This window comes from Streptomyces xylophagus (assembly GCF_000716435.1).
Lineage (GTDB): Bacteria > Actinomycetota > Actinomycetes > Streptomycetales > Streptomycetaceae > Streptomyces > Streptomyces xylophagus.
In genome coordinates this window covers 1-56,750 of sequence record NZ_JNWO01000010.1, presented here as the reverse complement: position 1 = coordinate 56,750, position 56,750 = coordinate 1, and the positions used below count along the sequence as shown (strand labels likewise).

The following is a 56,750-nucleotide window of genomic DNA, read 5'->3' as shown; positions in this document are numbered from 1 at the left end:
GAACTCTTCGACGCGACCCCCGGCTCCCGCTACTACTACAGCAAGGGCGTCAACCCCAAGGCCCTGTGGGCGTTCCTGCCCTCGGCGGGCGTGGCGGCCGTACTCGCACTGGTGAAGACGTTCAGCGACGTCGCCCCGTACTCCTGGTTCATCGGCACCGCGCTGGGCGCCGGCCTGTACCTGCTGATCTGCCGCTCCGAGCGAGCCGCCGCCGAACCCGCCCTCGAGCCGGTGGAGGTCTGAGCGGAGTGCGCATCGTCGTCACCAACTGCAACACCACGCAGGAGATGACCGAAGAGATCGTACGAGGTGCCCGGGCCGCCGCAGGCCCGGGCACCACCGTGACCGGACTGACCCCCGCGTGGGGACCGGAGTCGGCGGAGGGCTGGCTCGACAGCTACCTCTCGGCCGCCGCCGTCATGGACCTCCTCCGCACCTACGACGGCCCGCCCTACGACGCCGTCGTCATGGCCGGCTTCGGGGAGCACGGGCGCGAAGGCGTCCGGGAGTTGGTGGACGTACCCGTCGTGGACATCACCGAGGCGGCCGCCCACCTGGCCTGCCTGCTGGGCCGGCGCTACGGCGTCGTCACCACGCTGGAACGGTCCTGCGGCCAGATCGAGGACAGCCTGGAGCTGGCCGGGGTGGGCCGGAACTGCGCGGCGGTGGTGGGGACGGGGCTCAGCGTCCTCGACCTCGGCGGAGACGAGGACCGCACGGAGGCGGCGTTCCTCACGGCGGCGGAACGGGCACGGGCAGCCGGCGCCGAGGTGCTGGTGCTGGGCTGCGCCGGAATGACGGGACTGCAGCGCGCGGTGGGGGAGAAGCTGGGACTGCCGGTCGTGGACGGGGTGGGGGCGGCGGTGAAGCTCGCGGAGTCGTTGGTGGGGCTGGGCCTGACGACGAGCAGGGCGGGGAGTTATGCGAGCCCGGTGCCGAAGAGGCGAGGCTGGGGCCAAGCGCCCCGATAGGGGCGCGGGGAACTGCGCGACAAGCCACGACGCGCCTGCAGCCGCTGGACAACACATCGCGGCACTTCCAGATGCGTGCTCCACCTCCGTAGGGGTGATCTTGTCGTCACCTGTCCGGTGATGCTTCGAGGCGTGGAGGGGATGGACCGCAGACTCCGGGGAGGACAAGTCGCCGCCCGCGCGCGGCGGAAACGGAGCCGACCTTGCCCACGCCGGTACGGCGAGCCCTCCTCGCCACCCTCCTCGCAGGCCTCTGCTGCGCCGGCGCAACTCGCGACGTACCGGAACCCTTCTGGACAGACCCCGACTCCCGAGCCGCACAGCAGGCGGCCACCTGGCGCGCCGCCGGCCGAACAGCCGACGCCGCGCTGATGGACCGCATCGCCGGCAGGCCCGTCGCGGAGTGGCTCAACGGCCCCGACCCCGGCCCCGCCGTCCGCGCCCGCACCACCGCCGCCGCTCGCGCCGGACAGGTCGCCGTACTCGTGGCGTACTACATCCCGAACCGCGACTGCGGCCAGTACTCGCTCGGCGGCGCCCCCACCGCGGCCGCCTACCGCACCTGGATCGACGAGTTCGCGACCGCGCTGGGCGACCGGGGCGCCTACGTGATCGTCGAACCGGACGCGGTGGCCCAGGTGGTCGCCGGCTGCACCCGGGTCGTGGCGAACGACCGCTACGCCCTCCTCGCCTACGCCGTGGACCGCCTCAAACGCCAACCGCACACCCACGTCTACCTCGACGCCGGCAACGCCGGCTGGATCCCCGAGGCCTGGCGACTGGTCGACGCGCTCAAGGCGTCCGGGGTCGCCCGCGCCGACGGCGTCGCCCTGAACGTCGCCAACTTCCAGACGAACAAGGCGAGTTCGACGTACGGCGACCAGCTCTCCAAGGACCTCGCCGGCCTGCACTACGTCATCGACACCAGCCGCAACGGCAACGGCCCCTACGTCGGCACGGCCGTCTGGTGCAATCCGCCCGGCCGCGCCCTGGGCACCCCGCCGACGACCCGCACGGACAACCCCCTCCTCGACGCCTACCTGTGGATCAAACGCCCCGGCGAGTCCGACGGCACCTGCCGGGGCGGCCCGGCGGCGGGCCAGTGGTGGCCGTCGTACGCCCTGGAGCTGGCCCGCAACGCACGCCCCTGACTTGCGACTTGGGCGTTACGGCTTGGGCTCCCACTCGTACCGCACGTCCGGCTCCCGCTCCTCGTTGGTGCTGCCGTCCGTGTACTCGACGGCGACGAAGCCGTGACGCTCGTAGAAACGGTGGGCGGGCTTGTTGACCTGGAAGGTCCACAGGTGCAGGCCCTGCGGACTGCGTTCCTTCGCTAGTTCGACGAACCGGTCGCCGAGGCCGCGCCCGCGCCAGTCCGGGTCGAGATACAGCTGGGACAGCAGATCGCCGTTGATCACCATCAGCCCGACGATCCCGCCGCCGTCCCCCGCGTCGGCCACCCAGATCTCGCGCAGCGGCACGACGACGTCCCGGAAGTAGTCGCGCACGTCGTCGGCGGAACGAGGGCTGACGACGGTCGGCAGCGCGGCGGCGAACGACCGCAGCCACACATCGGCGGCGGGGCGCGCGTCGGGGGCGGTCGCCCGACGGAGCGTGACGACGGTCTCGGGGCCGGGATTCACGGCTGCGCCACCTCTTCCGATACGGATACGGACGATGCGAACGGCACGGCTGGTACGGCTGGTACGACGGCTGTCGCCGTGATCTCCACGAGCTGTCCGGTGTATCCGAGGCAGGCCACGCCGACGAGCGTCGACGAATGCGGCCCCGCGCTGAGCCCGGACGCCTCGACCACCTCCCACACGGCGGACAATACCGAGGGCTCGTTGCTCACGACGTACACGTCCGTCGCCACGACATGCCCCAAGTCGCTGCCGACCGCCCGCAGTTGCTCACCCAGATTCACCAGCACCTGCTCGGCCTGCCGCACCGCGTCCCCCGCACCGACCACCTTGCCGTCGACGTCGAGCGGGACGGCCCCGGCGAGGAAGGCGAGCTTCGTGCCGGATTCGACGACGGTGGCGTGGGAGTACGTGGGGGGTGGGAAGAGGGTGCGGGCGGTGACACGTTCGAGCACGGGGGCTCCCAGGGATCGGTTGATCGGTCATCGGCGGTCGGTGGTCGGCGCCGCGCGGAGGCAGCCGATCACATGGACGACGGCGCTCGCACCTCAATTTCCGCGGAGACATCGGCGAACCGAGGATGCCGGGAACATCGCCCGCGCATGTCATTCCGGAGGTGGACCGCACTCCCGTTCAGACAACTGGCGTTCGCACTCCTGTGCAAGGAGCGGGTACGCCTCGGTGATGGCCGCGTAGAGCCGCCGCCGGAGCAACTCCTCGGCCGCGGCTCGGCCGGAACTCCCGAGCCCGTGCAGAAGCTCGTCGTAGCGAAGCAGCCGGTGGCGCAGATAGTCGACCTTCCACCGGTCGAGCACGGCGGGATCGGTGCCCTCGACCGTGGCGGGATCCGGCGACGGCCCCCATCGCTCGTATCGCTCGTATTGCCCGAACCCCCGTCCCCGCTCCTCTCCCTGCCCATTGCGGTGCTCGACCGCCAGTCCCGCCAGCTTGCGGGGAGCCAGGCGCGGCACGTCGATCGGCTCGGCCGCGATCCGCGCCAGTACCTCCCGCCGCGTGCGCCGAGCAGCGACCCGTGCCGCGACGGACCGCCGCGCGGCAGCCGCCGACACCGCCCGGAACTCCTCACTCCGCTCGGCCGCCTCGACCCGCTCGACGCGGTACAGACGGGTCCTCGGGGCCGCCCGGAAATGCGGATTGACCCGGAACTGATCCGGTTCACCGAGCAGTTGACGCACCATCCCGGCCGTCCATCCCCGAGCGCGCAACCCGGCCACGGAGAGATGCGTCCGAGCGGCCTGTGCGTCGTCGCTGCCGCCCTTCGACTCCTGCTCCTGCTCCTGCCCATCCCCGTCGCCGTTGCTGTTCGTCTCGTACGGTGCCATCGACCGCTCCCCCGTGGTGACTCTCAGTGACCACTCCAGTGAAGCGCGTGCCACTGACAATCGGCCCGGCGGTCTCACGCGGCGAGAGCGACCTCAGACCCCGGAAGCGTCAGGAGCGTTGGGAGCATGGGGTGCGTCAGGACCTGTTTGAACCGTCGGGGGGGGGTGCCCCGATTCGCCCCTGCCGCCGTGTCCTCGGGAGTGCGCGGCGCGGGCAGGTCGATGAGGTCGCTGACCCCGGCCACCTCCTGCAAGGTCCGTGCCAGTGACCTCAGTACGCCTCGAACCTCCGTGATCGCACCCCGCAGCGCGTCCGCGGGTTCCCACTCCCGCTCCCACGCCACCGGATCGCGTCCTTCGGGCCGCTGGGACTCGTAGGCGGCGAGGCGGGGATGCCAGGACGCGAGCAGGGGGCGCAGGACGCGGTTGAGGACGGTGACCGCGAGGACGGCGAAACTGACATGGCCGGGGGCCAACGGCGGGGCGATCTCGGGGCCGTAGCGGCGGAGGATCTCGCGGGTGGTGCCGAAGAAGGTGTAGAGGGAGGTCAGGGCCTCGCGCAGGAAGCCCTCGTCGGCGGAGAGTTCCTCGACCGAGACCCGGGTGACCAGTTCCAGGTACAGCTCCCAGGCCGCGCTGCGTTCCGAGTCGGCCGGTTCCCAGGTGCCCGAGATCTCGCCCACGAACGGGATCGTCAGCCTGGCCGTGATCTGCGACGGACCGCCCGGACCCCGACGCCTGCGCTGCCTGTGTCTCATGATCGCCCTCCCCGGCACCCACAGTAGGGTAAGCCGTCGTGTGGGACGTCTTCCTCAGCTACAGCCGCGATGACGTGGAGCGGGTCCGGCCGCTCGCGCAGATGCTGCGCGACGGCGGGCTCGACGTGTTCACGGACGAGACCGGAGTCGCGTCCTTCGCCGGCATCAGTGACACCATCCGGCGCGAACTGGCCCGCTCCAAGGCGCTGCTCGCCTACTACTCCGCCGGCTACCCCGAACGCGAGGCCTGCCAGTGGGAGTTGACGACGGCCTACCTGGCGGGCCTGGGAGAGGGCGACCCGCGCGGCCGGGTCATGGTCGTCAATCCCGAGCCGACCTCCGACCACATCCACCCCGTCGAACTCCGCGACGCCCGGCACGCCCCGGCCGACGACCCCGCCACCCTGGTGGCCGACGTACGCGAGCATGTCGCGCGCCTCGACGGTCCGATGGCGATCCAGGAGCGCGCCGTACGACGATGGCTGTCGGGGTCACCGGAACCGCGCCTCGACTTCCTGGGCCGCCTTTCCGAGCTCTGGCAGGTGCACTCCGCCCTGCACGCCCACTCCGCGCACCTCGTCACCGGCAGCGCCGCCCCGCGCGCCGTACAGATCCGCGGCATGGCCGGCATCGGCAAGTCCGCCCTCGCCCAGGAGTACGCCCTCCGCTTCGAGGCGGCCTACCCCGGCGGTGTCTTCTGGGTGAGCGGGCAGGCGTACGACGACTCCGTGCGCGCGCTCTCCGATTCCGGCGCCACCCCCTTCGGCACCCGCAAGCCGTTCCTGTGGATCGTCGACTCCGTCCCCGCCGACCGGCTCACCGCCCGGGACATCGCCGCGATGGCGGCACCGCACCCCCTCGGCCACACGGTCTTCACCCTGCGCAGCCGCGCCTACGACGGGATCGGCACCCCCGTGGACCTGGGACCGCTCGACGCCCCGCACGCGCGCGTGCTCGTCGGTGGTGACGAGGCGCTGGCCGAGGCGGTGGAGGGGCACCCCCTCGCCCTCGGGCTCCTGGGGCGCGCGATCCGGTCCGGACATCAGCCGCGCGAACTGTACGACCGCCTCCACGCGCGCGGGGGTTCGCTTTTCGACACCCTCGCGGAGGGGGACGTGACCGGTGCCCTCGTACAGGACGTGGACACGGCGGACGCCGCCGACGTGCTGCGCTGCGCCGCCGTACTGCACCCGCTGCCGCTGACCGCGCAGGACGCGGAACGTGTGCTCGCCGCCGCCGACCGTGTGCCCAGGGCCGTCGCCGCCCGGCGCGCCGGGAACGGCGTCGCTGAACTGCGGGTACGCAGCCTGCTGGCACCGGTGGTCGACGGCGGCTGGCGGCTCCACCCGGTCACCCTGCACGCCTGGAACCACCACGACCCGGCCCCCGCCCGCACCGAGTCCCTGCGGCATGCCGCCCTGCGCACCCTGTGCGTCCGCCGCGACCCGGTTACGCTGACCTTTCCCGGCAGCCGGAGGGAGGCACCCGTGGCAGCACCCAGTGAGTCGGAGCGGATGGCCGCCTTCGACATCCAGGTCGAGCTGGTCACCCGGATCGGGGTGCAGGAATTGGCCCCGGGCACGGGCAGTCTGCGCGAGGCGCTGGCGTCCCTGAAGTCCCTGATCGACTTCACGCGCGGGACGCTGCACACGTACAGCATCGGCCTCGAACGCGGTTCCGGCGCACCGACGGTCCAGAGCCTCGCCTACGCCCTCATCAACGACACCATCCGCCCCTTCACCGCCGCCTGGCATCCCCGCCTCGCCGCCTACGAGGCCCGCTGCCCCGCGGATACCGCCCCCCTCGACCACGAGACCGCCTGGCCGCAGGCCGAAGCGATGCGCACCGAACTGACCGCACTGCGCGAGCCGTTGCTGCGGATCGCGGAGTCGCTGGGGGGTATCTCGGGGGCGGACTTCGGGGTGGCGGCGACGGGCTGACGCCGGGGCCGAAAACGCGTCGCGCCGGGCGGGCCGGCTGCATACCCTGCCGATGACGTACGGCCCTCACGTCTGCCTATCTGGAGTCGCCACCGTGCCCTCCCTCACCGACCCCGCCTTCCTCGACACCACCGCCGACCGCCTCGCCACCCTCCCCACCGTGCGAGCCGTAGCCCTCGGCGGCTCCCGCGCCCAAGGCACCCACCACCCCGACAGCGACTGGGACTTGGCCGTCTACTACCGCGGCCCCTTCGACCCCGCCGATCTCCGCGCCCTCGGCTGGGAGGGCGAGGTCTCCGAGGTCGGCGGTTGGGGCGGGGGAGTCTTCAACGGGGGTGCCTGGTTGACCGTCGACGGGCGGCGGGTCGACGTGCACTATCGCGATCTGGACGTGGTGGAGCGGGAGTTGGCGGAGGCGGAGGAGGGGCGGTTTCGGGTGGAGCCGTTGCTGTTCCATCTCGCCGGGATTCCCAGCTATCTGGTGGTCGCCGAACTGGCGATCAACCGCGTCCTGCGTGGTGAACTGCCCCGCCCGGACGGCTATCCCGCGAAGTTGCGGCTCTCCGCCGCCGACCGCTGGCACGGCACCGCCCGTGCCACCCTCGCGTACGCGCGGGCCAACCACGCTCCGAAAGGCCGCCTCACCGAGGTCGCCGGCGCGCTCGCCGTGGCCGCCGTACAGGCCGGGCACGGGGTGCTGGCCGGGCGGGGGGAGTGGGTGACGAACGAGAAGCGGCTGCTGGAGCGGGCAGGGCTGCGGCGGGTCGACAGCATCGTGGCGGGGCTGCGCACGGAAGCGGAACCGGAGACGCTCATTCGTGCGCTTTCCGATGCGGAAGCCCTCTTCTCGGCGTTGCGTTCATAAAGAACGCGCCCCTACGGCCAACCTTCACACCCTCGAAATACGACCGGCCCGTTCCCGGCCCGTGCCCGAACTACCGTGGACACCACCCAGCCTCAGCCCCGGCCACCGTCGCCCGAAGGCACACCCCGCCCTCGTCAAGACAGGAGCCCCGTGTCCCGCCGAGTCGCCGCACTCTCCCTTCCGCCCTGGCTCGCCCACACGCTCCGTGCCCAGCGCGGGCCGGTCCCCTGGAGCGCGGTCACGCGAGGGGCGCTGGCCGCCGGGCCCCTGCTCCTCGTCGCTGTACTCGTCGACCGGACCTCTCTCGGTGTGCTGGCCGCGCTCGGGGCGATGCTCGCCGGGATCAACGACCGGCCCGGCAGTCGGCGGGCCTCGGTCAAGCGGCTCGGTGGGCCCGCGCTCGCGGGAGCGGCCGGGCTGCTGATCGGGACGTATGTCGGGGCGCATGTCGGGGCTGTCGTGTTGACGCTGCTCTTCACCGGGATCGGGCTGGTCGCCGGCGGGTTCAGCGCCATCGGGCCGGTCGCGTCCGGTGCCGGTACGCAACTCCTCGTCGCCTCAGCCATCGGCGCCGGGATGCCCCTGCCCGAACCGGGGTGGCAGCGGGCCCTCGCCTTCCTCGCCGGGGCTGCCTGGCTGGTCCTGCTGCGGCTGGCGCTGCCCACGCCCGGCGCGATCGCCGGTGACTACCGGTTCGACGGCGAGCGGGACGCCGTAGCCGCCGTGTACGACGCGATCGCCGCGCTGCTCGACGCCACCGGTGGGCCGGAGGCGACGGCCCGGCGCGCCGCGCTGACCGCCGCGCTCGATCACGCGCAGGACGCGCTCGCCGGGCCCCGGCTGCGGCGGTACGCGAGTTCCGCGACCGAGCGGCGGCTGCACGGGCAGTACGCCGCCGCGCTGCCGCTGGCCGAGGCCGCGACCGCGCTCGCGTGGGCGGGGGAGGCCGTGTCGGCGCGGGCGGGGGAGGGGCCCCGGCGGCTGGCCGCCGCCGTGCGGGACAACGCGCACACCGGGCCGTTGCCCGCGCCCAACCGTTCCGCGCCCGCTCTGCGGGCCCTCGACGACGCGCTGCTGCACGCCGCCGACGCCTTCGACCAGGCGGAGGGGAGCGATCTGCATGCGCGCAGGGGTACGGCAACGGGCTTGATCCGTAAGGCCTTTGGGGCCGGGGGACGGGAGTACGGGTTCCGGGTCGCCCTCTGCTTCGGGGTCAGTGTCGGCGTCGCGCAGGCGTTGCACCAGGCCCGTTGGTACGGGCAGCACGAGCACTGGTACTGGCTGCCCGCCACCGCCGTCTTCCTCGTCAAGCCCGACCTCGGGCCCCTCGCCTCGCGGGCGCTGAGCCGGGCGGCGGGGACCGTGCTGGGGGCGCTTGTTTTTGCCGGGTTCGCCGCCGTGCTGCCTCGGCCCGAGGGGCTTGTCGCGCTGGTGGCGCTCAGCGGTGCGTTGATTCCCGTCGCCACCCGGCACTTCGCCGCGCAGACCGCCGTCGTCACCGTCCTCGTGCTTTCCCTCGTGATGGTCGGCGGGGAGCCGCAGGCCTCCGCCGGCCGGATCGGCGAGACGCTGCTGGCCTGCGCGATCGTGCTGATCGTCGGGCATCTGCCGATGCCGGGGGAGCGTGGCGGGGGCGTGCGCGCCCGGCTCGCGGCGGCGGGCACCGCCGCGCACGCCTATCTCGTCCATGTGCTGAGCGAGTCCGGCGACCGGGAAGAGCGCTGGACCCTGCGCCGCGAGGCCTACCGCACGCTCGCCGAGGCCCGCGGCGCCATCGCCGTCTCGGCCGCCGAACTCCCCGCCCTCGCCCGGCACACGGAGGGCACGGACGAGATCGCGGCCGTCCTCGAACGGCTCGTGGACACGACCACCGCCTGTGCCGTCCATCTCGACGACACAGGGCGGCTCACGCCTCGCCACATCGAGCAACTCACCGCACTGCTGGAGGAGTTCGAGCGGGGACGGGGACGGGTCGGGCTGCGCCCGATCGAACTGCCCATCGCCGTCTAGCCACTTCGGTTGCGCGGACAGCAACTCCGCTCGGTCGCACGGGGAGTTACTCCACCCGCACCCACACCGGCGCGTGGTCCGACCCCGGCGCCTCGCGCCGCTCCGCCGGATCCGGGCCCACCGACGGCAGCCGCAACGTTCCCCCACCCGGCAGTCCCGTCCCCGCCGCCGTCACCCGATGGACCAGATGATGGCTGAGCAGGATGTGGTCGATCAGCTCGCGGCGACCGGAGTTGATCCGGGAGTAGCGCTGGTCGGCGGGGATCAGCGGGGCCACGTCCCACAGGCGGGTCGCGTCGCCCTGGTCGGGGCGGTCGTAGCCGGGCGTGCCGATCTCCGAGCCGGGCGGGCCGAGCAGGATCTGGGTGGTGGCCGCCTGCACCTCGTCGTTCATGTCGCCGAGTACCGCCACGTCCCGGGTGCCGCCCTCACCGGCCAGCAGGTCGTCGGCCAGCGCGCGCAGCGTCGCCGCCTCGGCGGCCCTTCGGTAGAGGGCGTAGGCGCCGTAGCGGGCCCGTTCGCCCTCGTCGTGCGGGAAGAAACGGTTGCCCGGATAGGTCAGCAGCTTCGACTTCAGATGGGCGACCGCCACCGTCAACGGCCCGGTGTCCGTCGCGACCTCCACGGCCAGGAAGCCCCGGCCCGCGGTCGGTTCCTCGGTGCCCGAGTCGTCGGACTGCACCGGACGAAGGTGCGCCGGGAACGTGTTCGTGTCGGCGACGACCCGCGGTTCCGTACGGCTGAGGAAGCCGACGCGGATGCCCCGGCCGTCCGGATGCGCGGACAGGGCGGTGTGCCACTCGCCGGCGAGCATCCCGGCGAGGTCGTCGAGCGCCGCCGGATCGCCGACCTCCTGGACGCCGAGCAGCACCGGGTCCAACTCGGTGATCACGGCGACGAGGGAGGCGAGCTTCGTCTCGTACGTGGCCTTGTCCGGGGGGCCGGACGGGCCGCCGGGGCGGAAGAGGTTCTCGAGGTTCCAGGTGCCGAGGAGCATGCGGGGCTCCTTCCAGAAGCCTTGGGTCCAGAAGCCTTATGAGACAAGCGTGCTGGTCCGGGGCGGATCGCGACAGCGCAACGCCGGGATGCGCGGTTCGGCTCACGCGGGGCGAGGACCACGTCGTACGTTGGGAGAGTGAGCCACTCTCCCGCAGATCTGCTGATCACCGGCTGCGCTGTCCTGGTCCACGACGACCAGGAGCGGATCCGTTTCGAGCAGGATGCCGCGATCGTCGTACGGGACGGGCTCGTCGCGTCGGTGACGAGCGCGGCGGACGTGGTCGGCCTCGCCGCCGTCGAACGCATCGACGCACGCGGACAGGTCGCCCTGCCGGGGCTGATCAACTGCCACACCCACGCGCCGATGGTCGCGCTGCGAGGGCTAGCCGAGGACCTGCCCACGGAGGAGTGGTTCAACGACGTCGTCTGGCCCGTCGAGTCCAACCTCACCGAGAAAGACGTGGAGTTGGGCGCGCGGCTCGCCTGCGCCGAGATGATCCGCGCCGGGGTCACCTGCTTCGCCGACCACTACTTCTCCATGGACACGGTGGCCGCCGTCGTCGCCGAGTGCGGGCTGCGCGCACACCTCGGCGAGGCCTACTTCTCCTCCCAGGGGCCTCAAGGTCGGGAGAAATCACTGGAGTTCGCGCTACGGCACCGGGGCACCGCCGACGGCCGCATCACCACCGCCCTCGCCCCGCACGCCCCCTACACGGTGACCGACGCCGACCTCACCGCCACCGCCGAACTCGCCCTGGAACACGGCCTCCCCGTTCACATCCACGCGGCCGAGAACCGCGACCAGACCGACACCAGCCTCTCCCGCCACGGCGTCACCCCCGTCGAAGTCCTCGACCGCACCGGGCTGTTGGCCACCGATCTGCTCATCGCCCACGGCACCGGCATCATCGACCGCGACCTGCCCGTCCTGGAGCGCGCGAGCGACCGTACGGCAGTCGCCACCGCGCCCCGCGGCTACCTCAAGTTCGCCTGGCCCGACACCACTCCGATCCGCGCCCTGCGCGCTATCGGTGTTCCCGTCGGGCTCGCCACGGACGGTGCCGCGTCCAACAACTCCCTCGATGTATGGGAGTCGATGGCGCTCACCTCCCTGATCCAGAAGTCGACCGAGGGCGACCCACGCTGGCTGACGTCCCGTCAGGCGCTGCACCACGCAACCCTGCAGAGTGCGCAGGCGGTCGGGCTGGGTGACTCGATCGGGTCCATCGCGGCGGGGCGCAAGGCCGACATCATCCTCGTCGACCTCTCCGGGCCGCACACCCAGCCCGTCCACGATCTCGCCGCCACCCTCGTGCACAGCGCCCGCTCCGCCGACGTCCGCACCACGATCGTCGACGGCCGTGTCCTGATGCGCGACCGCGAGCTGCTCACCCTCGATGTACCCGCCGTCGTACGGGAGTTGGGGGAGCGGCTGCCCGCACTCGTCGACCGCAGTCACGGTCGGCGCATCCAGGACTACGACACCTGAGCCGCGCCTCTACGCTAGGTTCATGGATCTCGCGGACGGCCTTCTCGACCACCCGTACGACGTGTACCGGCGCCTGCGCGACAGCGCCCCCGTGCACCGCATCGCCGGCCCCGACGGCACCCCCGCCTGGCTCGTCACCCGGTACGACGACGTCCGGGCGGCGCTGGCCGACCCGCGGCTCTCGCTGGACAAGAGGCATGCCACGGCCGGGACTTACAAAGGGTTCTCACTGCCGCCCGCGCTCGACGCGAACCTCCTCAACATGGACCCGCCGGACCACACCCGTATCCGCCGGCTGGTCGGCCGCGCCTTCACCCCGCGCCGAACCGAACAACTGCGTACGCCGATTCGCCGCACCGCCGACCAACTCCTCGACGCGCTGGGCACGGAGGGCGACACCGACCTCATCGCCTCCTACGCGGCGCCCCTGCCCATCACCGTCATCTGTGACCTGCTCGGAGTGCCCGACCGGCACCGCCGGGACTTCCGGGTGTGGACCGACACCCTCGTCGCACCCGCCCCCGGGACGCCGCCCGAGGCCGGCAAGCACGCCGTCGTCGCGATGCTCGGCTTCTTCACCCAACTCCTCGCCGACAAACGGGAAGAGCCCGGCGACGACCTGCTCTCCGACCTGATCGCCGTGCGCGACGAGGGCGACCGGCTCAGCGAGGACGAGCTGATGTCCCTCGCCTTCCTCATCCTCTTCGCCGGGTACGAGAACACCGTCCAGCTCATCGGCAACGCCGTACTCGCTCTGCTGCAACACCCCGAACAGCTGGCCGCGTTGCGCAAGGACCCCACCCAACTCCCGGCCGCCGTGGAGGAGTTCCTGCGCTACGAAGGGCCCGCACTGCTCGCCATCCGGCGCTTCCCCGTCGAGGACGTCACCATCGGCGGGGTCACCATCCCCGCCGGGGAGACGGTCTGGGTGTCCGCGTCCGCCGCGAACCGCGACCCCGACCGTTTCCCCGACCCCGACCGGCTCGACCTCGGCCGCGACACCTCCGGGCATCTCGCGCTCGGGCACGGCATCCACTACTGCCTGGGCGCACCGCTCGCCCGTGCCGAGACCGAGATCGCGCTGGCCGCGCTGCTGGAGCGGTTCCCCCGGCTGGAGTTGGGAGAGGGCGAGGTGCGGTGGCGGCCGTCGCTGCGCGCCCGGGGACTGCTCGCGCTTCCGGTGACGTACGGGAAGAACTCGGCCTGAGATTCTTTTCGGGGCAGCGATGAGTTCCTGTCCCCGCTCCGGTCCACCCCTCAACGGACCGTTGTCACAGGAGGGCCCATGTCGCTTCCGGAGATCGTCTCGCGTGAGCAGTGGCGCGCGGCGCGCAAGGAACTGCTGGTCAAGGAGAAGGCGGCCACGCGCGCGCGGGACGCGCTGAACGCCGAGCGGCGCGGGCTGCCCATGGTGGAGATCGACAAGGCGTACTTCTTCGAGGGCGGCGACGGGAAGGCCACCCTGCTCGACCTCTTCGAGGGGCGCGGTCAACTCGTCGTCTACCACTTCATGTTCGCGCCCGAGTGGGACGCGGGCTGCCGCAGCTGCTCGGCGTTCCTCGACCAGATCGGGCATCTCGCCCATCTGAAGGCACGCGGTACGACGTTCGCCGCCGTGTCGAGGGCGCCGTACACCAAGATCCTGCCGTTCAAGGCGCGGATGGGGTGGACGCTGCCCTGGTACTCGTCGTTCGGCGGGGACTTCAACTGGGACTTCGACGTGACGCTCGTCGGGGACGGGGACCCCGTCGAGCGGCCCGGTGTGAGCTGCTTCCTGCGGGACCGCGACCGGGTGTTCCACACCTACTCGACCTATGAGCGCGGGCTCGACGGGCTCGGCTCGACCACCACCTTCCTGGATCTGACCGCCCTGGGGCGGCAGGAGGCGTGGGAGGAACCCAAGGGGCGCGCGTCGGCGCTCGGGGCGCCCGCGGGCAGTGAGCGCATCCGCTATCACGACGAGTACGAGGACTGAGACGAGTACGAGGACCGAGACGGGAAACCTGTTTCGAGAACCTGTGCCGAAGATGTGTGGCCAGGTGTCGACTATGTCTCAGTACCGTCACTTCGCGAGCCGTTCACCGTACTGTCGGCGTTTAACTCTATGAGGCTTCACGAAGCTCTCCGAGTTTCAGCACGACAGGGAGGTACAGGGTGAACGGGCGAATGGTGCTTGAGCGTTTTCCCGCCGGCGGGCCGCGTGGCTCGTGGCCGGCGGAGGAGTTCGCGCAGGCGCGCCGTCTGGAGGGCCTGCAGGCTGAGGTCGTCATGGACATCGCGACCGACGCGTTCCTGGTGGTCGTGCCCAGCGGCGACGTCGTGGACGCCGCCGCCTGAGAGGTCAGCCCGCCTTCGGGGCGGGCACCTTCACCGTGAACTGGTCCGCCTGGAGCGCGTACAGTTCCGCGTACACACCACCGCTCGCGAGCAGCTCGTCGGGCGTCCCGGACTCCACCAGCCGCCCCTGGTCCAGGACATGGACCAGATCCGCGTGGCGTACGGACGCCAGCCGGTGCGTGATCAGCACGACCGTCTGACCGGTGCCGGCCAGCGCGCGGATCTTCTCGAAGACCTCCAGCTCGGCCCGGGCGTCGAGGGCCGCCGTCGGCTCGTCCACGATCAGGATGCGGCCCCGCCGGTAGGCGGCCCGTGCGATCCCGAGCCGCTGCCACTGGCCGCCCGACAGCTCGTGCCCGCCGCTGAAGTTGCGGGCCAGCAGCGTGTCCAGGCCGCGCGGCAGATCCGCGACCACCTCCTGCGCACCGGCCTCGGCGACCGCGTCGGCCAGCCGCTCTTCGGTGATCGGCGCCGCCGACCGCCCGACGGCCACATTGACGCGGGCGGTGAACGGCCAGCGCTTGAAGTTCTGCGCCACCATCGCGATCCGGTCCGCGAGTTGCCGCCGGTCCACGGTCACCGCGTCCACGCCGTCCCACAGAATCCGGCCCCGGTCGGGGCGGTACAGCCCGGCCAGCAGCTTCACCAGGGTCGTCTTGCCGGAGCCGTTCTCGCCGACCAGCGCGATGATCCGGCCGAGCGGGAGGGCGAGGGAGACATCGTCGAGCGCGGGGTGGGTGGCCTCGCCCGGATAGCTGAACGTGACGTTCTCGAAGCGGATCTCCCGCGGCTCCTCGGGCAGCGCGGCCCCGCCGACCGGGATCTCCCACGCGGTCGCCTCCTCGTACAGCTTCTGCAGATCGCCCACGAACAGGGCCTCCTCGTGCAGCTGGTTCACCGCCAGGACGAGGGTGTCGAGGCTCGCGGAACCGGTGCGGATCGCGATCACCGCCGTACCCGCCACCGAGAGCGCCATCGCCCCGGACAGCAGCAGCCCGCCCAGCGTCGCGTACGTCGCCGCCGTCGCGAGGCCCGTCCAGGTCGCCGCGATCAGCCCCGTACGGGCCGTGAGCCGGGCCAGCCGGGCCTGTTCGGCCTCCGCGCTCTCCGACATCTCGTGGAAGTGGTGCAACAGGAACGGTCCGACGCCGTGCACGCGGATCTCCGGGGCCGCCTCCGGCTCGGTGAGCAGCGAACCGATGAGACGGCCGGCGCGGACGTGCTGCACCCAGGTGTGGAACGACTCGTAGTGGCGCCGCGCGTTCGTCAGCGCACCCCACGCGCTCGGCAGCGTCATCGTCGCCAGCAGCGGGAGCAGCGCCGGGTGCAGCACGGTCAGCACGCCCGCCGCCGCGATCAGCGAGATCAGCGCGTTCATGACGTTCGTCGCGTACGAGATCATGCGGCGGGCCGACATGGCGCCGTACTGCGCGGTGTCCAGCAGCTTGTGGAACGCGTGGTCCTCGATGGCGGCCAGCTCCACGGCCGCCGCCCGCTCCAGATACAGCTCGGTGGCGACCCGCTCGACCTTCGGCTCCAGCCGCCCGGTCGCGTATGTCGACGCGGCCCGCAGCAGCGCGCCCACCACCATCACGGCGGCCATGACGACCAGCGCGGGCACGGCACCGCGCAGCCGGTCCCCGATGGCACCGCCCGTGATCAGCCGCCCCAGCACACTGTTGACCGCGAGCAGACTCACCGCCTGCGTGGCACCCCGGCACGCCTCGGCAACCAACACGACACGCGCGGCCCGCGGATCGGCCTGCCAGGCCAACCGGAAACTCGACCGCAGCATCGCCGGCAACCGCGTCACCATGGCCCGGAAACTCAGCTCCAGAAACGCGTCGTTGTGCTGACTCCACCCCGTGTCGTACCGCAAAGGCCCACCAAAGAGCAGCCGCTCCGACGCAGACGGCTCCCCCGACCCCGAGTCCCCCTTGCTCCCCACGGCCGACCTCCCCCGATAGTGGACGAACGGCCACTATTGCGGGGTGGGGCCGTTCGGGGGAGAGCGCGTGGGAAAAGGGGTTGCGGGCGCGCGGGCGTACGCCGGGAGGAGCGGGCCGACGTTTCGACTGGCGGCGAGGGGTGCGCCCCGAAAGGGGCGCGGGGAACTGCGCGACCAGCCCCCACCGGGCCCGCAGACAAAAACGGCCCACCGCGCGGAGCGCTACGCGCTAATAGGCCGTGACCAAGAAGGAGTAGTCCCTGTCACCCGGCACACTGCCAAGTACAGCGGAATCGGCGGCGTATACGGAAGCTTCCCATCAGGCCGATGGATAAGACCCGGCGCGCGAGGCGAGTCCGGCACCAACGCCCCCGTCGTGTACCGCGCCGGCGCCGGCCAGTCCAGCGCGTAGTCGGAGTCGGACGGCACGATCCACCACCAGTGCGCCTCGTCGGCGTAGACACAGCCGACGCGCGGCAGCCGGGGCAGGACCAGCGGTCCGAAACGCGCGGGCACCGCCACCGCATCGCAGCCGAGCGGAGCCGTCATGCCCTCGGGGACGGGCAGTCGCCGGGGCGTACCCGGTCCGTGCAGCGCACGCCCCAGACGGACCAGCGTGTCGAGACTGAGCACCTGGCCGGGACGGGACGCGCCGCTCACACCCATTCGACCCCCGTACCGAAGTCCCCGAAACCGCTGGAGTCCCCGAACCCGCTGGAATCCCCGGTCTCCGCGGAGTCCGGGAGGTCGCCGGCGTCCTGGTGGCCCAGCCCCCTGAAAGGACGTACGTCCTCCTGGCCCAGCCCCCTGAAGTGGCCCGCGCCCTCCCGGCCTCCGCGTCCGGAGCCGGTCCCGTTCCCGAGACCGACGCCGGTTTCGTGCTCCCGGCCCCCGAAGCCGCCGAGGTCCAGGCCTCCGAAGTCGCCGGCGCCCCCACGCCCGCCGGAGGCACCCCCGTGCCCCCGCCCCGGAAATACGCCCAGATCCTCGAAGGCCCCGAAGTGTGCCGTCGCCTCGTCCCCGTCGCCCGAACCGCCCGACGGGCCCGGTTTGGGTCGTGCGCCCCACCCCAGGTCGTTGCGCGGTACGGAACTGTCGTGGCCGGGGGCCGGGTGGTGGCCGTGCGCCGGGTCCGCCTGCCGTGGCAGGTCGGCCCAGACCAGCAGGCCGGGTCCGTGTTCCTGAGCGCCCCAGGCCCGGCAGAGCCCGTCGATGAGGAGCAGTCCCCTCCCGTGCTCCTCGTCGGGCCGCTGCGGGGACGGGCGGGGCTCACCAGGAGCACAGCCCTCGTCACGGACGGCTATCCGCACCAGGTCGTCGCCATCGTGCAGCTCGCAGATTATGTGGCTGCTCGCGGTGTGCACGATCGCGTTGGTGACCAGCTCGGAGACGACGAGTACCGCCGTGTCGCAGGTGTCCTCGCACACGGACCAGCCGGACAGCCGAGCCCGCGTCAGGCGTCTCGCCTGGGCGGGGGAACCCGGGTGTGCGGCCAGCTCGAACCGGAACCGGCGCTCGGCAGCGGCCCCACCAGGGACGGCTCCCGCAGCGGCACCGAGACCGAGGAGGCCTGCGGCGGCGTCTGTTCCTAAGGGCGCGGACGGAATCACGCTTGCCACTATCGCCCCGCCGTGAACACTTGGCAAGTGTCACTATGAAAAATGCAGAGTGCCGTATGACGCTCTGCACGGTCGTGGCACACTGCTCGCAACAGAAAGTCGCGCGGCGCCAGTTGGGATCTCCGGAGGTCTGTCCAGATCTTCGAATGAGTCTTCGAATGGCGCCGCAGGGCTGTCAGGATTCGGTCGCCGGGCGGTGAGAACGTCTTCGCTCGGCGGTGAGAACTCCTTTCGCCGGGCTGTACGGAACCCATCGGTCAGGTACTCATTCGTGGAGGTGGAGCGTGAGCGAGCCGCGGTCCGCACCGACGGTCGGCCAGGTCGTCCTCGGCCGGCGCCTGCTGGACCTGCGGGAACGCGCGGGGCTCAAGCGCGAGGAGGCCGCCCGCGTCCTGCGCGTCGCGCCCGCCACGGTCCGCCGCATGGAGATGGCCGAGGTCTCTCTCAAGATCCCCTACCTCCAGCTCCTCCTGAAGTCCTACGGCGTCTCCGACGAGGAGGCCGCGGCCTTCGTCCAGCTGGCCGAGGAGGCCAACAGACCCGGCTGGTGGCAGCGCTTCCACGACATCCTGCCCGGCTGGTTCTCGATGCACGTCAGCCTGGAGGGCGCGGCCGCGCTCATCAGGTCGTACGAACCGCACTTCGTGCCCGGACTGCTGCAGACCGAGGAGTACGCGCGCGGCGTGCTGAAGTCGGGTGCCATCGGCCAGACCGAGCCGGGCGACATCGAGCGTCATGTGGCGCTGCGCATGCAGCGCCAGGACCTGCTCACCCGTCCCGACGCGCCCCGTTTCTGGATCGTCATGGACGAGACCGCCCTGCGCCGCCCGGTCGGCGGCCCGGAGGTGATGCGTGCCCAGATCGACAAACTGCTCGACGCCACGAAGCTGCCGAACGTGACCCTGCAGGTCGCCCCGTTCTCCTCGGGGCCGCACCCGGGCACGTACGGGCCCTTCGTGCTGTTCCGATTTGCCATGTCAGAACTGCCGGACATGGTCTACAGCGAGTACCTGACCGGCGCCGTCTATCTGGACGCGCGCGAAGAGGTGGCGACCCATCTCGAGGTCATGGACCGCATGGCGGCGCAGGCCGCTACGGCACATCGCACGAAGGAGATCCTCAAGGATCTCCGCAAGGAGCTGTGAATGGATCGCATCAAGCCGCGTATGAGCGTCTACAACGGTATGCCCGCGCGGGACTTGGGAAGCGAAGGCTGGCACAAGCCGTGGAGCGGCGGCAACGGCGGCAACTGCCTGGAGGCGATGAAGCTCGCCGACGGCCGGATCGCCGTCCGTCAGTCCACCGACCCGGACGGGCCGGCCCTGATCTACACCACCGACGAGATGACGGCCTTCATCGAGGGGGCGAAAGCGGGCGAGGCGGACTTCTTGCTGTCCTGAGCCGACCACCTGTGCTGAATGCTTTTTCCTTACCGAACCTCCTTATTTTGGTACTGACTTGATCACACAGTGCAACACCCTCCTCTGTACGACCTTATGGAGCACGCCATGACCGTGCGGCCCACCGACGAGATCGACACCAGCAGGCCCAACCCCGCCCGCATGTACGACTGGTACCTCGGCGGCAAGGACAACTACCCCGTCGACCAGGAGATGGGCCGCCAGATGCTCGCCCTCGACCCGAGGGTGCCGGTCATGGCACGTGTCAACCGCGCGTTCATGCACCGGGCCACGCGCTGGCTCGCCGAGCACGGCGTACGGCAGTTCCTGGACATCGGCACGGGCATCCCGACCGAGCCGAACCTGCACCAGGTCGCGCAGGGCATCGCGCCCGACGCCCGTGTCGTCTACTGCGACAACGACCCGATCGTGCCGGTCCACGCGGCGGCCCTGCTGCGCGGCACACCCGAGGGTGTGACCGAGTATCTGCAGGCCGACGTGCGGGAGCCCGACGCGATCATCGAGTGCGCCAGGCAGGTCATCGACTTCGACCGGCCCGTCGCCCTGTCCCTCGTCGCGCTGCTGCACTTCGTCCCCGACGAGGACGGCGCGCACGAGCTGGTCGGGGACCTGATGTCCCAACTCCCCACCGGCAGCTACCTGATGATGACCCACGCCACCGCCGACTTCACCCCGGAGCAGTCGGCGACGGCGGTCGAGAAGCTCACGGCGGCGGGCATCACCCTGGCGCTCCGCTCCCGCACCGGCTTCGCCCGCTTCTTCGACGGCCTCGACCTCGTCGAACCGGGCGTGGCGGTGCTCGACAAGTGGCACCCGGAGCTGGGCGATCCGGTGCCGGGCCAGGACGACGGGGTGATTCCGGGGTACGCGGCGGTGGGACGCAAGCCCTGACCCCGCCGGGTGCCGGGTCTCAGAACCACGACAGCATGCGCCGTGGCGCGTCCACCAGCCGGCTGACGGCGACCACCGGCAACGGCGGTTGCTCCGGCCGGCCCGAACCGAGGCTCAGCGCGTAGTAGATCTGCTCGATCGACGGCGGTCCGACGGCGAGATTCCGCCGGACCGCCCGCGCCGACGACTCCTCCCCGGTCCGCACGAGATACGCCGCCGCCATCGTCCCCGTACGGCCCACCCCCGCACCGCAGTGCACGAACACCGGCCCGGGCGCAGCGGCAACGACATCAAGAAATCCCTGCACCTGCACGGCAGTTGGCGTCTGCCCGTCACGAATGGGCAGTCGTACGACGTCCAGGCCCGCCTTGCGCGGTTCGGCGAGCTGCGCCGCGGTCAGGTCCTCGGCGCGCAGATCCACGACGGTGGTGAAGCCGAGGCGGGTCAACTCCCGGTAGCCGGCGGGGGAAGGTGCTGCCCCTCGCCACAACTTCCCCTCGGTGTCCACGGGTTGGAAGTGGTGGATGCCCTGCACGGTACGGGTCCCCGGCGGTGCCGGGGTCTCCTCGCGCGCCCAGTACGACAGCGCGAGGACGCCGAGCGCGCCGGTGGCCCACAGGGCGACGTAGCCGAGAACGATCACGAGCAGGAACTTCATCGTACGTCTGGGCAATCGACGTTCAGGCAGGTCGAGTTGGGGTGAGGGCAGGGACACGGCAGCCATGGGTGACCCGGGAGGCTCGGGGACGGGGGCGCCTTGGCATCGTACGTCGGCATTGTGCGTTCCTGTCAGTCACCGTCCGTCGTCCGTGGCGCACGGTCGGCTCAGTCGTCGTCCGCGTCCGTGTCGCTCATGCCCATCACCGTGAGGTGGGCGCGGTCGAGGGCCGCGTCCTCCAGGCAGCCGCGCAGCCGCATCCGGTCGTGCTCGGCGAGCGCGGGCCGTACGACCCCGGCGAACATGCCGTCGCCGAGGCTGCCGAGAGTCGCGTGGTTCAGCGGCACGGAGGTGGAGTCCCGGCAGCGCTCCCAGACCTGTTGCGCGGCGAGGGCCTGCCGCTCGGCCGTCATGTCCGAACCCCGCACGTCCACCTGGACGAGCACCGAGGTCGCCTCGGAGTCGTTCGCGCTCTGCTCCCGGGTCTGGGTGAGGTCGGCGAGCCCGACGACGAGCGCGGTGAGCAGGGCCGCCCCGACGACGCCGACGGCGGCCGCGCGGGCGACACGGCCCTTGGAACGCCGGCCCAGTGCGGGCCGGTCCTCCAACTCGCCCGCCGCGCCCGGCCCGGGGGCGGCGAGGACGGCGAGGCGCCCCGCCAGGCGCCGCTCGGCCGGTCGCCCGGTCGCGGAGGCGATCCGCTGCACCACCCAGGCCAGTCCGGACAGCAGCACTCCGGTGACCATGAGGACGGGCACGAAGACGTACGTGCGGTCGGTGGTCTCCTCCAGCCAGCGGAAGCGGGCGCCCTCCCGCTCGACGGACGCCTTCTGCAGCCGGGCCAGCACGTTGTCCTGACGGTCCGTCAACTCCCGTTGCCTGGCGTCGCTTTCCTTCACCCGTTCCTCGATCCGGGTGAGCCGCCCGAGCAGCACGATGCCGAGCAGCATCACCTCGACGACCAACAGCAGGATCCCGCACAGGATGGCGCGCTGCCACTGCCAGCGGTACAGGTAGACGACGAGATACGTACCTGCACCGGCGGCTGCCAGGCGCCCGAAGACGTACGCGATCCGCCTCATCGCGCCTCTCCCGTCCGTACCTCTTTCGTCCGTACCTCTTCTGTCTCTACGTCGCCTTCTGTCTCTACGTCACCGGTGGTGCCGTCGACGGTGATGCGCGACCCGGGTGGGAAGCGCCGTACGGCATCGGTCGCGCCGACCACGGCAGGCAACCCGAACTCCCGTGCCAGCACCGCGAGATGGGACAACGGGCTGCCGGTCTGGGCGACCAGCCCGGCGAGTTCGGGCAGCAGCGGGGCCAGGGCGGGGTCGAGGGTGCGGACGACGAGCACGGCATCGGAGGGGCGCGACCCTGTCCCGTCCCAGACCGTCCCGACGGCCCGCCCGCCGGACACGCCCCGACCTTCGCCTTCGCCGCTGTCGGTGCGCTCCGAGACCACTGCGCCGTCCGCGAGACGGAAGGCGTCCGGCAACGGCGGCGACTCGGCCTGCTGCACGCGCGTGTGGAGATCGCCGGGCAGGGGTTCACCGTCGAGTACGGCGGCCAACTCCGGCCAGCGCAGCAGGCCTACGCGATCCGGGGCCCGGCCCAGTCGGCGCGCGACCTCCCGTACGAGGCGCACCTGCAACTCCTGCACCCAGCGGATGCGGAGGCGGAGGGATTCTCGGGGTGGGAGGGAGGGGGTGGGAGACAGGGGAACGGGAGAGGGAGAGGGGGAGGGGAAGGCGGCGGGCAAGGCGGAGGCGGAGGCGGAGGGCAAGGTGGTGGACAGCGCGGCCGGGCGCGGGGCGGGTTGGTCGCCGCCGTCCCGCACACCCTGCTGCGGCAAGCGCACGCGCCCCCGCAGACTCGGTGCCGTGAGGGCCAGGACGGTCGGTGCCGTGGCGGGTGCCTGCTCGTCCGGTATGCCCAGGGCACGGGTCTCCGCGAGGGCGGTCAGGGCCGCGCCCGCCGCCGTACGGGACGTCGGGGGGTCGTGCAACAGGGCGCCCGCGAGGGCCTCTTGGGCGTGCAGGGAGACCAACACCGCGCGGGTCCAGCGGAGTTCGGCGGCCAGGTCGGGGCCGGGGAGTCCGCCGGGCGCCGGGACCTGGGCGAGTCGGCGGTCGACGTCCGCCACGAGGTCCGCGGCCAACCCGGGCAGCGCCGCGGTGAGTCGGCCCACCCGCCAGGCCGCGCCGAGCCGCCGCGCTCCCGGCGCCGGGTTGAGAAGGGCAAGCCACCGGTGCCCGGGCGCAGCCGCGCCGAGCAGCCGTAGGTCGGCCGCGGCCCGTCCGCCGACCGTCGTGACCACCGGTACCGTCCGCAGCAGCCGACGCGGCGCGCTGCCCGCGATGTCGAGCGCGGCGGTCAGCCCACGCGCCATCGGCGCGACCCACAAGTCCTCTTCCAGCGGCTGGAGTTGATCAGGCAACGTCTCCGCGACCGGCCCGGGCCCGAGCAACCGTGCCCCGCGCGCCGGCCGCGCGGCCATCGCGGTGATGGGCCGGCTCTGGAACAACCACAGCCGCCCGCTCCCGAACCCGTCCTCGTCGAAGCCGAACCCGAACTCGATGTCCTGCGGCCCCCCGAACACCTGCCGCGCACGGCGTGCGAGCCGTGCCAGCCGCCGCAGTTCGGACCGCGTGAGCAGCACGTCGGCCGTCGGCGGTTCGGTGCGCAGCAGTCGCCCCCGCCTGCTCAACCAGTAGTTGGTACTGGCCTGTTCACCGCTGACCAGACTGTCCGGCCCGCCGCGCACCGCACTCACCAGCATCCGGTCGGCCCGCCCCTCCACGGGGTCGGCACCGAACATCACCCCGCCGACCCGGGCCGTCAGCATCGGCTGCACCAGCACCGCCATCGGGGCCGTGGACCCGTCGGGCCGGTGCGCCGAGTCGAGCACCGTCCGTACCGCCGTAAGGAAGTCCGACCAGCCGCGCACGTCGAGTACGGAGGCGAACTGCCCTGCCAGGGACGACTCTTGGGTGTCCTCGTGCGGTGAGGAGGAGCGTACGACGAGGGGCAGCGCGCCGGATGCGGAGAGGTCCTGCCAGGCCCGGCGCAGGGTGACGGGGTCGACACTCGCCCCCTCAGGGATCACGAACCCGGGGAGCACCGGCAGCCCGGCACGGGCGGCGCGGGCGAGGTTCGCCGCCTTGGAACCGGCCAACTGGGGCTGTGCGGCCGGCGGTTGATCGAGCGGGACGGCGGCGGCCGGGCGGTACGCCCCCGCTGCCTCCTGCGCGCCTTCTCCATGACGTTCGTCGAGCGTCGTCATCAACACCCTCCAGGACCGACCGCCAACAGGGGGGACGCGCGGGGGTGGCCCTGCGCCTGACGACGGAACGAAGGATGGGGGCGCGCGGCGCCCGACCCCACTCCGGGTCGGACGACAACTCGCCTCCTGCGCCGATGATCCCACCGCCGTTGGGTTCCGCGTCGTCCGGAAGTCGCTTTCCGTCCCGCCGCCGGACGATTTCGTGAGCCGGGAGGAGAGCGCGCCGGGCGGCTCGTACCTGCGCAGTACGTCCCGTCTCCTCTCTAGGTGCGAGCGGAGGAGCACGGCTGCTCATCCGGCAGCAGGGACCCCCGCCGACCCGTCCGGAGGGAGCACGTCGCACAGCGCCTCCAACGCGGCTTCGAACGCGGCCTCCGAGGGCGTCGCGTACCCCACGACGAGACCGTCCTGGTCCGCCGTCGCCGACGTGTCCGTTGCTGTTGCCGGCGTCGCCTCCGGGTGCCGGAAGGCCGCGAGCCCGTCCAGGGCGACGCCCTGCCACGCGGCGGCCTTGAGGGCGGAGCGCTCCGTGCCCGGCGGCAGCCGCAGCACCGCGTGCAGGCCCGCCGCGACCCCGGTGACCTCGATGTGCGGGGCCCGCGCGGCGAGCGCCGCGACGAGGCGGTCACGGCGGCTCCGGTACCGCTGCCGCATCCGTCGCACATGACGGTCGTAGGACCCCGACACGATGAAGTCGGCGAGGCTCAGCTGGTCGAGGACGCTCGCCCACGCCTCGCGCTCGCCCTTGGCCGCGAGCACGCCCTCGACGTACCGCTCCGGCAGCACCATCCACCCCAGGCGCAGCGCGGGCGACAGGCTCTTGCTGACCGAGCCGAGGAGGACGACCTGCTCCGGGTCGAGCCCTTGGAGGGCGCCGACGGGCTTGCGGTCGTAGCGGAACTCCCCGTCGTAGTCGTCCTCCAGGACCACCCCGCCACGCGCGCGTGCCCAGTCGATGACGGCGGTCCTGCGCTCGGCGTGCAGGGGGCCGCCGGTCGGGAACTGGTGCGCGGGCGTGAGCAGTACGGCCCGCTCCTTCGTCAACTCCTCGACGCGCGCGCCGTGTTCGTCGATCGGCAGCGGCACGGTCCGTACGCCGGCCGTCCGCAGCAACTCCCGGTGGAAGCCGAGTCCGTACGCCTCGACGGCCAGCGGTCCGCGCAGCACCCCGCCGCCGCCCTGGCCGAACAGCAGCCGCAGCCCGTGCGCGAAGCCGGAGCAGATCACGATCCGGTCGGGTGCGGTCCGCACGCCACGCACGCGTGCCAGGTACTCCGTGAGCGCCTCCCGCAACTCGACCCGCCCGGCCGGGTCACCGGGCCCGAACACCTCGTCCGGCGCCTGCTGGAGCGCCCGCCGGTAGGACGCGAGCCAGGCGGCGCGCGGGAACGCCGACGCGTCGGGCGTGCCCTGACGGAGGTCGTGCCGGGGCGCACGCGCGCGTGGAGGTGCCGTAACCGGGCCTTTCACGGCGTGTCGCATCGGCTGCGCCCGCAGCGGCCGGGCCCGCTCGGCGACCCGGGTGCCCGAGCCCTGGCGCGCGGTCAGCCAGCCCTCCGCGACGAGTTCCGCGTACGCGTCCGCGACCGTGTTGCGGGCGACCCCGAGGTCCGCGGCGAGCGAGCGGTACGGCGGCAGCCGGGTGCCCGGGGCGAGCCGCCCACCGCGCACGGCCGCCCGCAGCGCGTCGATGAGCGCGGCCCGCCGCCCGCCGCTCCCGGACAGCTCCAGATGCAGGTCGGCGCCGATCCGCTCAGCCGAATTGACCCACGATTTCGCCATGGAAATGCACCCTACAATGGGTCTTTCCGGCTCGTAGATTTGTCACATGACGACGAACACGCACGCTCATGTCAGCGCCACGGCGACCCGCATCGACCTCGCGAAGGCCGCCCCGAAGGTCTTCCGCGCCCTCATCGGCTTCGACGCCGCCGCCCGCGAGGGCCTCGACCCGGCCCTGGTCGAGCTGATCCAGATCCGCGCCTCGCACCTCAACCACTGCGCGTACTGCCTCCACATGCACACGAACGACGCCCGCAAGGCCGGCGAGAGCGAGGACCGGCTGCACATGGTCGCCGTCTGGCGCGAGGCCCGGCACTTCTTCACGGAGCGCGAACAGGCCGCACTCGCCCTCACGGAGGCGGTGACCCTGGTGGCCGACGGAGGCGTCCCGGACGACGTCTACGCGCAGGCGGCGGCCCAGTTCGACGAGCAGGAACTCGCCCATGTCCTCGCCCTGATCCTCACCATCAACACCTGGAACCGGGTCGCGTTGTCGACGGCCAAGGTCGCGGGCACGGACCAGCGCCGCTGACGTACGCCCTCACACCACCATCGGCCGGTCGTACGGCCCGATCGGCGCCGGCAGTTGTGAACTCCCCGTCAGATAACGGTCGACGGCCGCCGCCACCGCCCGCCCCTCCGCGATCGCCCACACGATCAACGACTGGCCACGCGCCGCGTCCCCCGCCACGAACACCCCCCGCGCACTCGTCGCGAAGTCCGCGTCCCGGGTGACCGTGCCGCGCGGCGCCATCACCAACCGCAGCTGATCGATGAGCCCGTCCTCCCGGTCGGGCCCGGAGAAGCCGAGCGCGAGCAGCACGAGATCGGCGGGCAGGCTGCGCCCGGAACCGTCCAACGGGCGCCGCTCCGCGTCCACTTCGACCAGGTGCAAGGACCGCACCCGCCCGTCCGCGTCCCCCTCGAAGCGGAGCGTGGACGCCGCGAACAACCGCGCGTCCGCGTCCGCGGCGGGCGCCGTCTCCAGATCCCGCGCCTCCTCGTGCGCCGCCGAGAGCCGATAGATCTTCGGATACGTCGGCCAGGGCTCCGCGTCCTCGTCGCGCTCGGTGTCCGGCTGGGCGTAGATGTCCAACTGGGTGACGGACGCGGCCCCTTCACGCACCGCCGTACCCAGACAGTCCGCCCCGGTGTCACCGCCGCCCACGATCACGACATGCTTCCCGGCGGCGGACAGCGGGGAGGCCGCCAAGTCGCCCTCGCAGACCCGGTTGGCCAGCGGCAGGTACTCCATCGCCTGGTGGATGCCGGTCAACTCCCGCCCCGGCACGTCGAGTTCACGCCAGGCCGTCGCTCCCGTGGCGATCACCACCGCGTCGTAGCGCGCCCGCAGTTCGGCCGCCCCGACGTCCCGGCCGACCGTCGTCGACGTACGGAACTTCGTGCCCTCGGCCCGCATCTGCTCCAGCCGCCGTTCCAGATGCCGCTTCTCCATCTTGAACTCGGGGATGCCGTACCGCATCAGCCCGCCGAGCCGGTCGTCCCGCTCGTACACCGCGACCGTGTGCCCGGCGCGCGTCAACTGCTGCGCCGCGGCAAGGCCGGTGGGCCCGGAGCCGATCACCGCGACGGTCCGCCCGGACAACCGGTCCGGCGGCCGGGGTGGCGCGAAACCGTCGCTCCACGCGCGGTCCGCGATGGCCACCTCGACGTTCTTGATGGTGACCGCGGGCTGGTTGATGGCGAGCACGCACCCCGCCTCGCACGGCGCGGGGCACAACCGCCCGGTGAATTCAGGGAAGTTGTTCGTGGCGTGCAGCCGGTCCGCCGCCGCCCGCCAGTCGTCCCGGCTGACCAGATCGTTCCACTCGGGGATCAGATTGCCGAGCGGACAGGCGTCGTGGCAGAAGGGGACACCGCAGTCCATGCACCTGTCGGCCTGCTTGGTGACGATCGGCAGCAACGCGCCCGGGACATACACCTCGTCCCAGTCCCGCACCCGCTCCTCGACAGGCCTGCGGGGCCACTCCTCGCGCGGAGTGGTCATAAAACCCTTGGGATCGGCCATGGCCGTCTTCCTTGCGTCCGCATACGACAGGCCGTGCGTCATCGGGCGGCACTCTTTCAGCCACGATAAGGCCCACCGGCCGGGCGCGCAGAGTGGGGGAGGCCGCCTTCTCGGGGGAGTCCGCGCAGCTCGCTCTCAGTTGATCTTGGGGGTTCTCTCAGGTGAGGGCCAGCATGTAGACCAGCGCGGCGGCGGCCGAGGCGCCCGCGCGGACGTGATTCCACATCGTCCACTCGCGTACGTACGACGGCCAGTACGCGGCGGCCTCCGGAGTCCCCGGGTCCAGCTTCAGCAGGGCCTCGTTGCGGGGCACGTTCGCGACCAGGGTCAGCCCGAACGACCCGAACAGATACAGCGCGCTGCCCAGCAGCAGCTCCACGGTCCCCTGATCCGGCCACAGCACGAACGTCACCACCGCGATCACCGCGCACAGCACCGCCGAACCGGCGAACAGCAGCATGAAGACGGGGGTCAGCGCCGCCCTGTTGATCGCGTTCATCGCGGCGACCCCCTGCGCGGGTGGCAACTCGGCCAGCCCCCGCATGACCAGCACGGAGAAGGCACAGAACACCCCGGCCATCACCCCGGTCGTGAGCACCCCCAGAACCGTCAGTGTGAAATACGGTTCACCGATCATGCCGACACCAACTCCCGCCCGTAGAGCCGAGATCCTGCCCATCACCGGCCACCACGACAAGTCAGGACCGACCCGGGCCCACTGACCATGGCCGAGAATCGCCGGGCCATACGCGAACGTCCACGACGCCCTCCGGGGGACCGTGTGTCGCGGCGGCGGGATTCCCCGTCGGCCCCCTCACCCGGCCTCCACCTCCGCCTGTGCCCCGGGTTCCGCCCGGACGTCACCCTCCCGCCACCCCCGCAGCACCCGCTCCACCCCCACCGAGATGCGCCGCCGCGCCTCGTACCGCGGCACCCCGCTCATCAGCAACTGGTCGTAGGGCGTGTCCACATGCCGTACGGCCGCCACCACCGCCGAGACCACCGCGCCCTCGGACAACGCCCGCCCCGCCGCACTCCGCCCCACCCGCCCGCTGCCCCGCACCGAGGCATGCGCGGCGATCGTCCGGGCCCGCTCGTCCGGGCAGCCGGGGAACAGCCGTCGTATCTCCGCCGCGAACGCCTCCGTGAACCGCACGTCCTCCGCGGCCCGCCGCCCCGCGTCCCGCACCCGGCGCCGCCGTCGCGCCTCCGCGTCCGCCAGGCACCGCTCCTCGGCACGCGCGAGCCCCGCCTCCTCGACGAGAACGCCCTGCCGTTCGTACCGGCCCCGCCGCCGGTCGAACCGCACCACCACCGCCGACAGCCCGCTCTCCTCCCGCGCCCTGCGCGTCAGCGCCGTGTCCCCGCGCGCCAGGAACACCAGATGCCCGAGATCGGCACAGTCGAGACACCGCGGCACACCGCCCTCGACCACCAGCAACGGCAACGGCCCTTGCCGGCACTCGGCACAGTGCCGCTTCCTGAGCGGCTGAACGACCAGAAGTCCACTGCGGGGCGGGGGAGTTGCGAACGGCGCCATACGAGATGCATTCCCTCCTGTTGCGAGCCTCTCTCCTACGTCCTGCGCACATCACGCGGGACGAACACCGACACGCGCGTACGGTGCAGGGTCGGCGTCTCGATCTCGTCGAGCACCGCCACGGCCAGGTCCGCGTACGACAGCCCGGGCGCGCCCTCCGGCACCCGCTCGTCGCCCAGCCGGTGGTGCCCGGTGCGCGGGGCGTCCTGCTCCAGTCCACCGCCCGGCGTGAGCATCACCCAGTCGACCGCGCCCTCGCCCGCCTCCCGCAGGCGCCGCAGACCGGCCGTGTGGGCCAGCGCGAACGGCCTTATCTCCGGCGGGAACGCCGAGGGGGCGTCCATCACCGGCCGCCCGTCCGCCCCGAGGAGGTTCGCGAACAGCCCGACGGCGACGAGCCGCCGTACCCCTGCCGAGGCCAGACCCTCCAGCAACGCGTCCGCCGCCTTGACGAAGAAGCCGGGATCGAGCGAGTCGAAACCCTGCTCGGGCCCACTGAACGGCGACACCGCGTGCACGGCACCGACCGCTCCGCCCGCGACCTCCCGCACCGACCCGGCATCGGTCACATCACCCCGTACGACCGAGACGCCCGCCGCCCCGAGGTCCGCGTACCGCGCCGGATCCCGCACCACGGCCGTCACCTCGTACCCACGCCCGAGCGCCTCAGCCGTCACCGCCCGCCCGGCCCGGCCCCCGGCCCCGAAGACGACGATCCCGTCCATGCCCAACCCCCTTGTCCGGCAGCGTCGTTCGCTGCCCGACCTGGACGTTAGACACCTGAGGCCCGGTTACTTCAACGGTATCGGCGCTAGCCTCGACGAATGACCGACGCGACGGACGACGCCGTAGGGGACGCGGCACGGGACGCCACACGGCAGGAACCGCTCGACCCCGACATGTTCGACCCCGTGTGTCCCTCCTCCGTGATGCCCTTCCGGGTCGGTGACTGGGGGCACCGCCCACGCCCTTAAGGCAGTGGGGGAGGACCGGGATGGTCGTCCGCTGTCTCGAAGGCGGCCCGCGCCGCTTCACCGAACTCCGCGCACCACTCAGGGCCGTCACCCCCAAGATCCTCAGCGAGACCCTGCGCGCCATGGAACGCGACGGCCTGCTGACCAGGACCGCGTACGACGAGAACCCGCCACGCGTCGAATACGCCCTCACCCCGCTCGGCCGCAGCCTCGTCCCCCTGCTCGACGCCGCCCGCGCCTGGAGCGAGACCCATCTCCCGCACCTCCTCGCCGCCCGCCGGAGCCATCGGCGCGACGCGTCCTGACCGGGGCCTGACGCATCATGGGCCCTGTGCGACTGGAAGCGATCACCTGGGACCGGCTCGGCGACCGACTCGCCGAGCGTCTGCTCGACCTGAAGCCGGCCGACGGCAGCCCCTGGCCGCGCGTCGCCTTCGACGGTGCCCCGGCGGCCCGCCCGGGCGACCTCGCCGAGCGCGTCTCGGAGGCGCTGCGCATACGCGGCCGCTCCTCGCTCGTCGTCGGCACCGAGGGGTTCCTGCGGCCCGCCTCGCTGCGTCTGGAGTACGGGCACCAGGACGTCGACGCGTACTACGACGGCTGGTTCGACACCCGCGCCCTGTGGCGCGAGGTCTTCGGCCCGCTCGAACCGGACGGCGACGGCCGCGTCCTGCCCGACCTGTGGGACCCGGCCGCCGATCGCGCCACCCGCAGCCCCTACGTCCAACTCCCGCCCGGCTCCGTCCTGTTGCTGCACGGCCCCCTCCTTCTGCGGCACTGGTTCCCCTTCGACCTGACCGTCCACGTCCTCCTCTCACCGGGCGCCCTGCGCCGCCGCACCCCCGAGACCGAGCACTGGACCCTCCCCGCCTTCGAGCGCTACGAGGACGAGACCGACCCGGCCGGCACGGCGGACGTCCTGGTGCGCGCCGACGATCCGCGTCACCCGGCGTGGAGCGGGTGACCCGCAGATCCAGAGCCCCGAAGGCCGAGTGACCTCACCCCAAGCCTTTTATATGCGCGTGCATTTAGTTAGGGTGTCGGTATGCCGATCTTCGACGAATCCGTCCGTGCTCTACTCGACGGCAAGAACTTCGCCAACGTCGCCACTCTCCGCCCCGACGGCGCCCCGCAGACCTCGGTGGTCTGGATGAAGCGCGAGGGCGACACCGTGCTCTTCTCCTCACTGGAAGACCGCCAGAAGGTACGCAACCTCCGCCACGACCCCCGCGTCAGCCTGTCGGTGTTCGACCTCGCCAACCCCTACGCCTCGGTCGAGATCCGCGGCACCGCCGAGATCCTCCCCGACCCGGGCAAACGGCTCCCGTACGAGCTCTCGCACAAGTACCTCGGCATCGACCCGCCCGCCGAGAGGGACGACCAGACGCGGGTGATCATCCGCGTCGTACCGCGGAAGGTCGTCGGGTTCCAGGTCTGAGCCCTGTCCCCGGGTGGTGCTCCGGCGCACCGGAAGTCGCGACCGTCCGGGTGCGTTCATCCCGCCGCGCGGCGAGAATGTAGGGCGCCGGGACTAGCGGGACGTTCTGTGCCGCGCCGGCCGTCCGGCACCGGGAGGTACTTCATGACCACCGCCGGAGACATCATGCACCGGGGCGCCCAGTGGATCCCCGCGCACGAGACCCTGGACCGCGCCGCCCAGCTGATGCGCGAACTGGGCGTCGGAGCCCTGCCCATCAGCGACGAGAACGAACGGCTCTGCGGCATCCTCACCGACCGGGACATCGTCGTCGGCTGTGTGGCCATGGGCCACGATCCGGCCAAGATCACCGCCGGCGAGATGGCTCAGGGCACACCCCGCTGGATCGACGCCGGCGCCGATGTCGGCGAAGTGCTCCAGGAGATGCAGGGACACCAGATCCGCCGGCTTCCCGTCATCGAGAACAAGCGCCTCGTCGGCATGATCAGCGAGGCCGACCTGGCCCAGCACCTGACGGAGAACCAGCTCGCCGGGTGGGTCGAGAGCGTCTATGCCCGGAGTGGCATGCGCTGAGCGGCCCGGCGGTTCGGCGGCGGTCGTTCAGAGCCAGCCGTTGCGCCGGAAGCCCCGGTACAGCGCCAGACAGGCCACGGTTATCACGCCGATGACCAGGGGATAGCCGAACCGCCAGTGCAGCTCCGGCATGTGGTCGAAGTTCATGCCGTACACACCGCACACCATCGTCGGTACGGCGATCACCGCGGCCCACGCCGTGATCTTCCGCATGTCCTCGTTCTGCGCGACCGTCACCTGGGCGAGGTGCGCCTGCAGAATCGAGTTGAGCAGTTCGTCGAAGGACGCGATCTGCTCCTTCGCCCGCAGCAGATGGTCGGAGACATCGCGGAAGTAGGCCTGTATCTCCGGTCCGACCACCCGCATCGGCCGGGTGGCCAGCTCCTCCAGCGGGCGGCCGAGGGGGACGACCGCCCGCTTCAGCTCCAGGAGTTCACGCTTGAGCTGGTAGATACGGCCGGGGTCGGCCCGCGCGCCGTTCTCCGCGAACACGTCCGTCTCCACCTGGTCGATGTCCGCCTGGACCGAGTCCGTGACGCTCAGATAGTCGTCGACCACGTGGTCCGCGATCGCGTGCAGCACCGCGGCCGGACCCTTGGCGAGCTGCCGGGGGTTCGACTCCAGCTCCTCGCGCAGCGGCCCCAGCGAGCCGTGCCGCCCGTGCCGCACGGTGATGACGAAGTCGGCGCCGACGAACACCATGATCTCGCCGGTGTCCACGACCTCGCTCGTCGCCGTCAGCTTCTCGTGCTCGACGTAGCAGACCGTCTTGAACACCGCGAACAGCGTCTCGCCGTAGCGCTCCACCTTCGGGCGCTGATGGGCCTCGATCGCGTCCTCGACCGCCAGCGGGTGCAGGTCGAAGAGCTCGGCGATGCCCGCGAACTCCTCGTTCGTCGGCTCGTGCAGACCGAGCCAGACGAAGCCGTCGTCCTTCTTGCGCACCCGCTCGACGGTGTCCACCAGGTCGCCGGCGACCGGGACACGCACACCGTCCTGATACGTGACGCACTTCACCACCGAGGAGCCCAGCGGTGACCGGGCGTGGTGGCTCAGGTCGACCCGCGGGTGCCGCCGGGCCAGCCGCGCCACCTTGCGGAGGCCGCCGACCCTGCCCAGGCCCGTGACCTTCCGAAGATTCCCTGCCATGGACATCCGGCTCTCCTTGCGTGGATCCCCTCGCATCGCATTTCTGCGCCTTGGCGTGCCAGTTTGCCAGGCCGACGTGAGCCGCGGGTAAGCCTGTGGGAACGGAATCCTCCGCTTTGTTCCCGGCTGTGGACGAACCGGTGCACGGTCGTGGCGAGGGTGCCGTGGACCGGAGCTTCGCCCCGCCCGACAACCGGAGCGTCGCCCGCTCCCGACAAGCGGGGCAACTGGGATGATCGCGGCATGACGCGATCCGACGGGTATCTCCTCGACAACCGGCAGTCCGAGGCGGGACAGCGCTTCGACGCCTTCGCCACGCTCTTCGACCCCACGACGTTCCGGCACCTGGAGGGGTTCGGCGTCGGACCCGGCTGGCGCGTCTGGGAGGTCGGCGCCGGCGGCACCTCGGTGGTGTCCTGGCTGGCCAAGAAGGTCGGGCCGACGGGGAAGGTCGTGGCGACCGACATCGACACCTCCCGGGTCGCCTCGGCCGCCCGCCCGCCGATCGAGGTGCGCGTCCATGACGTGGGCGCCGAGGAACCGCCGGGGGACGGCTTCGACCTTGTGCACGCCCGGCTCGTCCTCGTCCATGTGCCGGACCGGGAACGGGCGTTGCGCTCGATGATCAAGTCCCTGCGCTCCGGCGGACGTCTCCTGATCGAGGACGCCGACCCCGCACTCCAGCCCCTGCTCTGCCCCGACGAACACGGCCCCGAGCAGCAACTGGCGAATCGTCTCCGCCACGGCTTCCGCGAACTCCTCGCCGACCGCGGCGCCGACCTCTCCTACGGCCGCAGACTCCCGCGCCTGCTCCGCGAGGCCGGCCTGCGCCGCGTGGAGGCCGACGCGTACTTCCCGGTCACCTCACCGGCCTGCGCCGCCCTGGAATCCGCCACGGTCCGCCAGATCCGCGACCAACTCGTCACCGCGGGCCTCGCCACGGACGAGGACATCGACCGCCACCTGGCCAACGTCGCCTCCGGCACGATGGACCTGGCGACGGCTCCGATGATCTCGGCGTGGGGGCGCAAAGCGTAGGTGGGGGACAGGAGTTGAGGGAGTGGTGGGTCTCCGGTGGGGCCGGCGCCGGGCAGGGGAGTCGCCGTCCGGCGCCAGTGGCAGCCAACTCCCGCTCCACCCAACACAGTTGACCGGCGGCCCCACGCAGCCCCCTCACTCCCGCACCGGCGGCCGTCCTCCCACCCGTTCCACCGCACGCGCTCCCGCCCGGCACCCCTCCCGCGCCGCCTCCTCCGGCTCGGCGCCCGCCAGCAGCGACGCGAGGAACGCCCCCGTGAACGCGTCGCCGGCGCCCGTGGTGTCCCGGGGTGTGGCGGGTTCGGCGGGTACGTGTGCGTGGACCGTGCCGGAGTGGGCCACCAGGGCTCCCTCGGCGCCCTGCTTGGTGACCACCAGGGGGACATGGCGGCTCAACTTGGCCGCCGCGTCCGCCGGATCGGGCAACCCCGTGAGCAGACACGCCTCGTCCCGGCTCGGCAGCAGCACATCGATGCCCTCGACGAGCGCCAGGAACCGGTCCACGCCCAGCTCCACCAGGAACCCCGCCGACGCCGGATCCAGACTCACCGGCACCCCACGCGCGCGTGCCGACGCTACGGCCGCGGCCACCAGCGCCCGGCTCGGCTCGGAGAACAGCAGATAGCCCGACAGATGCAGCCGTACGACGCCGTCGAGCAGCGCGTCCGACCAGTCGCCGGGATCGAGCCGCAGGGACGCGCCGCTGTCGGTGAGGAACGTCCGCTCGGCCGACGCCCCCGTGTCGACCAGGCAGATCACCGTCCCGGTCGCCGCCTCCGGATCGACGACGAGACGGGGCCGCACCCCGGAGGCGACCAGCTCCCGCTCGTGCCACACCGCCGCGTCCGCACCCACACGACCGAGCAGCCGTACGTCCGGACAGCCCCAATGGGCGGCCCAGCACGCCACGTTGGCGCCCGCGCCACCCGGCACCGTCCGGATCGCGGCGACGGTGTCGGTGCCCGGGGCGAGCGGCCCCCGGTGCCGGGCGACGACGTCCGTGACGACGTCCCCGACGACCAGGAGCGCGCCGCCCGACTCCGGTGTCACGCCTCTGCCCAGGCCGCCGCGATCCGCCCGGCCAGCCGTACGTTGCCGCGCACTGCCGCCAGGTTGGCGCTGAGCGAGGCGCCGTCGGTGTGCTCCACGAGGTAGCCGAGCAGGAACGGGGTGACCGCCTGCCCGGTGATGCCCTCCGCCTCGCACGCGTGCAGCGCGTCGGCGAGCACGCGCGCGTGCAGTTCGGGATCCAACTGTTCGTCCTCGGGCACGGGGTTGGCGACGATCAGTGTCGACTCCGGGGCGTCGAGCGCGTCCTGCGCCCGCATCACGGCCGCGACCTGCTCGGGAGTCTCCAGCGTCCAGTCCACCGGGTAGCCCGAGTCGGAGAGGTAGAAGCCGGGGAAGCGGTCCGTGCCGTAGCCGGCGACCGCCACGCCCAGCGTCTCCAGGCGTTGCAGGGTCGCCGGCACGTCCAGGATCGACTTCACGCCCGCGCACACCACCGTGATCCGAGTGGACGCCAGCAGCCCCAGGTCGGCGGACTCGTCCTGCGTCACCGTCCACTCCCGGTGCACCCCGCCCAGCCCGCCGGTCGCGAACACCCGGACGCCCGCCCGCGCCGCCAGCAGCGCCGTCGCCGACACCGTGGTCGCCCCGCTCGCCCCCGCCGCCACCGCGAGCGGCAGATCACGGTGGCCGAGCTTGCGGATGCCGTCCTCGTTGGCGACCCGCTCCAACTGCTCCTTGTCCAGGCCGACATGGGGCCGCCCGTCCAGCACGGCGATCGTCGCGGGGACGGCGCCCTCCTGCCGTACCGCCGTTTCCAGTTCCAGCGCCACCTGGAGATTGCGCGGGCGCGGCAGCCCGTGCGCGATGATCGTCGATTCCAGGGCCACCACGGGTCGACGCGCGTCGATCGCCTCACGTACTTCCTCGGACACCACCAGCACCACGCGCCTCCTGTTGTTCGGTCTTCCCTCATCCCTGGCGGGCGCCGTGCCCGGTCAAACCCTCGCGGAATGTGGGGGACACCACCAGCACCCGACGTGGAAAAAGGGGGCCACGCGTGCGTGGCCCCCACTTTCCGTGCGTCAGACCGGGCTCACGCCCGCCAGCGTCCCGTGCGGATCGAGCACGTACTTGCGGCTGGCGCCCTGGTCGAACTCGGCGTAGCCGCGCGGTGCCTCCTCCAGCGAGATCGGGGTCGCGTTGACCGCCTTGGCGATGTGCACGCGTCCGTGCAGGATCGCCATCATCAGGCTCCGGTGGTACGTCATCACCGGGCACTGACCGGTCGTGAACCGGTGGCTCTTGGCCCAGCCGAGCCCGAGCCGCACCTTCAGGGTGCCGCTCTTCGCGTCCTCGTCGACCCCACCGGGGTCAGCGGTGACATACAGCCCGGGGATGCCCAGGGCACCGCCCGCGCGCGTGACGCCCATCAGCGAGTTGAGGACGGTCGCCGGTGCCTCCGGGGCGTTCGGGCCGTGCGCCCGTGCCTCGAAGCCGACCGCGTCGACCGCCGCGTCCACCTCGGGCTCGCCGACGATCTCGGCGATCTGCTCCCCGATGTCGCCGCGCGAGACGTCGACGGTCTCGCAGCCGAAACTCCTTGCCTGGCCCAGGCGTTCGGCGTTGAGGTCACCGACGATGACGACCGCAGCGCCCAGCAGCTGCGCCGACGCGGCCGCCGCCAGACCGACCGGACCCGCCCCGGCGACGTACACCGTGGACCCGACCCCGGCGCCCGCGGTGACCGCGCCGTGGAAACCGGTCGGGAAGATGTCCGACAGCATGGTCAGATCGAGCAGCTTCTCGCGCGCCTCGTCCCGGTCGGGGAACTTCAGCAGGTTGAAGTCCGCGTACGGGACCAGGGCGTACTCGGCCTGACCGCCGACCCAGCCGCCCATGTCGACATAGCCGTAGGCCGCCCCCGGACGGGCCGGGTTGACGTTCAGGCAGATGCCGGTCTTGCGTTCCTTGCAGTTGCGGCACCGCCCGCAGGCGATGTTGAACGGTACGGAGACGATGTCGCCCACGTCGATGAACTCGACGTCCGGACCCCGTTCGACGACCTCTCCGGTGATCTCGTGTCCGAGGACCAGCCCCTCGGGCGCGGTCGTCCGACCGCGCACCATGTGCTGGTCACTGCCGCAGATGTTGCTGGCGAGCACCTTCAGGATCACCCCGTGCCGGACCTTGCGGCCGACGTTGGCGGGTGCGACTCCCGGCCCGTCCTGCAGTTCAAGCGTCGGGTACTCGATGGTCCTGACTTCCACCGCTCCCGGCTTGAGATACGCGACTGCCCTGTTTCCGCTTCCACTCATGCGTGATCGCCGTCCCTTCGGCTCCGATCCCCCGGATGCCAGTGGCTGTGCGCGCGCATGGCGGAGTCTGCTACCGGCTCGGCCTCCCGGCCACCCTTCGCGGAGCATCGGAAACCGGGCTTTTCCGGGAGCGGGTGACCAACGCCAGCGCGGCCAGGGGTATCAGCAGACAGGCGGCGGCGAGGTTCAGCCAGCCGTAGCTCGCCCGCGCGACAACCAGTCCGGCCACCGCCCCGCCGATCCCCGCCGAGGTGTTCATGGTGAGGTCCGACAGACCCTGCGCGGCGGCCCGCGCAGGCTGCGGCACCGAGTCCGTGAGCAGCGCCGAGCCGGAGACGAGCCCCGCAGACCAGCCCAGGCCCAGCACGAACAGCCCCAGGGCGATCCGACCGTGACTCCCGCCCGCCGTACCGGCGAGGAACGCGGCGCAGGCCAGCAGCCCCACCGCGAGGCCTATCCCGGACAGCCGCCCGACCCGGTCGGACAGCCTCCCCATCAGTGGCGAGAACGCGTACATCCCCGCGATGTGCCCGCTGATCACCAGCCCGACCAGATCGATACTGGCCCCATGGTGACCCAGCTCGACCGGCGTCATCGCCATCACCGACACCATCGCCGTGTGCACCACGGCCACCGTCACCAGCGCGAGCCGAGCCCGCGGCGAGGCGGCCACCGCGGCGAACCCCGCCCGCAGCGACCGCGCGGCCGGCGACCGCTCCTCGACCGGCGCGAGAGCCCGAGCCGTCAACAGTGGATCGGGCCGCAGCAGTACGCCGACCACGACCGCGGCGACCAGGAAGATCCCGCCCGCCCACAGAAAGGGGCCGGCCGCCGCGGGTATCCCGAGCCCCGAGACGCTACGCCCCGCCGGCGCGGCGATGTTGGGTCCCAGGACCGCCCCTATCGTCGTCGCCCACACGACATGGGAGATGGCCCGGGCCCGCTGCTCCGGCTCGGCGAGATCGGCGGCGGCGAACCGGGACTGCAGATTCGCCGAGGAGGCCGCCCCGAACCCGGCCATGCCGCACAGCAGCAGCGGAAAGCTCCCGATGCTCGCCGCGAGCACCACGACACCGGCTCCCAGCGCCCCGACCAGATAGCCGAGGACCAGTCCGGGACGCCGGCCGCGCGCCGTCATCAGCGCCGCGAACGGCATCGACAGCACCGCCGTGCCCGTCACTGTCGCCGTGGGTGCCAGCCCGGACAGCGACTCGGCCCCACTGATCTGCTTGGCCAGTACGGCGGCCAGCGCGATCCCGGTGGCGACCCCGAGCCCGCCCAGGATCTGCGTCGCGATCAGCACACCGGACACCCGGCGCCGCAGCGCGGGCAACCGGTCGGCCTCGACGGCTCGCCCCTCCACTGCGGTCACGGCGCGCACCCGACACCGCCGCGACCGCACGCGTACGTGAAACCGGTCTTCTCCAGCACGGTCTCTCCCCCCGTAGTCCCCTGCCCGAGCTCAGAACAACGGCTCGGGCAGCACCCCCTCCAGAGCCAGCAGCTTCCTCTTCGTCTCCAGGCCGCCCCCGAACCCGCCGATGCCGCCGTCGCTCTCGACGACCCGGTGGCACGGCACGACGACCGGCAGCGGATTGGACCCCATCGCGACGCCCACCGCCTGGGCCGCGCGCGGCTGACCGACGCGCCCGGCCAGATCGCCGTACCCGACGACCGAGCCGTACGGCACACCGGACGCCAGCTCGCGCAGCACCTGCCGGTTGAAGCCGGAGATCAGGGACCAGTCGAGCGGGAGGTCGAAGTCGCGCCGGGTACCGGCGAAGTAGGCCTCGAACTGGCCTATCGCCTCGGCCAGCAGAGGGGAGTCGGGCGCCTCGACCGGCTCGGTGCCCAGCCGGGACGCCAGCCGGTCCAGTGTCCTGTCGCGCACCGCGTCCGTGGCGTGGAACACGACGTTGACCAGGCCGTCCTGTGTCGCGGCCAGCAGCAGTGGACCGATGTCGGTGCCGACGACGGTCCACACCACCTGCTGCTCGTTCTGCCCGTGGCTGTCCATGCCGCCCACCGTACGACCCGGCACTGACAACGCCCCGCGAGCGGCCTCAGAACTCGTTCAGCGCGGAGCGCACCACGTCCGGTTTGTTGGTGATGAGGCCGTCGACGCCGTAGCCGGCGACCGTCCAGGCCGTGGGCGCGTCGTCGACGGTCCAGGCGTACACCTCCATCGGACCGCCGTGCGGGCCGGTGAACCCGTGCACCGCGGAGACGTAACTGGTCGAGATCGAGCCGTACGACGGGTTGATCAGGTCGGCGAAGGCGGCGTACTCGTGCAGGGCCGACACGGGGGGAGTACCGAGGAAGCCGGTCCTGATGCCGGGCTTGAGGTCGTGCACGATCCGGATGCTGTCCGCGCTGAAGCTCTGCACGATCAGCCGGTCGTCGAGGTGCCCCTCGTCCAGCCACCCTTCGTTGCCCAGGAGCTTGAGGGTCTGCTGCTCGATGCCGGGATACAGCTCCGGATTCTTGATCTCCAGGAGCAGGCTCTGGTGGTTGTGTTCCACCTCGCGCATGTACTGCGTGAGCGTCGGCACGCGCGTGCCGGTGTACGCGGCGCCGAACCAGCTCCCCGCGTCGAGGCGGGCGATCTCGGCGGCGGTGAAGTCCTTCACCTTCCAGGGGGCCCGGTCGGGGAACACCTTCGCGACGTCGGTGGTGCGCTTCAGGCTGTCGTCGTGGATGACGACGAGTTCGCCGTCCTTGGTGCGCTGGACGTCGTTCTCGACCCACTGGAAGCCGAGCCGGGCCGCCTTGTCGATGGAGGCCAGGGTGTTCTCGGGGGCGTAGGCGGACGCACCCCGGTGGGCGACGACCGTGGGCCGCTGGGCGACATCGCCCGCCCGGGCGTCGGGGGAGGGGAGCAGAAGGGCGGCGGCCCCCAGGAGCGCGGTGGTCGAGGCGGCAACGGCGCGCAGGTGCATGCGTACTCCTCGCATCGAGCGATCACATACAGCTCAAGAGTGACAGCGGAACGTCACTACCCGTGGGGTACAGGATGGACACAGAATGAATGGAGTTGCCCAAGTCCGCTCACCGGTGCCGCACAACTGGGGCAGGGTCGTGTTTCTTTGCCGGAAAATCGTTCGACCATTCCGGTGGGGGTCATACTCTCTGCGTCGACCCTGACCGTTCCCGCGGTCCCGGGGCTGGGCGGCGCGTTTCAGGAATTCCGGAACGGAACAGGGCGGAAGGGTAACTGCGCATGCAGGGCACGGTCGACGGATTCAGCTACGGACTCGTCACACCGCTGGTGGCCTATCTCATGGCGTGCCTCGGGGGCGCCCTCGGCCTGCGCTGCACCACCAGATCGATGCTCGTCGCCCAGTCCTGGCGCCCGGGGTGGCTCGCCCTCGGATCGGCGGCGATCGGTTCCGGCATATGGACGATGCACTTCATCGCGATGATGGGTTTCTCGGTCCGCCAGACACCCGTCCACTACGACAAACCGATGACCTTCGCGAGCCTCGCCGTCGCCATCGTCATGGTGGGTGTCGGGATCTTCATCGTCGGCTACAGGGGAGCCAAGGGGACGGCGCTGTTCACGGGCGGCACCCTCACCGGCCTGGGCATCGCCTCGATGCACTACCTGGGCATGGCGAGCATGCGCCTCAACGGAAAGCTCGAATACAACACGTTCACCGTCTCCGCGTCCGTCGTCATAGCGGTCGTGGCCGCGATCAGCGCCCTCTGGGCGGCCGGACAGGTCCGCGGGATCCTGTGGAGCGTGGGCGCGAGCCTCGTCATGGGGCTCGCCGTCACCGGCATGCACTACACCGGCATGGCCGCCCTCAGCGTCCACGTCCACGGCACGGCCGCGACCACCGACGGCGTTTCGGCCGCGTCCCTGCTCGCGCCGATGATGATCGGCCCCCTCGCCTTCCTCTGCCTGGCCGGTGTCGTCGTGGTGTTCGACCCGCTGATGGTCATGGGCAAGCCCGACCGGCCCCCCGTCGAGCACAAGCCCGGCGTCCCGGCCGGCGCGCTCGTCCCGCACCCCCGGCGCCCCTCGGCCCGCGCGGACCGTGAGCTCGGACACCGCCGCTCCCGCACCCCGCAGAACCGCTGATCCGACCCCGTTGTCAGTGGCGGGTCGTACGGTTGGTTCCATGCGGCCCGTTTCCCACATCGAACGCACGGTGGCGCCCTTCGAGGTCGTCAGCTCCTACCAGCCCAGCGGCGACCAGCCGGCGGCCATCGCCGAGCTGGCCCGGCGCGTCGAGGCAGGTGAGAAGGACGTCGTCCTCCTGGGCGCGACCGGCACCGGCAAGTCCGCCACCACCGCGTGGATGATCGAGAAGCTCCAGCGCCCCACCCTCGTGATGGCGCCGAACAAGACCCTGGCCGCCCAGCTGGCCAACGAGTTCCGCGAGCTCCTGCCGAACAACGCCGTCGAGTACTTCGTCTCGTACTACGACTACTACCAGCCCGAGGCCTACGTCCCGCAGTCGGACACCTACATCGAGAAGGACTCCTCGGTCAACGAGGAGGTCGAGCGCCTGCGCCACTCCGCGACCAACTCGCTGCTCACCCGCCGCGACGTCATCGTCGTCGCCTCGGTGTCCTGCATCTACGGCCTCGGTACTCCGCAGGAGTACGTGGACCGCATGGTCCCCCTCAAGGTCGGCGACGAGATCGACCGCGACCAGCTGCTGCGCCGCTTCGTGGACATCCAGTACACGCGCAACGACGTGGCATTCTCCCGAGGCACCTTCCGCGTCCGCGGCGACACCATCGAGATCTTCCCGGTCTACGAGGAACTGGCCGTCCGCATCGAGATGTTCGGCGACGAGATCGAGGCCCTCTCCACCCTCCACCCCCTCACCGGCGAGATCATCAGCGAGGACGAGCACCTGTACGTCTTCCCGGCCTCCCACTACATCGCGGGCCCCGAGCGCATGGAGCGGGCCGTCAACGACATCGAGAAGGAACTCGGCGAGCGGCTGGCCGAGATGGAGAAGCAGGGCAAGCTCCTGGAGGCCCAGCGCCTGAGGATGCGCACCACGTACGACCTGGAGATGCTCCGCCAGATCGGCTCCTGCTCCGGCGTCGAGAACTACTCGATGCACTTCGACGGCCGCGAGCCCGGCTCCGCGCCGAACACCCTGATCGACTACTTCCCCGAAGACTTCCTGCTCGTCATCGACGAGTCGCACAACACGGTCCCGCAGATCGGCGCCATGTACGAGGGCGACGCCTCCCGCAAGCGCACCCTCGTCGACCACGGCTTCCGGCTGCCCTCCGCCCTGGACAACCGCCCCCTGAAGTGGGAGGAGTTCCAGAAGCGCATCGGACAGACGGTCTACCTGTCGGCGACTCCCGGCAAGTACGAACTCTCGCGCGCGGACGGCGCCGTCGAGCAGATCATCCGCCCCACCGGCCTCATCGACCCCGAGGTCGTCGTCAAGCCCACCGAGGGCCAGATCGACGACCTGGTGCACGAGATCCGCAAGCGCACCGAGAAGGACGAGCGGGTCCTGGTCACCACCCTCACCAAGAAGATGGCCGAGGACCTCACCGACTACTTCCTCGAACTCGGCATCCAGGTCCGCTACTTGCACAGCGACGTCGACACCCTGCGCCGCATCGAGCTGCTGCGCGAGCTGCGCTCCGGCGAGTTCGACGTCCTGGTCGGCATCAACCTCCTCCGCGAGGGCCTCGACCTGCCCGAGGTGTCCTTGGTCGCCATCCTGGACGCCGACAAGGAGGGCTTCCTGCGCTCCGGCACGTCCCTGATCCAGACCATCGGCCGCGCGGCGCGGAACGTCTCCGGTCAGGTCCACATGTACGCCGACCGGATCACCCCGGCGATGGAGAAGGCCATCGAGGAGACCAACCGCCGTAGGGAGAAGCAGGTCGCGTACAACACGGAGCGCGGCATCGACCCCCAGCCGCTCCGCAAGAAGATCAACGACATCGTCGCGCAGATCGCCCGCGAGGACGTCGACACGGAGCAGCTGCTCGGCTCGGGCTACCGCAAGGCCAAGGACGGCAAGGGCGCCAAGGCCCCCGTGCCCTCACTCGGAGGCAAGGCCGCGAAGGCGTCCAAGTCGGCCAAGGGGAAGGCCAAGGACGGGGTGCCGACCGACCGTCCCGCGGCCGAACTCGCCGAGCAGATCGAGGAGATGACGGCACGCATGCGTGCCGCCGCCGCGGACCTGCAGTTCGAGGTCGCCGCCCGGCTGCGCGACGAGGTCCACGAGATGAAGAAGGAGCTGCGGCAGATGAAGGAGGGCGGTCTGGCCTGATCGCCCGGGTGGACCGCCGGACCTCGGGGTATGCGCTCTGTGTTGCAAGACCGACACAAAGAAGGAACCGGGGTTCGGCACTGTCAGTGCCGCTGCGTAGGGTTCTGGACATCCGCGGATTCCGCGGCAACAGGGGACAGTTCGAGAGGGGAACAGCCGTGACCGTCAACATGACCAAGGGTCAGGCCATCAGTCTGCAGAAGAACGACGGGACCGGCCTGACCGCGGTGCGCATGGGTCTCGGTTGGCAGGCGGCTCCCCGGCGCGGCCTGTTCGGCTCGCGCACCCGGGAGATCGACCTCGACGCGTCCGCCGTGCTCTTCGCGGACAAGCAGCCGGTCGACGTGGTGTTCTTCCGCCACCTGGTGAGCGACGACGGCTCCGTGCGCCACACCGGCGACAATCTCGTCGGCGGTGTCGGCCAGGGCGGGGACGACGAGGCCATCCTCGTCGACCTCGCGCGCGTCCCGGTCCACATCGACCAGATCGTCTTCACCGTGAACTCCTTCACGGGCCAGACCTTCCAGGAAGTGCAGAACGCGTTCTGCCGCCTGGTCGACGAGACCAACGGCCAGGAGCTGGCCCGCTACACACTCGCGGGCGGCGGCCAGTACACGGCCCAGATCATGGCGAAGGTGCACCGCTCCGGCTCGGGCTGGACGCTGACGGCCCTCGGCACACCGACCAACGGCCGCACCTTCCAGGACCTGATGCCGGCGATCCTGCCGCACCTCTAGGGCGGCCCGGCGCACACGACACGACACGGCTGAGCAGGGGGACGAGCGATGGCGGCCGAGCTGGTGCGAGGGCAGAACCACCCGCTCTCCCAGGTGCGTCTGGAGATCCGGGTCGCGGCCGGCAAGCCGGTCGTGGCCGCCGCCACGCTCGGTGACGAGCACGGCAGGATCCACGGCGTCGAGTGGGTGGCCCACCCGGGCACACCCACCCTGCCCGGCCTCGAGGTCTCCAAGCAGGCGGCCGCCGACCACCGCCTCGCGGTGGACCTGGGCGCCATGCCGGAGGCCGTGCACCGCGTCAGCGTGCTGCTCTCCCTGCCCCTCGGCGGCGACGGCCCCGCCCGCTTCGGCGCCGTCGCCGCGCCCTTCGTCGCGGTCACCGGCCTCGACGGCACCGAGGTCGCCAGCTACACGATCACCGGCCTGGACGCCGAATCGGCCGTCGTGGCCCTGGAGTTGTACCGCAGGCAGGGCGCCTGGAAAGTGCGCGCCGTGGGCCAGGGCTACGCGGGCGGCCTGGCCGAACTCCTCACCGACCAGGGCCTGCCTCAGGCCCCGCACCTCGCTGGCAGCATCAACGAAGCGGTGGCCCAGGGCCTGGCCCGCTCCGTGGCGGCACCCCCGCCACGCACCCCGGACGCCGACCGCACCCGCCAGACGGCCACCCCCGCCCTCGGCCCCGACGCGAGCGGCTCCACGACACAGGGCGCCCCCGGCGCCGTAGCACCGCAGCCGCCGACCTCTCCGTACGGTGCACAAGGCGCCGTAACGCCGCCGTCCGGATATCCCGCGGAACCAGCCCCCACCCAGCCCGCCGCCCCCACCACTGGTGTCCCGATCGACTACAGCCACCCGCGTCGGCAGAGCGGGGCGCCCCCGGCGCCCGCGCCGACCGTGCCCCCGGCTCCGCCCGGACAGCCCGCGCAGCCCGTTGCCGGTGACGCGACCGGGTGGTCGATGGAGGAGCGGCTCTACAACCAGGTGTGGGGCATGTTCGAGGACCTGGCGCGCACCATGGCCGCGTATCGCAGCGCGGTCGACTTCGCGGACTCGCGCATGGAGAAGGAGCTCGACCAGGCCCTGTCCGACCCGCGCAGCCGGATCGGCGGCCAGGGGGACGCGGCCCGCGAGGCGGCGCAGGCCAAGCACGCCCAACTCGTCGACCAGGCACGGGCGGCACTCGACCGGGACCTCGCTCAGCTGACCGCCGAGTCCGAGGTGGTCGAGCCCGCGCTGCCACCGGCGTTCGCGGGCTGGGACAACCCCGTATGGCACGGATACCGCGTCCCGATGGAGATCCCCATGGCCCTGCGCCTCGGCGATCTCCATCTCCCGGAGAGCCCCGAGCTGCGCATCCCGATGCTGGTGCGGCTGCCGTTGGAGCGCGGCCTGTGGATCGACAGCGGTGACGAGTCCCTCGACGGCTCGTCCGCGGACTCCCACGAACTGCGGCGCCTCGCGCTGGACACGGCCGTGGCGCACGCGGCCCGGCTGCTCGCCGTCTATCCGGCGGGCGAGTTCGCCGTGCACGTCATCGACCCGGCCGGTTCGGCGGCGCAGGCGCTGGTTCCGCTGGTGCACACCGGCGTGCTCGCGGCGCCGCCCGCCGTGGGTGCCGCGGGGGTGACGGACGTCCTGACCCGGCTCACCCAGCGGGTGGACCTGGTGCAGATGGCCGTGCGCGGCGGCGCCGCCGACTCGCTGCCGCCCGGCCTCGACACGGCCGAGCAACTGCTGATCGTCAACGACTTCCCGCACGGCTTCGACGACCGGGCCGTGACCCAGCTGCGCTATCTCGCCGACGAGGGCCCGTCCGTCGGCGTCCACCTGATGATGGTCGCGGACCGCGAGGACGCGGCGGGCTACGGCCCGTTGCTCGACCCCCTCTGGCGTTCGCTGATGCGACTCACCCCGCTGCCCGACGACCACCTCGCCGACCCCTGGGTCGGACACGCCTGGACGTACGAGCCCGCGCTCGTACCGCCCGGCAGTCAGGTGCTGCGGCAGGTGCTGACCGAGGTTGCGACGGCCCGCACCAAGTACAGGTAAAGCACTCCCACCTGCGTCTTTATCCTTTCTTTGGTAATTACTTTACCTTTCCTTGGTGATTGAGGTAGGCTCTTCCGTACGGAGGGGAGTACTCCCTATCTGCTGCGGCGTACCCGTCAATACGGATCAGGCCAGATCCCGGGGCGTCGGCCCTGGGCGCCCGTCCAAGGTGGAAGAGACCTCCGGTAGCGACGACGCTGACCATTTGCCGTTAATACCGCCGGAGGAGCAGTAGTGGATGTTTCCGTGACCCTGTGGGTCCTGACCATCGTGGGGCTGGCCGCCCTCATCGCCGTCGACTTCTTCATCGGCCGCAAGCCGCATGACGTGTCGATCAAGGAAGCCGGAATCTGGACGGTCGTCTGGATCGCCCTGGCCGGACTCTTCGGACTCGGCCTGCTTCTCTTCGGGGGTGGCCAGGCCGGCGGTGAGTTCTTCGCCGGCTTCATCACCGAGAAGTCCCTGAGTGTCGACAACCTCTTCGTCTTCGTCCTGATCATGGCGAAGTTCGCCGTGCCCTCGCAGTACCAACAGCGGGTGCTGCTCGTCGGCGTCCTCATAGCCCTGGTCCTGCGGGCCATCTTCATCGCCGCCGGCGCGGCCGTCCTGGCCAACTTCGCGTGGGTCTTCTACATCTTCGGCGCCTTCCTCATCTGGACCGCCTGGAAGCTCATCCAGGAGGCCCGGGCCGACGAGGAGGACGAGGAGTTCGAGGAGAACAAGCTGCTCAAGGCCGCCGAGCGCCGCTTCGGCGTGGCCGACCGGTACCACGGCACCAAGCTGTGGATCCAGGAGAACGGCAAGCGGGTCATGACCCCGATGCTGGTCGTGATGCTCGCCATCGGTACGACGGACGTGCTGTTCGCCCTCGACTCGATCCCCGCGATCTTCGGCCTCACCCAGGACCCGTACATCGTGTTCACGGCCAACGCGTTCGCGCTGATGGGCCTGCGCCAGCTGTACTTCCTCATCGGCGGCCTGCTGAGGAAGCTGGTCCACCTCAGCTACGGCCTCTCGGTCATCCTCGGCTTCATCGGCGTCAAGCTCGTGCTGCACGCCCTGCACGAGTCCGGGGTCCATGTCCCGGAGATCTCCATCCCGGTCTCCCTCGGCGTGATCTGCGGGGTCCTGATCGTCACCACGATCACCAGCCTGATGGCCAACAAGAAGACGGCGGCGGCCGAGGCGGCGCAGGCGGGGACCGAAGGCGCTCCGAAGGACAGCATCGACGCCTGACCACGCCGGACGTAGGAACAACGATCACCGGGAGCACCGCACGATGAATTGCCGACCACCGCTCCCGGTGCTTCGTTGGATACCGAGCGCGCCCGGCCAGGGAGCGCCACGGCCGGGTGGAGGCATCCGTGGACACATCGCAGAAGTTCGTCCAGATCGTCGACTTCGAGACCGACCGCTTCGACGAGATGCGGGCGGTGGCCGACGAAGCGGACAAGCGCTTCGCGGGTCGTTCCGGCGGCCCGACGCACCGCCTCGTCCTGCGGGACCGGAACAATCCCGGCCATGTCCTCGTCGTGATCGAGTTCGACTCGTACGAGGACGCCATGCGCAACAGCCAGGACCCCGAGACCGGCAAAATGGCCGAGCAGATGGCCGCGTTGTGTACCAGGCCGCCGTCGTTCACCGACTGCGACGTACTGGACATGACCGAGTTCAAGTAGCGCCGGACGGGCCCCGCAGCGCCGGAGTGCGGGGCCCGTTCGCCTCTGCGAGGATCGCTTCATGATCACTCGGCTCAGGTCGCTCACCACCCGGTGGACGACCTTCGTACCGGTGCTCGCAGCCGTCCTGCTGATCTTCACCTGGGGGCGGAAGGACCTGCCCGGCGTGGTCGTCGCGCTGGTGACCCTCGTCCTCGCCGGCGCCGTGCTCGCCGCGGTGCACCACGCCGAGGTGATCGCCCACCGGGTCGGAGAACCCTTCGGCTCCCTGGTCCTCGCCGTCGCCGTCACGATCATCGAAGTCGCCCTGATCGTCACCCTGATGGCCGACGGCGGCGACAAGAGCTCGACCCTCGCCAGAGACACCGTCTTCGCCGCCGTGATGATCACCTGCAACGGCATCGTCGGCCTGGTTCTCATCGTCGCCTCGCTGCGGCACGGCACGGCGGTCTTCAACCCCGAGGGCACCGGCGCCGCCCTCGCCACGGTGGCGACCCTGGCCACGCTCAGCCTGGTCCTGCCGACCTTCACCACCAGCAAGCCGGGCCCGGAGTTCTCCGGCGCCCAACTCACCTTCGCCGCGCTCTCCTCACTCGCCCTGTACGGCCTCTTCGTGGCCACGCAGACCGTGCGGCACCGCGACTACTTCCTGCCGGTCTCCCGACAGGGCGACGTGATCACCAAGGACCACCACGCGGACGCGCCGTCCGCCCGCACCGCCCTGATCAGCCTGGGCCTGCTGGGCCTCGCGCTGATCGGCGTGGTCGGGCTGGCCAAGGGCGTGTCGCCGACCATCGAGTCCGGTGTCGAGGCGGCCGGGCTGCACCACGCCGTCGTCGGCGTGATCATCGCGCTGCTCGTGCTGCTCCCCGAGACCATCGCCGCCCTGCGCTCCGCCCGCCGCGACCGGGTGCAGACCAGCCTCAACCTCGCGCTCGGCTCGGCGATGGCCAGCATCGGCCTCACCATCCCCGCCGTCGCCCTGGCGTCGATCTGGCTCTCCGGGCCGCTGGTCCTCGGCCTTGGCTCCACGCACATGGTGCTGCTCGCTCTGACGATCGTGGTGAGTTCACTGACGGTGGTGCCGGGACGGGCGACACCGCTCCAGGGCGGAGTCCATCTGGTGCTGTTCGCGGCGTACTTGGAGCTGGCGATCAATCCGTAGCGCGAGGCGTTCCGTAGCGCGAGGCGTTTCCGGACGGGACGTAAACGCTTGCGCAAGCCTTTACGTCCCCTGCCGCGCGAGCCCTCACCCGGCGACCGGCTCCGCGGCCACCACCTCCACCGGGCGGGTCTCCGGCAGCAGCGCGAAGCAGCCCAGGCTGAAGAGTGCGACCCCCGTCAGATAGGCGCCCACGCCCCAGGGGACACGGCCGCTGTGCTCGGCGATTGCCGTCGCCACGATCGGGGTGAGCGCGCCGCCGAGGACCCCGCCGAGGTTGTAGCCCACGGCGGCGCCCGTGCAGCGCACCCGCGGCTCGTACAGCTCGGGCAGATACGCGCCGAGCACGGCGAACATCATCACGAACGCGAGCAGCGCCCCGAGGAATCCGAGGAACATCAGCAGCGGCGTGCCCGTGGCGAGCAGTGAGACCATCGGGAACATCCACAGCGCGGCGGCCGTGCACCCCAGCAGGCACAGCGTCCGCCGTCCGTAGCGGTCGCTCAGCAGCGCCACCAGCGGGGTGAGCGAGCCCTTCACCACCACGGCGGCCATGATGCAGGTCAGCATGACGGTACGGCCGACCCCGAGCCGTTCCGTGCCGTAGGCGAGGGACCAGGTCGTCACCGCGTAGAAGATGGCGTACCCGACCGACAGTGCACCGGCGGTCAGCAGCACCAGTCGCCAGTGCTCGCGTACGACTTCGGCGAGGGGCACGCGCGCGTGGTCGTCGATCTCGAGGAACCGCGGGCTCTCGGCGAGCGACGAACGCAGCCACAGCCCGCCCAGGGCCAGCACCCCGGCCACCCAGAACGGCACCCGCCAGCCCCACTGCGCGAACTGCGCGTCGGTCAGGGTCGCCGACAGCGCCAGCATCACACCGTTGGCCAGCAGGAACCCCACCGCCGGCCCCACCTGCGGAAAGCTCGACCACAACCCGCGCCGCCCGGCGGGCGCGTGCTCGGCGGTCAGCAGCACCGCCCCGCCCCACTCCCCGCCGAGCCCCAGCCCCTGCAGAAAACGCAAGCCCAGAAGGAGCACGGGAGCGGCCACCCCGATCGAGCCGTACGACGGCACGCAGCCGACCGCGACCGTCGAGGCACCGGTCAGCAGCAGCGAGGCGACGAGCACCGGGCGCCGCCCGCGCCGGTCCCCGAAGTGCCCGAACAGCACGGAACCCAGCGGTCGCGCCACGAAGCCCACACCGAACGTCCCGAAGGCGGCCAGCGTCCCCGCCACCGGCGAGAACGTCGGGAAGAACAGGGGACCGAGGACCAGGGCCGCCGCGGTGCCGTAGACGAAGAAGTCGTAGAACTCGATCGCGGTTCCGGCGAGCGAGGCGGCTGCGAGCCGGAGCATGGAAGGTGTTCTTACGGTGTGTACATCGTGCATGCCGCGTCAACTACCCACAGTGAACAACGGTTACGGGGGCGTGCGGAGGTGCGGAGGGGTCGTGATAGACCGGGTCCGAGCAGCGGCCGTCGACCGGCGGTCCCGCCTCGAACGACATGTCCGAACGGACCGGAGGAACCGTGCCCCGCACCCTGGCCAACGCCCCGATCATGATCCTCAACGGCCCCAACCTGAACCTCCTGGGCCAGCGCCAGCCTGAGATCTACGGCTCCGACACGCTCGCCGACGTCGAGGCCCTGTGCGTCAAGGCCGCGGCCGCGCACGGCGGCACGGTGGACTTCCGGCAGTCCAACCACGAGGGCGAACTGGTCGACTGGATCCACGAGGCACGGCTGAACCACTGCGGCATCGTGATCAACCCGGGGGCGTACTCGCACACCTCCGTCGCGATCCTGGATGCCCTCAACACCTGTGACGGGCTACCGGTGTTGGAGGTCCACATCTCCAACATCCACCAGCGCGAGTCGTTCCGGCACCACTCGTACGTCTCGCTGCGCGCCGACGGGGTCATCGCGGGGTGCGGGGTGCAGGGGTACGTGTTCGGTGTCGAGCGAGTCGCCGCGCTGGTGGGGGCGGGGAAGGCCGACGCGTAGGGCCGCCGCGTCAGGCGTAAGCACCGGCCTCCAGGCCTACGCCCCTTACAGGCGGCCCGCCTCCACGATCCGTCGCAGGAAGCGCTGCGTGCGCTCCTGCTGCGGGTCGCCGAAGATCTGCTGGGCGGTGCCGCGCTCCAGGACGACCCCTCCGTCCAGGAAGCAGACCTGGTCGGCGACGTCCCGGGCGAAGCCCATCTCGTGCGTGGCCAGCACCATGGTCATGCCCTCGTCCTTCAAGTCCCGCACCACGGCGAGCACTTCACCGACCAGCTCGGGGTCGAGCGCGGCGGTGATCTCGTCGAAGAGCAGCAGCCGGGGACGTACGGCAAGGGCGCGCACGATAGCGACCCGCTGCTGCTGACCGCCGCTCAGCCGGTCCGGGTAGGCGCCTGCCTTGTCACCGAGCCCGAGCCGCTCCAGCAGCTCACGCGCGTGTGCCTCGGCCTCCGCGCGGGACGCGCCGTGCACCCGGCGCGGGGCGAGGGTGATGTTCTCCAGGACCGTCATGTGCGGGAACAGGTTGTACGCCTGGAACACCACGCCGATACGGCGGCGTATCGCGTCCGGGTCGACGCGCGGGTCGGTGATCTCCTCGCCGTCCAGCCAGATCGCGCCGTCGTCGATGTCCTCCAGGAGGTTCGCGCACCGCAGCAGCGTGGACTTGCCGGAGCCGGAGGCGCCGATCAGCGCCGTCACGGTGTGCGGAGGGACCTCCAGGTCGACGTCCCGCAGGACGACGGACGTACCGAAGGTCTTGCGGACGGACTCCATGCGCAGCACGGGGGAAGTGTTGTCGGTGCTCATGTCGTGCCTCCCTGGGCGCGCTGCCGGTCCATCCTGGCCGTCACCCAGTCCGTGAAGCGGGTCATCGGGATGGTCAGCGCCACGAAGACGAGCCCCGCGACGATGTACGGCGTGTAGTTCAGGGCGCGCTGCGCGATGATGTCCGAGGCCCGTACGGCGTCGATCGCGCCGCCGATCGACACGAGCCCGGTGTCCTTCTGCAGGGACACGAGATCGTTCAACAAGGGCGGCACCTGTCGGCGTACGGCCTGGGGGAGCACCACGTGCCGTAGCGCCTGCCGGTTGGTCAGGCCCAGGGAGCGGGCCGCGGCGCGCTGCGAGGGGTGGATGGACTCGATGCCCGCGCGGAACACCTCGGCGACGTACGCCGAGTACGTCAGCGTCAGGGCCGCACCGCCCAGCCACACGGGGTCGACGGTCACGCCCTGGAGGCGCAGCGCGGGCACTCCGAAGACCACGATCATCAGGTTGATGATGAGCGGCAGCCCGCGGAAGAAGTCCGTGTACGCCGCCGCCAGCACCCGCAGGGGGAAGAACACCGGCCCGCGCAGGGTGCGGGCGATGGCTATCAGCATGCCGAGCACGAGCACCAGGACGCCGCATATCAGCAGCAGCCGGATGTTGAGCCACAGTCCTTCGAGGACCTTGGGGAACGCCTCGCGCGCGTAGTGCCCGTCGAAGAAGGTCTCCTTGGTGCGCTCCCAGCCAGGCGCGCTGACCACGACCACGTACAGGACGACGGCCGTGACCAGGGTCGACACCGCGGCGATCGCGGTCGCGCGACGGGCACGCGCGCGTTTGTGCCGCTCGCGGTCCAGTCGTCGCTGCGAGGGGACGTACGTGTCGCCCCCGCCGGGCATGTCTCCCTTGTCGTCCGCGGCCTCCTGGCCGGAGTCGTCCTTCACCACGGTCACTTGAGGACCGGGGCGTCGACGGCGTCGGACAGCCACTGCTTCTCCAGCGCGGCCAGCGTGCCGTCCTTGCGGAGGGCGTCAACGGCCGACGTCACGCACGACGTGAGGTCGCTGCCCTTGTCGAGGACGAGCCCGAACTGCTCGGGCGTGCCGCCCTGGTTCTCGAACTGGCCGACGATCTTGGCGTTGGTCACCTCGGCCGAGGTGATGTAGAACGCGGTCGGCAGGTCGACGACGATCGCGTCCACCTGGCCGTTCTTGAGCGCGGAGACGGCCTGGTCGTTCTTGGAGAACGCGGCCTCCTGCTGCGTCGGCTTCACCACGTCGCTGATGTAGTTCAGGCTCGTGGTGCCGACCTGGGCGCCCAGCTTGAGGCCCTTGAGGCCCGCGATGGTCGTCGCCTTGGCGGCCTTGCTGCCCTTGAGCGCGATGACGGCCTGACGCACGTCGTAGTAGCCGGACGAGAAGTCGACGGCCTTCTTGCGCTCGGCGCTGATCGACACCTGGTTGATGTCGAAGTCGAAGGTCTTCACGCCGGGCGCGAAGGCCTTGTTGAAGGGGACGCTCTGCCAGACGACGGCGCTCTTGTCGTAGCCGAGCTGCTTCGCCACGGCATACGCCACCGCCGACTCGAAGCCCTTGCCGTTGGCGGGCTTGTCGTCCTCGAACCACGGCTCGTACGCCGGTTCGTCCGTGGCGATCGTCAGTTTGCCGGAGGTCTGGGTGGCCAACTTGCCCTTGGCACAGGTGGTCCCGGTCGACCCAGAGGCCTGGTCGGAGGCCTTGTCCTCCGGCTGCGGAGCGCAGCCGACGGCGGTGGCGAGCAGGGCTATGGTTGCGGCGGCTACCGCGCGGCGCAGTGCGCGAGGGGCAAGGTGCATGGCGGGAGAGTGACAGTCGGACGTCCTGATTGTCCAGGTCACAGCCCCGATTGTCCGCATAGTGGGAACAAGTGTTGCGCTCTTGTGAACAGCCGCTGTGCGGTGCCGATTCCACGGCGTTCGCCGGGGCCGCCGGTCGAGGGCGGGGATCGATGGACCGGCGGCCCATCCGCGCAGGAGCCGTCATCCTGAGCGGGGCTGCTTCCAGTTGACCGCGCAACCATGTGTGCGGGGAGCGCGCGCGGGACACCGGCGTGTGCGAAGGATTCACACGGGGCGCGTGCGCGGAGGCCGCGCGGAGCGCACGCGGAGTGGTTCGCGCCGGGAGTGTGCCCCGCACCTGTGGCGTCTCAACTCCCCTGAACCGAGACGTCCGTGATCTCCACGGACAGCTCCGTGCCTGCCGAGGCAGTACTGATCACGGACGGCGTGTAGTTCAGGTTCGTCCGATCCGACAGTTCAGCCGTCTCGATGACCGGGCCGGACTCGTCGCCGTGGATCTCGTAGGTGATCTCGTACACGGCGTCCGGGTCGATGCCCTCGCTGTCACCCAGAAAGCTCAGGTCTGGCTCGACCGTCACGTTGCAGCCCGCCGACCCGAAGCAGTGCCGACTGGTGGTCTTCAGCCCGATCGTGAAGCTGTCGGCGTCGACCTCGGCGTACGTCGGCTCCGGATCCGGCGTCTCCGTGGGGACGGGGTCCGCGTCATGGGCGGTCGACGTGGCGGCGGTCGGCTTGCTGTCGTCGTTGCCGGACCGCACGACCACGGCCCCCGTGGCCACGACGGCGGCGATGACGGCGACGGCCGAGCCGATGATGACGAGATTGGTGCGCGGCTTCTTGGCCGGTGGCGAGGGCTCGGTCGGTGGCATCGACGGCATTGGTGGCATCGGCGGCACGCCGGTGTCGGTCATGGTTCCCCCAGAGGTAGTCGTTCCGTTCGTGTTCGGGCGCCCGGGGGATGGCCACGCCGTTCCCCGCCCCGCGCCCGTAGCACCGGCTACGACCAGCCCCCGGTGAAGTTACTGCTCAGCTGCGCGTCGCAGATGTTGTAGCCGCCGGACGCGTGGCCCTTCTTGGTCTTCCCGTCCACGGTGACCGAGCAGTTGATGTCCCCGGAGCCCTGGAGCTGCGCGTTCACGTTGTAGTAGATGGCGTCCTTGTCGAGGGTCAGCGTTGCCTCGAACCTGCCGTCCTTGAACGTGCCCTTGCGGGTGTCCGAGTCGGAGCCGTAGCCGATGTCGAGACCGCCGAGGGCACCGGCGGGAGCGGTACCCCACACCTTGAAGACGACCTTGCCGTCGGTGGCGTCCTTCTTGTCGTCGTTCTTGGTGTCGTCCTTCTTTGAGCCGGCGGCGGCCTTGTCGGGGCTCTTGCCGGTGGGCGCCGTGCTCTTCGAGTTGCTGCTACCGCTCCCGATGACGGCGGCGGCGATGACGATGACGACGAACAAGCCGACGATGCCGAGGCAGCCGAGGCCGACGACCTTTCCGACGGAGCGCTTCTTCGGAGGCTGCGGCTGGAACGGGGGCTGTCCGTAGGGCTGTTGTGGCGGGTAGGGCGGCTGATTGTTCATGGGTCCCCCTGAGGTCCTCGCTGATGAATGCGAGATGTGTGACTTGTCAGGGAGACGTGCGGTTGCCGCCTATCGGGGGGATTCACCCGGACGTGTTGAAGGCGGAAGAGGAGAGTTGAATGCGGAAGAGCGGAAGACCTTCGGCCAGGCCCTGCCGTGCTGCTCCGACACGCAAGCGGGGCCGACCCGTTTCAGGTCGGCCCCGGCGAGGTTCAGCGGATCACCAGCCGCGGGCTCGCCACTCCGGGAGCCGGTCGAAGATCTTCGTCTCGACGTCGTGGAGCAGGCTGGCGAACGCCGCGGGGTCCTTGCGGGTGTTGCCCACACCGCCCGGGAACACCAAAGCTGACCGGGCAACACAGCAAATGTGGCCGCCACCTTGCCCCCGCCCGCACAGTGGCGTTTCTGTACACCCGTATCAACGAGGACCCCCGCGACCTGAAGCGCGGTGTCGACCGACAGATGGACGCCCCCCGAGCCAACGCCCTCTCAGATCAGCGAGAGTTGGGTCGGTTCGGTCACGGGCGGATCGACCTGGTCGGCCGGCTCGGGAATCCGGCGCTGGTACCACTTGGGGGCGTACGCGCCCTCGGCGTACAGCCGCTCGTAGCGGCGTACCAGGTGTGGGTGGTGCTGGCCGAGCCAGGCCGTG

At 71.2% G+C, this 56,750-nt stretch carries 54 protein-coding genes and 4 pseudogenes (1 of these 58 running past the window's edge); 27 read left to right on the top strand and 31 right to left on the bottom strand.

The window, feature by feature from the left end:
• The 3 genes from OO70_RS23790 to OO70_RS23780 all read left to right on the top strand — a co-directional run.
• A protein-coding gene (locus tag OO70_RS23790; RefSeq protein ID WP_043675081.1) for an NCS1 family nucleobase:cation symporter-1 crosses the window boundary here: on the top strand, window positions 1–243 show its final stretch. The gene continues 1,230 nt to the left of window position 1, outside the view; the window shows 243 of its 1,473 coding nt (coding positions 1,231–1,473); its start codon lies off the left edge, out of view; it ends in the stop codon at window positions 241–243.
• A gap of 5 nt (window positions 244–248) precedes the next feature.
• Window positions 249–971: an aspartate/glutamate racemase family protein gene (locus OO70_RS23785; RefSeq protein WP_043675079.1), complete on the top strand. Its 723-nt coding sequence runs from the start codon at window positions 249–251 to the stop codon at window positions 969–971.
• Window positions 972–1,174: 203 nt separating this feature from the next.
• Entirely contained in the window at window positions 1,175–2,122 is a 948-nt protein-coding gene (locus tag OO70_RS23780) for a glycoside hydrolase family 6 protein (RefSeq protein ID WP_043675076.1), read from the top strand.
• 15 nt (window positions 2,123–2,137) lie between these two features.
• Here the strand turns inward: OO70_RS23780 and OO70_RS23775 are convergent, their stop codons facing one another.
• The 4 genes from OO70_RS23775 to OO70_RS23760 all read right to left on the bottom strand — a co-directional run bounded on the left by OO70_RS23775 (window position 2,138) and on the right by OO70_RS23760 (window position 4,715).
• Window positions 2,138–2,614 carry a GNAT family N-acetyltransferase gene (locus OO70_RS23775; protein WP_043675073.1) on the bottom strand — a complete coding sequence of 159 codons (477 nt, stop codon included), beginning with the start codon at window positions 2,612–2,614 and terminating at the stop codon, window positions 2,138–2,140.
• Window positions 2,611–3,069, bottom strand: coding sequence for a RidA family protein (locus OO70_RS23770; protein WP_051741540.1), 459 nt, complete (start codon window positions 3,067–3,069; stop codon window positions 2,611–2,613). Before OO70_RS23770 ends, OO70_RS23775 begins: the two co-directional genes overlap by 4 nt.
• Window positions 3,070–3,219: 150 nt before the next feature.
• Entirely contained in the window at window positions 3,220–3,957 is a 738-nt protein-coding gene (locus OO70_RS23765; protein ID WP_234336916.1) for a hypothetical protein, read from the bottom strand.
• A 74-nt stretch (window positions 3,958–4,031) separates the two neighbouring features.
• A complete protein-coding gene (locus OO70_RS23760; protein WP_043675070.1) occupies window positions 4,032–4,715 on the bottom strand; it encodes a hypothetical protein in 684 nt (227 codons plus the stop codon).
• A 38-nt stretch (window positions 4,716–4,753) separates the two neighbouring features.
• Between OO70_RS23760 and OO70_RS23755 the strand changes: the two genes are divergently transcribed.
• The 3 genes from OO70_RS23755 to OO70_RS23745 all read left to right on the top strand — a co-directional run bounded on the left by OO70_RS23755 (window position 4,754) and on the right by OO70_RS23745 (window position 9,530).
• Complete coding sequence (locus tag OO70_RS23755) at window positions 4,754–6,655, top strand: toll/interleukin-1 receptor domain-containing protein (protein WP_043675067.1); 1,902 nt, start codon at window positions 4,754–4,756, stop codon at window positions 6,653–6,655.
• Window positions 6,656–6,749: 94 nt separating this feature from the next.
• A complete protein-coding gene (locus OO70_RS23750; RefSeq protein WP_043675064.1) occupies window positions 6,750–7,520 on the top strand; it encodes a nucleotidyltransferase domain-containing protein in 771 nt (256 codons plus the stop codon).
• A 150-nt stretch (window positions 7,521–7,670) separates the two neighbouring features.
• On the top strand, window positions 7,671–9,530 hold the full coding sequence (locus OO70_RS23745; protein WP_043675061.1) for an FUSC family protein: 1,860 nt from the start codon (window positions 7,671–7,673) through the stop codon (window positions 9,528–9,530).
• Window positions 9,531–9,576: 46 nt separating this feature from the next.
• Here OO70_RS23745 and OO70_RS23740 read toward each other — a convergent pair whose 3' ends face one another.
• Entirely contained in the window at window positions 9,577–10,527 is a 951-nt protein-coding gene (locus OO70_RS23740) for an endonuclease/exonuclease/phosphatase family protein (protein WP_043675058.1), read from the bottom strand.
• Between the two features lie 138 nt (window positions 10,528–10,665).
• Between OO70_RS23740 and OO70_RS23735 the strand changes: the two genes are divergently transcribed.
• The 4 genes from OO70_RS23735 (at window position 10,666) to OO70_RS23720 (ending at window position 14,355) form a co-directional block, all read left to right on the top strand.
• Window positions 10,666–12,018: an amidohydrolase gene (locus tag OO70_RS23735; protein ID WP_043675055.1), complete on the top strand. Its 1,353-nt coding sequence runs from the start codon at window positions 10,666–10,668 to the stop codon at window positions 12,016–12,018.
• 22 nt (window positions 12,019–12,040) lie between these two features.
• On the top strand, window positions 12,041–13,225 hold the full coding sequence (locus OO70_RS23730) for a cytochrome P450 family protein (RefSeq protein WP_043675052.1): 1,185 nt from the start codon (window positions 12,041–12,043) through the stop codon (window positions 13,223–13,225).
• A gap of 78 nt (window positions 13,226–13,303) precedes the next feature.
• The gene (locus OO70_RS23725) at window positions 13,304–13,993 is read left to right on the top strand and encodes a DUF899 domain-containing protein (protein ID WP_043675049.1); all 690 of its coding nucleotides are present in this window, start codon (window positions 13,304–13,306) and stop codon (window positions 13,991–13,993) included.
• A gap of 179 nt (window positions 13,994–14,172) precedes the next feature.
• The gene (locus OO70_RS23720) at window positions 14,173–14,355 is read left to right on the top strand and encodes a hypothetical protein (protein ID WP_043675046.1); all 183 of its coding nucleotides are present in this window, start codon (window positions 14,173–14,175) and stop codon (window positions 14,353–14,355) included.
• 4 nt (window positions 14,356–14,359) lie between these two features.
• Here OO70_RS23720 and OO70_RS23715 read toward each other — a convergent pair whose 3' ends face one another.
• The 3 genes and pseudogenes from OO70_RS23715 to OO70_RS23710 all read right to left on the bottom strand — a co-directional run.
• Window positions 14,360–16,303, bottom strand: a complete 1,944-nt coding sequence (locus OO70_RS23715) for an ABC transporter ATP-binding protein (RefSeq protein ID WP_043675043.1) — start codon at window positions 16,301–16,303, stop codon at window positions 14,360–14,362.
• A gap of 222 nt (window positions 16,304–16,525) precedes the next feature.
• Window positions 16,526–16,969 (bottom strand): hypothetical protein, encoded by a 444-nt coding sequence (locus tag OO70_RS52635; RefSeq protein ID WP_078651535.1) that lies wholly within the window; start codon window positions 16,967–16,969, stop codon window positions 16,526–16,528.
• Between the two features lie 338 nt (window positions 16,970–17,307).
• Window positions 17,308–17,922, bottom strand: a pseudogene (locus tag OO70_RS23710) (ATP-binding protein); the annotation flags it as partial.
• Between the two features lie 284 nt (window positions 17,923–18,206).
• Between OO70_RS23710 and OO70_RS23705 the strand changes: the two are divergent.
• The 3 genes from OO70_RS23705 (at window position 18,207) to OO70_RS23695 (ending at window position 20,234) form a co-directional block, all read left to right on the top strand.
• On the top strand, window positions 18,207–19,067 hold the full coding sequence (locus OO70_RS23705) for a helix-turn-helix domain-containing protein (RefSeq protein ID WP_043675040.1): 861 nt from the start codon (window positions 18,207–18,209) through the stop codon (window positions 19,065–19,067).
• Window positions 19,068–19,322 carry a DUF397 domain-containing protein gene (locus OO70_RS23700; RefSeq protein ID WP_019060458.1) on the top strand — a complete coding sequence of 85 codons (255 nt, stop codon included), beginning with the start codon at window positions 19,068–19,070 and terminating at the stop codon, window positions 19,320–19,322. It abuts the gene before it with no gap.
• Window positions 19,323–19,430: 108 nt separating this feature from the next.
• Window positions 19,431–20,234, top strand: coding sequence for an SAM-dependent methyltransferase (locus OO70_RS23695; RefSeq protein WP_043675038.1), 804 nt, complete (start codon window positions 19,431–19,433; stop codon window positions 20,232–20,234).
• Between the two features lie 19 nt (window positions 20,235–20,253).
• Here the strand turns inward: OO70_RS23695 and OO70_RS23690 are convergent, their stop codons facing one another.
• From OO70_RS23690 to pdxR, 4 genes are all read right to left on the bottom strand, one after another.
• On the bottom strand, window positions 20,254–20,892 hold the full coding sequence (locus OO70_RS23690; protein ID WP_106971749.1) for a protein-tyrosine phosphatase family protein: 639 nt from the start codon (window positions 20,890–20,892) through the stop codon (window positions 20,254–20,256).
• Between the two features lie 167 nt (window positions 20,893–21,059).
• Window positions 21,060–21,974: a hypothetical protein gene (locus OO70_RS23685; protein ID WP_043675034.1), complete on the bottom strand. Its 915-nt coding sequence runs from the start codon at window positions 21,972–21,974 to the stop codon at window positions 21,060–21,062.
• Window positions 21,971–24,175 carry a PEP/pyruvate-binding domain-containing protein gene (locus OO70_RS23680; protein ID WP_043675031.1) on the bottom strand — a complete coding sequence of 735 codons (2,205 nt, stop codon included), beginning with the start codon at window positions 24,173–24,175 and terminating at the stop codon, window positions 21,971–21,973. The genes OO70_RS23685 and OO70_RS23680 overlap by 4 nt, the downstream gene beginning before the upstream one ends.
• 291 nt (window positions 24,176–24,466) lie before the next feature.
• On the bottom strand, window positions 24,467–25,957 hold the full coding sequence (gene pdxR, locus OO70_RS23675; RefSeq protein WP_043675028.1) for a MocR-like pyridoxine biosynthesis transcription factor PdxR: 1,491 nt from the start codon (window positions 25,955–25,957) through the stop codon (window positions 24,467–24,469).
• Window positions 25,958–26,003: 46 nt separating this feature from the next.
• Between pdxR and OO70_RS23670 the strand changes: the two genes are divergently transcribed.
• Complete coding sequence (locus tag OO70_RS23670) at window positions 26,004–26,489, top strand: carboxymuconolactone decarboxylase family protein (protein ID WP_043675025.1); 486 nt, start codon at window positions 26,004–26,006, stop codon at window positions 26,487–26,489.
• Between the two features lie 9 nt (window positions 26,490–26,498).
• Here the strand turns inward: OO70_RS23670 and OO70_RS23665 are convergent, their stop codons facing one another.
• The 4 genes from OO70_RS23665 to OO70_RS23650 form a co-directional block, all read right to left on the bottom strand.
• Window positions 26,499–27,986, bottom strand: coding sequence for a glutamate synthase subunit beta (locus OO70_RS23665; protein WP_043675023.1), 1,488 nt, complete (start codon window positions 27,984–27,986; stop codon window positions 26,499–26,501).
• Between the two features lie 157 nt (window positions 27,987–28,143).
• The gene (locus OO70_RS23660; RefSeq protein WP_043675020.1) at window positions 28,144–28,623 is read right to left on the bottom strand and encodes an anthrone oxygenase family protein; all 480 of its coding nucleotides are present in this window, start codon (window positions 28,621–28,623) and stop codon (window positions 28,144–28,146) included.
• A gap of 177 nt (window positions 28,624–28,800) precedes the next feature.
• Window positions 28,801–29,526, bottom strand: coding sequence for a DUF2293 domain-containing protein (locus OO70_RS23655; RefSeq protein ID WP_078651534.1), 726 nt, complete (start codon window positions 29,524–29,526; stop codon window positions 28,801–28,803).
• A 35-nt stretch (window positions 29,527–29,561) separates the two neighbouring features.
• Window positions 29,562–30,251: an NAD(P)-dependent oxidoreductase gene (locus OO70_RS23650; RefSeq protein ID WP_043675014.1), complete on the bottom strand. Its 690-nt coding sequence runs from the start codon at window positions 30,249–30,251 to the stop codon at window positions 29,562–29,564.
• A gap of 99 nt (window positions 30,252–30,350) precedes the next feature.
• Here OO70_RS23650 and OO70_RS57075 point away from each other — a divergent pair.
• From OO70_RS57075 to OO70_RS23630, 4 genes and pseudogenes are all read left to right on the top strand, one after another.
• Window positions 30,351–30,805: pseudogene (locus OO70_RS57075) on the top strand (winged helix-turn-helix transcriptional regulator).
• A 17-nt stretch (window positions 30,806–30,822) separates the two neighbouring features.
• On the top strand, window positions 30,823–31,464 hold the full coding sequence (locus OO70_RS23640) for a nucleoside/nucleotide kinase family protein (protein ID WP_199827388.1): 642 nt from the start codon (window positions 30,823–30,825) through the stop codon (window positions 31,462–31,464).
• 81 nt (window positions 31,465–31,545) lie between these two features.
• The gene (locus tag OO70_RS23635; RefSeq protein ID WP_043675011.1) at window positions 31,546–31,938 is read left to right on the top strand and encodes a PPOX class F420-dependent oxidoreductase; all 393 of its coding nucleotides are present in this window, start codon (window positions 31,546–31,548) and stop codon (window positions 31,936–31,938) included.
• A 144-nt stretch (window positions 31,939–32,082) separates the two neighbouring features.
• Entirely contained in the window at window positions 32,083–32,511 is a 429-nt protein-coding gene (locus OO70_RS23630) for a CBS domain-containing protein (protein WP_043675008.1), read from the top strand.
• 27 nt (window positions 32,512–32,538) lie between these two features.
• On the opposite strand, the gene corA is transcribed toward OO70_RS23630, so the two are convergent.
• Window positions 32,539–33,666 (bottom strand): magnesium/cobalt transporter CorA, encoded by a 1,128-nt coding sequence (corA, locus tag OO70_RS23625; protein ID WP_043675006.1) that lies wholly within the window; start codon window positions 33,664–33,666, stop codon window positions 32,539–32,541.
• 237 nt (window positions 33,667–33,903) lie between these two features.
• On the opposite strand from corA, the gene OO70_RS23620 reads away from it, so the two are divergent.
• Window positions 33,904–34,698: a methyltransferase domain-containing protein gene (locus OO70_RS23620; protein ID WP_043675003.1), complete on the top strand. Its 795-nt coding sequence runs from the start codon at window positions 33,904–33,906 to the stop codon at window positions 34,696–34,698.
• A 135-nt stretch (window positions 34,699–34,833) separates the two neighbouring features.
• Here OO70_RS23620 and OO70_RS23615 read toward each other — a convergent pair whose 3' ends face one another.
• The 6 genes from OO70_RS23615 to OO70_RS23590 all read right to left on the bottom strand — a co-directional run bounded on the left by OO70_RS23615 (window position 34,834) and on the right by OO70_RS23590 (window position 40,963).
• On the bottom strand, window positions 34,834–35,748 hold the full coding sequence (locus tag OO70_RS23615) for a carbohydrate kinase family protein (protein WP_234336915.1): 915 nt from the start codon (window positions 35,746–35,748) through the stop codon (window positions 34,834–34,836).
• Complete coding sequence (locus tag OO70_RS23610; RefSeq protein WP_043675000.1) at window positions 35,745–36,653, bottom strand: pseudouridine-5'-phosphate glycosidase; 909 nt, start codon at window positions 36,651–36,653, stop codon at window positions 35,745–35,747. The genes OO70_RS23615 and OO70_RS23610 overlap by 4 nt, the downstream gene beginning before the upstream one ends.
• A gap of 138 nt (window positions 36,654–36,791) precedes the next feature.
• Entirely contained in the window at window positions 36,792–38,024 is a 1,233-nt protein-coding gene (fdhA, locus tag OO70_RS23605; protein ID WP_043674997.1) for a formaldehyde dehydrogenase, glutathione-independent, read from the bottom strand.
• Between the two features lie 70 nt (window positions 38,025–38,094).
• Window positions 38,095–39,396, bottom strand: coding sequence for an MFS transporter (locus tag OO70_RS23600; RefSeq protein ID WP_043674994.1), 1,302 nt, complete (start codon window positions 39,394–39,396; stop codon window positions 38,095–38,097).
• A 90-nt stretch (window positions 39,397–39,486) separates the two neighbouring features.
• Window positions 39,487–40,041, bottom strand: a complete 555-nt coding sequence (locus OO70_RS23595; RefSeq protein ID WP_043674991.1) for a methylated-DNA--[protein]-cysteine S-methyltransferase — start codon at window positions 40,039–40,041, stop codon at window positions 39,487–39,489.
• 46 nt (window positions 40,042–40,087) lie between these two features.
• Entirely contained in the window at window positions 40,088–40,963 is an 876-nt protein-coding gene (locus OO70_RS23590) for a glycerophosphodiester phosphodiesterase (protein WP_043674988.1), read from the bottom strand.
• Between the two features lie 281 nt (window positions 40,964–41,244).
• On the opposite strand from OO70_RS23590, the gene OO70_RS23585 reads away from it, so the two are divergent.
• The 7 genes from OO70_RS23585 (at window position 41,245) to OO70_RS23555 (ending at window position 49,917) form a co-directional block, all read left to right on the top strand.
• On the top strand, window positions 41,245–42,108 hold the full coding sequence (locus OO70_RS23585) for an MHYT domain-containing protein (RefSeq protein ID WP_043674986.1): 864 nt from the start codon (window positions 41,245–41,247) through the stop codon (window positions 42,106–42,108).
• A gap of 40 nt (window positions 42,109–42,148) precedes the next feature.
• Window positions 42,149–44,287, top strand: a complete 2,139-nt coding sequence (gene uvrB, locus OO70_RS23580; protein WP_043674983.1) for an excinuclease ABC subunit UvrB — start codon at window positions 42,149–42,151, stop codon at window positions 44,285–44,287.
• 158 nt (window positions 44,288–44,445) lie between these two features.
• Window positions 44,446–45,024, top strand: coding sequence for a TerD family protein (locus tag OO70_RS23575; protein ID WP_019060481.1), 579 nt, complete (start codon window positions 44,446–44,448; stop codon window positions 45,022–45,024).
• Window positions 45,025–45,072: 48 nt separating this feature from the next.
• Window positions 45,073–47,073: a TerD family protein gene (locus OO70_RS23570; protein ID WP_043674980.1), complete on the top strand. Its 2,001-nt coding sequence runs from the start codon at window positions 45,073–45,075 to the stop codon at window positions 47,071–47,073.
• 234 nt (window positions 47,074–47,307) lie between these two features.
• Window positions 47,308–48,309, top strand: coding sequence for a TerC family protein (locus OO70_RS23565; protein ID WP_106971748.1), 1,002 nt, complete (start codon window positions 47,308–47,310; stop codon window positions 48,307–48,309).
• Between the two features lie 128 nt (window positions 48,310–48,437).
• Window positions 48,438–48,752: a DUF1330 domain-containing protein gene (locus tag OO70_RS23560; RefSeq protein WP_043675558.1), complete on the top strand. Its 315-nt coding sequence runs from the start codon at window positions 48,438–48,440 to the stop codon at window positions 48,750–48,752.
• A gap of 61 nt (window positions 48,753–48,813) precedes the next feature.
• Entirely contained in the window at window positions 48,814–49,917 is a 1,104-nt protein-coding gene (locus OO70_RS23555; protein WP_043674978.1) for a calcium:proton antiporter, read from the top strand.
• Window positions 49,918–50,001: 84 nt separating this feature from the next.
• Here OO70_RS23555 and OO70_RS23550 read toward each other — a convergent pair whose 3' ends face one another.
• On the bottom strand, window positions 50,002–51,273 hold the full coding sequence (locus OO70_RS23550) for an MFS transporter (RefSeq protein ID WP_043674975.1): 1,272 nt from the start codon (window positions 51,271–51,273) through the stop codon (window positions 50,002–50,004).
• A gap of 173 nt (window positions 51,274–51,446) precedes the next feature.
• Here OO70_RS23550 and aroQ point away from each other — a divergent pair, with 173 nt between their 5' ends.
• Window positions 51,447–51,920, top strand: a complete 474-nt coding sequence (gene aroQ / locus OO70_RS23545; protein ID WP_043675555.1) for a type II 3-dehydroquinate dehydratase — start codon at window positions 51,447–51,449, stop codon at window positions 51,918–51,920.
• A 45-nt stretch (window positions 51,921–51,965) separates the two neighbouring features.
• On the opposite strand, the gene OO70_RS23540 is transcribed toward aroQ, so the two are convergent.
• From OO70_RS23540 to OO70_RS53870, 7 genes and pseudogenes are all read right to left on the bottom strand, one after another.
• Complete coding sequence (locus OO70_RS23540) at window positions 51,966–52,727, bottom strand: amino acid ABC transporter ATP-binding protein (RefSeq protein WP_043674972.1); 762 nt, start codon at window positions 52,725–52,727, stop codon at window positions 51,966–51,968.
• Window positions 52,724–53,641, bottom strand: coding sequence for an amino acid ABC transporter permease (locus OO70_RS23535; protein ID WP_043674969.1), 918 nt, complete (start codon window positions 53,639–53,641; stop codon window positions 52,724–52,726). The genes OO70_RS23540 and OO70_RS23535 overlap by 4 nt, the downstream gene beginning before the upstream one ends.
• Entirely contained in the window at window positions 53,638–54,522 is an 885-nt protein-coding gene (locus OO70_RS23530; RefSeq protein WP_043674967.1) for an ABC transporter substrate-binding protein, read from the bottom strand. Before OO70_RS23530 ends, OO70_RS23535 begins: the two co-directional genes overlap by 4 nt.
• 350 nt (window positions 54,523–54,872) lie before the next feature.
• On the bottom strand, window positions 54,873–55,436 hold the full coding sequence (locus tag OO70_RS23525) for a hypothetical protein (RefSeq protein ID WP_043674964.1): 564 nt from the start codon (window positions 55,434–55,436) through the stop codon (window positions 54,873–54,875).
• Window positions 55,437–55,522: 86 nt separating this feature from the next.
• Complete coding sequence (locus OO70_RS52630) at window positions 55,523–56,098, bottom strand: hypothetical protein (RefSeq protein WP_078651533.1); 576 nt, start codon at window positions 56,096–56,098, stop codon at window positions 55,523–55,525.
• Window positions 56,099–56,318: 220 nt separating this feature from the next.
• A pseudogene (locus OO70_RS53875) lies at window positions 56,319–56,438 on the bottom strand (MBL fold metallo-hydrolase); the annotation flags it as partial.
• Window positions 56,439–56,587: 149 nt separating this feature from the next.
• Window positions 56,588–56,750, bottom strand: a pseudogene (locus OO70_RS53870) (Rv2578c family radical SAM protein); the annotation flags it as partial.

Coding starts and splice junctions, on each gene's coding strand:
- OO70_RS23765 (WP_234336916.1), bottom strand. CDS start 3,957: ATGGCACCGTACGAGACGAACAGCAACGGCGACGGGGATGGGCAGGAG.
- OO70_RS23760 (WP_043675070.1), bottom strand. CDS start 4,715: ATGAGACACAGGCAGCGCAGGCGTCGGGGTCCGGGCGGTCCGTCGCAG.
- OO70_RS23740 (WP_043675058.1), bottom strand. CDS start 10,527: ATGCTCCTCGGCACCTGGAACCTCGAGAACCTCTTCCGCCCCGGCGGC.
- OO70_RS23730 (WP_043675052.1), top strand. CDS start 12,041: ATGGATCTCGCGGACGGCCTTCTCGACCACCCGTACGACGTGTACCGG.
- OO70_RS23725 (WP_043675049.1), top strand. CDS start 13,304: ATGTCGCTTCCGGAGATCGTCTCGCGTGAGCAGTGGCGCGCGGCGCGC.
- OO70_RS52635 (WP_078651535.1), bottom strand. CDS start 16,969: ATGGGTGTGAGCGGCGCGTCCCGTCCCGGCCAGGTGCTCAGTCTCGAC.
- OO70_RS23700 (WP_019060458.1), top strand. CDS start 19,068: ATGGATCGCATCAAGCCGCGTATGAGCGTCTACAACGGTATGCCCGCG.
- OO70_RS23695 (WP_043675038.1), top strand. CDS start 19,431: ATGACCGTGCGGCCCACCGACGAGATCGACACCAGCAGGCCCAACCCC.
- OO70_RS23690 (WP_106971749.1), bottom strand. CDS start 20,892: ATGAAGTTCCTGCTCGTGATCGTTCTCGGCTACGTCGCCCTGTGGGCC.
- OO70_RS23685 (WP_043675034.1), bottom strand. CDS start 21,974: ATGAGGCGGATCGCGTACGTCTTCGGGCGCCTGGCAGCCGCCGGTGCA.
- OO70_RS23680 (WP_043675031.1), bottom strand. CDS start 24,175: ATGACGACGCTCGACGAACGTCATGGAGAAGGCGCGCAGGAGGCAGCG.
- pdxR (WP_043675028.1), bottom strand. CDS start 25,957: ATGGCGAAATCGTGGGTCAATTCGGCTGAGCGGATCGGCGCCGACCTG.
- OO70_RS23670 (WP_043675025.1), top strand. CDS start 26,004: ATGACGACGAACACGCACGCTCATGTCAGCGCCACGGCGACCCGCATC.
- OO70_RS23665 (WP_043675023.1), bottom strand. CDS start 27,986: ATGGCCGATCCCAAGGGTTTTATGACCACTCCGCGCGAGGAGTGGCCC.
- OO70_RS23660 (WP_043675020.1), bottom strand. CDS start 28,623: ATGATCGGTGAACCGTATTTCACACTGACGGTTCTGGGGGTGCTCACG.
- OO70_RS23655 (WP_078651534.1), bottom strand. CDS start 29,526: ATGGCGCCGTTCGCAACTCCCCCGCCCCGCAGTGGACTTCTGGTCGTT.
- OO70_RS23650 (WP_043675014.1), bottom strand. CDS start 30,251: ATGGACGGGATCGTCGTCTTCGGGGCCGGGGGCCGGGCCGGGCGGGCG.
- OO70_RS23640 (WP_199827388.1), top strand. CDS start 30,823: ATGGGCCCTGTGCGACTGGAAGCGATCACCTGGGACCGGCTCGGCGAC.
- OO70_RS23635 (WP_043675011.1), top strand. CDS start 31,546: ATGCCGATCTTCGACGAATCCGTCCGTGCTCTACTCGACGGCAAGAAC.
- OO70_RS23630 (WP_043675008.1), top strand. CDS start 32,083: ATGACCACCGCCGGAGACATCATGCACCGGGGCGCCCAGTGGATCCCC.
- corA (WP_043675006.1), bottom strand. CDS start 33,666: ATGTCCATGGCAGGGAATCTTCGGAAGGTCACGGGCCTGGGCAGGGTC.
- OO70_RS23620 (WP_043675003.1), top strand. CDS start 33,904: ATGACGCGATCCGACGGGTATCTCCTCGACAACCGGCAGTCCGAGGCG.
- fdhA (WP_043674997.1), bottom strand. CDS start 38,024: ATGAGTGGAAGCGGAAACAGGGCAGTCGCGTATCTCAAGCCGGGAGCG.
- OO70_RS23595 (WP_043674991.1), bottom strand. CDS start 40,041: ATGGACAGCCACGGGCAGAACGAGCAGCAGGTGGTGTGGACCGTCGTC.
- OO70_RS23590 (WP_043674988.1), bottom strand. CDS start 40,963: ATGCACCTGCGCGCCGTTGCCGCCTCGACCACCGCGCTCCTGGGGGCC.
- OO70_RS23585 (WP_043674986.1), top strand. CDS start 41,245: ATGCAGGGCACGGTCGACGGATTCAGCTACGGACTCGTCACACCGCTG.
- uvrB (WP_043674983.1), top strand. CDS start 42,149: ATGCGGCCCGTTTCCCACATCGAACGCACGGTGGCGCCCTTCGAGGTC.
- OO70_RS23570 (WP_043674980.1), top strand. CDS start 45,073: ATGGCGGCCGAGCTGGTGCGAGGGCAGAACCACCCGCTCTCCCAGGTG.
- OO70_RS23555 (WP_043674978.1), top strand. CDS start 48,814: ATGATCACTCGGCTCAGGTCGCTCACCACCCGGTGGACGACCTTCGTA.
- OO70_RS23550 (WP_043674975.1), bottom strand. CDS start 51,273: ATGCTCCGGCTCGCAGCCGCCTCGCTCGCCGGAACCGCGATCGAGTTC.
- OO70_RS23540 (WP_043674972.1), bottom strand. CDS start 52,727: ATGAGCACCGACAACACTTCCCCCGTGCTGCGCATGGAGTCCGTCCGC.
- OO70_RS23530 (WP_043674967.1), bottom strand. CDS start 54,522: ATGCACCTTGCCCCTCGCGCACTGCGCCGCGCGGTAGCCGCCGCAACC.
- OO70_RS23525 (WP_043674964.1), bottom strand. CDS start 55,436: ATGACCGACACCGGCGTGCCGCCGATGCCACCAATGCCGTCGATGCCA.
- OO70_RS52630 (WP_078651533.1), bottom strand. CDS start 56,098: ATGAACAATCAGCCGCCCTACCCGCCACAACAGCCCTACGGACAGCCC.